The organism is Streptomyces sp. NPDC033136 (assembly GCF_055578235.1).
The window spans coordinates 412677-470175 of sequence record NZ_JBVIPD010000001.1 but is presented as its reverse complement, the minus strand read 5'-3'; the positions used below and the strand labels follow the sequence as shown (position 1 = coordinate 470175).

At 72.4% G+C, this 57499-nt stretch carries 48 protein-coding genes and 3 pseudogenes; 27 read left to right on the top strand and 24 right to left on the bottom strand.

The annotated features are described in order from the left end of the window. Positions 1–28 precede the first annotated feature (28 nt). The 4 genes and pseudogenes from ACZ5TL_RS02145 to ACZ5TL_RS02130 all read left to right on the top strand — a co-directional run bounded on the left by ACZ5TL_RS02145 (position 29) and on the right by ACZ5TL_RS02130 (position 5929). Complete coding sequence (locus ACZ5TL_RS02145) at positions 29–1690, top strand: alpha/beta hydrolase (RefSeq protein WP_468586695.1); 1662 nt, start codon at positions 29–31, stop codon at positions 1688–1690. A 232-nt stretch (positions 1691–1922) separates the two neighbouring features. Then, positions 1923–4100 (top strand): MMPL family transporter, encoded by a 2178-nt coding sequence (locus tag ACZ5TL_RS02140; protein ID WP_468586693.1) that lies wholly within the window; start codon positions 1923–1925, stop codon positions 4098–4100. Between the two features lie 5 nt (positions 4101–4105). Then, positions 4106–5293 carry a sensor histidine kinase gene (locus ACZ5TL_RS02135; RefSeq protein ID WP_468586691.1) on the top strand — a complete coding sequence of 396 codons (1188 nt, stop codon included), beginning with the start codon at positions 4106–4108 and terminating at the stop codon, positions 5291–5293. Further along, positions 5290–5929 (top strand): annotated as a pseudogene (locus ACZ5TL_RS02130) (response regulator). The gene ACZ5TL_RS02135 and the pseudogene ACZ5TL_RS02130 overlap by 4 nt, the downstream one beginning before the upstream one ends. 5 nt (positions 5930–5934) lie before the next feature. On the opposite strand, the gene ACZ5TL_RS02125 reads toward ACZ5TL_RS02130, so the two are convergent. From ACZ5TL_RS02125 to ACZ5TL_RS02110, 4 genes and pseudogenes are all read right to left on the bottom strand, one after another. Next, on the bottom strand, positions 5935–7203 hold the full coding sequence (locus tag ACZ5TL_RS02125) for a vWA domain-containing protein (RefSeq protein WP_468587084.1): 1269 nt from the start codon (positions 7201–7203) through the stop codon (positions 5935–5937). A gap of 83 nt (positions 7204–7286) precedes the next feature. Further along, positions 7287–8516: an AAA family ATPase gene (locus tag ACZ5TL_RS02120; RefSeq protein WP_468586689.1), complete on the bottom strand. Its 1230-nt coding sequence runs from the start codon at positions 8514–8516 to the stop codon at positions 7287–7289. A gap of 64 nt (positions 8517–8580) precedes the next feature. Then, positions 8581–9918 carry a hypothetical protein gene (locus ACZ5TL_RS02115; RefSeq protein ID WP_468586687.1) on the bottom strand — a complete coding sequence of 446 codons (1338 nt, stop codon included), beginning with the start codon at positions 9916–9918 and terminating at the stop codon, positions 8581–8583. A 110-nt stretch (positions 9919–10028) separates the two neighbouring features. Further along, positions 10029–10191 (bottom strand): annotated as a pseudogene (locus ACZ5TL_RS02110) (sarcosine oxidase subunit beta); the annotation flags it as partial. 221 nt (positions 10192–10412) lie between these two features. Here ACZ5TL_RS02110 and ACZ5TL_RS02105 point away from each other — a divergent pair. From ACZ5TL_RS02105 to ACZ5TL_RS02090, 4 genes are read left to right on the top strand one after another with little or no spacing between them, the layout of a single operon-like run. Then, entirely contained in the window at positions 10413–10838 is a 426-nt protein-coding gene (locus ACZ5TL_RS02105) for a sortase-dependent protein (protein ID WP_468586685.1), read from the top strand. Continuing rightward, positions 10835–11449, top strand: coding sequence for a class F sortase (locus ACZ5TL_RS02100; RefSeq protein ID WP_468586683.1), 615 nt, complete (start codon positions 10835–10837; stop codon positions 11447–11449). Before ACZ5TL_RS02105 ends, ACZ5TL_RS02100 begins: the two co-directional genes overlap by 4 nt. After that, positions 11446–11937: an RNA polymerase sigma factor gene (locus ACZ5TL_RS02095; RefSeq protein WP_468586681.1), complete on the top strand. Its 492-nt coding sequence runs from the start codon at positions 11446–11448 to the stop codon at positions 11935–11937. The genes ACZ5TL_RS02100 and ACZ5TL_RS02095 overlap by 4 nt, the downstream gene beginning before the upstream one ends. Then, positions 11921–12460, top strand: a complete 540-nt coding sequence (locus tag ACZ5TL_RS02090; protein ID WP_468586679.1) for a hypothetical protein — start codon at positions 11921–11923, stop codon at positions 12458–12460. Before ACZ5TL_RS02095 ends, ACZ5TL_RS02090 begins: the two co-directional genes overlap by 17 nt. A gap of 34 nt (positions 12461–12494) precedes the next feature. Here ACZ5TL_RS02090 and ACZ5TL_RS02085 read toward each other — a convergent pair. The 3 genes and pseudogenes from ACZ5TL_RS02085 to ACZ5TL_RS02075 all read right to left on the bottom strand — a co-directional run. Beyond that, a pseudogene (locus ACZ5TL_RS02085) lies at positions 12495–12665 on the bottom strand (hypothetical protein); the annotation flags it as partial. A gap of 5 nt (positions 12666–12670) precedes the next feature. After that, positions 12671–13234: a tellurite resistance TerB family protein gene (locus ACZ5TL_RS02080; protein WP_468586677.1), complete on the bottom strand. Its 564-nt coding sequence runs from the start codon at positions 13232–13234 to the stop codon at positions 12671–12673. A gap of 168 nt (positions 13235–13402) precedes the next feature. Further along, a complete protein-coding gene (locus ACZ5TL_RS02075; protein WP_468587082.1) occupies positions 13403–14707 on the bottom strand; it encodes a serine hydrolase domain-containing protein in 1305 nt (434 codons plus the stop codon). Between the two features lie 301 nt (positions 14708–15008). Between ACZ5TL_RS02075 and ACZ5TL_RS02070 the strand changes: the two genes are divergently transcribed. After that, on the top strand, positions 15009–16403 hold the full coding sequence (locus ACZ5TL_RS02070) for a glycoside hydrolase family 43 protein (RefSeq protein ID WP_468586675.1): 1395 nt from the start codon (positions 15009–15011) through the stop codon (positions 16401–16403). A 257-nt stretch (positions 16404–16660) separates the two neighbouring features. After that, entirely contained in the window at positions 16661–17023 is a 363-nt protein-coding gene (locus tag ACZ5TL_RS02065; protein ID WP_468586673.1) for a DUF1304 domain-containing protein, read from the top strand. A gap of 50 nt (positions 17024–17073) precedes the next feature. Here ACZ5TL_RS02065 and ACZ5TL_RS02060 read toward each other — a convergent pair whose 3' ends face one another. Further along, a complete protein-coding gene (locus tag ACZ5TL_RS02060; RefSeq protein WP_468586671.1) occupies positions 17074–17487 on the bottom strand; it encodes a DUF5994 family protein in 414 nt (137 codons plus the stop codon). A gap of 302 nt (positions 17488–17789) precedes the next feature. Here ACZ5TL_RS02060 and ACZ5TL_RS02055 point away from each other — a divergent pair, with 302 nt between their 5' ends. Then, positions 17790–18164, top strand: coding sequence for a DUF6479 family protein (locus ACZ5TL_RS02055; RefSeq protein WP_468586669.1), 375 nt, complete (start codon positions 17790–17792; stop codon positions 18162–18164). Between the two features lie 118 nt (positions 18165–18282). Further along, complete coding sequence (locus tag ACZ5TL_RS02050; protein WP_468586667.1) at positions 18283–18768, top strand: hypothetical protein; 486 nt, start codon at positions 18283–18285, stop codon at positions 18766–18768. Between the two features lie 315 nt (positions 18769–19083). Here the strand turns inward: ACZ5TL_RS02050 and ACZ5TL_RS02045 are convergent, their stop codons facing one another. Continuing rightward, the gene (locus tag ACZ5TL_RS02045) at positions 19084–20766 is read right to left on the bottom strand and encodes a glycoside hydrolase family 13 protein (protein ID WP_468586665.1); all 1683 of its coding nucleotides are present in this window, start codon (positions 20764–20766) and stop codon (positions 19084–19086) included. A gap of 294 nt (positions 20767–21060) precedes the next feature. Here ACZ5TL_RS02045 and ACZ5TL_RS02040 point away from each other — a divergent pair, with 294 nt between their 5' ends. Then, complete coding sequence (locus ACZ5TL_RS02040; protein ID WP_468586663.1) at positions 21061–21996, top strand: LAETG motif-containing sortase-dependent surface protein; 936 nt, start codon at positions 21061–21063, stop codon at positions 21994–21996. Positions 21997–22084: 88 nt separating this feature from the next. On the opposite strand, the gene ACZ5TL_RS02035 is transcribed toward ACZ5TL_RS02040, so the two are convergent. After that, complete coding sequence (locus tag ACZ5TL_RS02035; RefSeq protein WP_468586661.1) at positions 22085–23041, bottom strand: nucleoside hydrolase; 957 nt, start codon at positions 23039–23041, stop codon at positions 22085–22087. 421 nt (positions 23042–23462) lie between these two features. Between ACZ5TL_RS02035 and ACZ5TL_RS02030 the strand changes: the two genes are divergently transcribed. Then, positions 23463–24260, top strand: coding sequence for a hypothetical protein (locus ACZ5TL_RS02030; RefSeq protein WP_468586659.1), 798 nt, complete (start codon positions 23463–23465; stop codon positions 24258–24260). Between the two features lie 29 nt (positions 24261–24289). On the opposite strand, the gene ACZ5TL_RS02025 is transcribed toward ACZ5TL_RS02030, so the two are convergent. The 4 genes from ACZ5TL_RS02025 to ACZ5TL_RS02010 form a co-directional block, all read right to left on the bottom strand. Next, positions 24290–25084 (bottom strand): GAF and ANTAR domain-containing protein, encoded by a 795-nt coding sequence (locus ACZ5TL_RS02025; protein WP_468586657.1) that lies wholly within the window; start codon positions 25082–25084, stop codon positions 24290–24292. Positions 25085–25357: 273 nt separating this feature from the next. Continuing rightward, entirely contained in the window at positions 25358–26278 is a 921-nt protein-coding gene (locus ACZ5TL_RS02020; RefSeq protein WP_468587080.1) for a TIGR03943 family putative permease subunit, read from the bottom strand. Further along, positions 26275–27279: a permease gene (locus ACZ5TL_RS02015; RefSeq protein ID WP_468586655.1), complete on the bottom strand. Its 1005-nt coding sequence runs from the start codon at positions 27277–27279 to the stop codon at positions 26275–26277. The genes ACZ5TL_RS02020 and ACZ5TL_RS02015 overlap by 4 nt, the downstream gene beginning before the upstream one ends. A 70-nt stretch (positions 27280–27349) precedes the next feature. Next, complete coding sequence (locus tag ACZ5TL_RS02010) at positions 27350–28693, bottom strand: helix-turn-helix domain-containing protein (RefSeq protein WP_468586653.1); 1344 nt, start codon at positions 28691–28693, stop codon at positions 27350–27352. 128 nt (positions 28694–28821) lie between these two features. On the opposite strand from ACZ5TL_RS02010, the gene ACZ5TL_RS02005 reads away from it, so the two are divergent. The 5 genes from ACZ5TL_RS02005 (at position 28822) to ACZ5TL_RS01985 (ending at position 35456) form a co-directional block, all read left to right on the top strand. Beyond that, entirely contained in the window at positions 28822–28974 is a 153-nt protein-coding gene (locus ACZ5TL_RS02005) for a hypothetical protein (protein ID WP_468586652.1), read from the top strand. 442 nt (positions 28975–29416) lie between these two features. Further along, entirely contained in the window at positions 29417–30325 is a 909-nt protein-coding gene (locus ACZ5TL_RS02000; protein ID WP_468586650.1) for a hypothetical protein, read from the top strand. After that, positions 30213–31955 (top strand): DUF6531 domain-containing protein, encoded by a 1743-nt coding sequence (locus ACZ5TL_RS01995; RefSeq protein ID WP_468586648.1) that lies wholly within the window; start codon positions 30213–30215, stop codon positions 31953–31955. The genes ACZ5TL_RS02000 and ACZ5TL_RS01995 overlap by 113 nt, the downstream gene beginning before the upstream one ends. Next, on the top strand, positions 31952–34582 hold the full coding sequence (locus tag ACZ5TL_RS01990) for a polymorphic toxin type 17 domain-containing protein (protein ID WP_468586647.1): 2631 nt from the start codon (positions 31952–31954) through the stop codon (positions 34580–34582). Before ACZ5TL_RS01995 ends, ACZ5TL_RS01990 begins: the two co-directional genes overlap by 4 nt. A gap of 472 nt (positions 34583–35054) precedes the next feature. After that, positions 35055–35456: a hypothetical protein gene (locus ACZ5TL_RS01985; protein WP_468586645.1), complete on the top strand. Its 402-nt coding sequence runs from the start codon at positions 35055–35057 to the stop codon at positions 35454–35456. 528 nt (positions 35457–35984) lie between these two features. Here the strand turns inward: ACZ5TL_RS01985 and ACZ5TL_RS01980 are convergent. Both ACZ5TL_RS01980 and ACZ5TL_RS01975 read right to left on the bottom strand, forming a co-directional pair. Further along, a complete protein-coding gene (locus ACZ5TL_RS01980) occupies positions 35985–36179 on the bottom strand; it encodes a DUF397 domain-containing protein (RefSeq protein WP_468586643.1) in 195 nt (64 codons plus the stop codon). Beyond that, a complete protein-coding gene (locus ACZ5TL_RS01975) occupies positions 36139–36987 on the bottom strand; it encodes a helix-turn-helix domain-containing protein (RefSeq protein WP_468587078.1) in 849 nt (282 codons plus the stop codon). Before ACZ5TL_RS01975 ends, ACZ5TL_RS01980 begins: the two co-directional genes overlap by 41 nt. An 86-nt stretch (positions 36988–37073) precedes the next feature. Between ACZ5TL_RS01975 and ACZ5TL_RS01970 the strand changes: the two genes are divergently transcribed. Beyond that, a complete protein-coding gene (locus ACZ5TL_RS01970) occupies positions 37074–37511 on the top strand; it encodes an ATP-binding protein (protein ID WP_468586641.1) in 438 nt (145 codons plus the stop codon). Positions 37512–37652: 141 nt separating this feature from the next. On the opposite strand, the gene ACZ5TL_RS01965 is transcribed toward ACZ5TL_RS01970, so the two are convergent. The 5 genes from ACZ5TL_RS01965 to ACZ5TL_RS01945 form a co-directional block, all read right to left on the bottom strand. Then, a complete protein-coding gene (locus ACZ5TL_RS01965; protein ID WP_468586639.1) occupies positions 37653–39062 on the bottom strand; it encodes an extracellular solute-binding protein in 1410 nt (469 codons plus the stop codon). After that, on the bottom strand, positions 39062–41584 hold the full coding sequence (locus ACZ5TL_RS01960; RefSeq protein WP_468586637.1) for a caspase family protein: 2523 nt from the start codon (positions 41582–41584) through the stop codon (positions 39062–39064). The genes ACZ5TL_RS01965 and ACZ5TL_RS01960 overlap by 1 nt, the downstream gene beginning before the upstream one ends. A gap of 4 nt (positions 41585–41588) precedes the next feature. Continuing rightward, positions 41589–41924 carry a hypothetical protein gene (locus tag ACZ5TL_RS01955; RefSeq protein ID WP_468586635.1) on the bottom strand — a complete coding sequence of 112 codons (336 nt, stop codon included), beginning with the start codon at positions 41922–41924 and terminating at the stop codon, positions 41589–41591. Between the two features lie 125 nt (positions 41925–42049). Next, the gene (locus ACZ5TL_RS01950; RefSeq protein ID WP_468586633.1) at positions 42050–43111 is read right to left on the bottom strand and encodes a serine/threonine-protein kinase; all 1062 of its coding nucleotides are present in this window, start codon (positions 43109–43111) and stop codon (positions 42050–42052) included. A gap of 65 nt (positions 43112–43176) precedes the next feature. Then, positions 43177–44532, bottom strand: a complete 1356-nt coding sequence (locus ACZ5TL_RS01945; protein ID WP_468586631.1) for a PP2C family protein-serine/threonine phosphatase — start codon at positions 44530–44532, stop codon at positions 43177–43179. A gap of 134 nt (positions 44533–44666) precedes the next feature. On the opposite strand from ACZ5TL_RS01945, the gene ACZ5TL_RS01940 reads away from it, so the two are divergent. Together ACZ5TL_RS01940 and ACZ5TL_RS01935 are read left to right on the top strand one after the other, a co-directional pair. Beyond that, positions 44667–45107, top strand: a complete 441-nt coding sequence (locus ACZ5TL_RS01940) for a hypothetical protein (protein WP_468586629.1) — start codon at positions 44667–44669, stop codon at positions 45105–45107. Between the two features lie 284 nt (positions 45108–45391). Continuing rightward, the gene (locus ACZ5TL_RS01935; protein ID WP_468586628.1) at positions 45392–46360 is read left to right on the top strand and encodes a hypothetical protein; all 969 of its coding nucleotides are present in this window, start codon (positions 45392–45394) and stop codon (positions 46358–46360) included. Here the strand turns inward: ACZ5TL_RS01935 and ACZ5TL_RS01930 are convergent. Then, the gene (locus tag ACZ5TL_RS01930) at positions 46257–47606 is read right to left on the bottom strand and encodes an aminotransferase-like domain-containing protein (protein WP_468586627.1); all 1350 of its coding nucleotides are present in this window, start codon (positions 47604–47606) and stop codon (positions 46257–46259) included. The two genes, ACZ5TL_RS01935 and ACZ5TL_RS01930, sit on opposite strands and share 104 nt — an antisense overlap. Before the next feature lie 208 nt (positions 47607–47814). On the opposite strand from ACZ5TL_RS01930, the gene ACZ5TL_RS01925 reads away from it, so the two are divergent. Both ACZ5TL_RS01925 and ACZ5TL_RS01920 read left to right on the top strand, forming a co-directional pair. After that, positions 47815–48642: an alpha/beta fold hydrolase gene (locus tag ACZ5TL_RS01925; RefSeq protein WP_468586625.1), complete on the top strand. Its 828-nt coding sequence runs from the start codon at positions 47815–47817 to the stop codon at positions 48640–48642. A gap of 63 nt (positions 48643–48705) precedes the next feature. Continuing rightward, positions 48706–49704, top strand: coding sequence for an endonuclease/exonuclease/phosphatase family protein (locus ACZ5TL_RS01920; protein ID WP_468586623.1), 999 nt, complete (start codon positions 48706–48708; stop codon positions 49702–49704). A 68-nt stretch (positions 49705–49772) separates the two neighbouring features. On the opposite strand, the gene ACZ5TL_RS01915 is transcribed toward ACZ5TL_RS01920, so the two are convergent. Beyond that, on the bottom strand, positions 49773–51875 hold the full coding sequence (locus tag ACZ5TL_RS01915) for a PhoX family protein (RefSeq protein ID WP_468586621.1): 2103 nt from the start codon (positions 51873–51875) through the stop codon (positions 49773–49775). Positions 51876–52674: 799 nt separating this feature from the next. Between ACZ5TL_RS01915 and ACZ5TL_RS01910 the strand changes: the two genes are divergently transcribed. The 3 genes from ACZ5TL_RS01910 to ACZ5TL_RS01900 all read left to right on the top strand — a co-directional run bounded on the left by ACZ5TL_RS01910 (position 52675) and on the right by ACZ5TL_RS01900 (position 56788). Beyond that, on the top strand, positions 52675–54291 hold the full coding sequence (locus ACZ5TL_RS01910; RefSeq protein WP_468586619.1) for a VWA domain-containing protein: 1617 nt from the start codon (positions 52675–52677) through the stop codon (positions 54289–54291). A gap of 150 nt (positions 54292–54441) precedes the next feature. Further along, positions 54442–56157, top strand: coding sequence for a methionine--tRNA ligase (gene metG, locus ACZ5TL_RS01905; RefSeq protein WP_468586617.1), 1716 nt, complete (start codon positions 54442–54444; stop codon positions 56155–56157). A gap of 265 nt (positions 56158–56422) precedes the next feature. Beyond that, positions 56423–56788 carry a PH domain-containing protein gene (locus tag ACZ5TL_RS01900; protein ID WP_359632895.1) on the top strand — a complete coding sequence of 122 codons (366 nt, stop codon included), beginning with the start codon at positions 56423–56425 and terminating at the stop codon, positions 56786–56788. Positions 56789–56847: 59 nt separating this feature from the next. Here ACZ5TL_RS01900 and ACZ5TL_RS01895 read toward each other — a convergent pair whose 3' ends face one another. Next, positions 56848–57267, bottom strand: coding sequence for a hypothetical protein (locus ACZ5TL_RS01895; protein WP_468586615.1), 420 nt, complete (start codon positions 57265–57267; stop codon positions 56848–56850). Positions 57268–57499 lie beyond the last annotated feature (232 nt).

Below are 57499 nucleotides of genomic sequence, written 5' to 3'. Positions count from 1 at the left end.
GCATCCCGCCCAAGGGGGAACAGGAAGAGTGACCACACACGACCGCACTTCGCGCCACTCCGGCTCCGGAGAGCGCAGACGCGTCCCACGGCTCAGAATCGCCCTGGCCACCGCGGCCGCCTTCGTCGTCGCCGGGAGCGGGGTCCAGGCGACGGCCGCGCAGCCGGCCGGGGCGTCGACGCAGCCTCCCGTACCGAACCTGACCTGGTCCGACTGCCAGGGCGGCTTCGAGTGCGCGGACGCCGACGTGCCGCTGGACTACCGCGACCCGCGGGGCAAGACCATCACCCTCGCGGTGATCCGCAAGAAGGCCCCTGACCAGGGCAGGAAGAGGGGCACCCTCTTCCTCCAGCCGGGAGGACCGGGCAGCTCGGGCGTCGACTTCGTCCGCGGCAACTACGCCGACCTGCCCGCCGAGTTGCGCGACTCCTTCGACGTCTTCGGGTACGACGTACGGGGCGTCGCCCGCAGCTCGCAGGTCGAGTGCTGGGACGACGCGACGTACAACAACGCCATCAGGGCCGCCAAGGGCGTGCCCGGCCCGGAGGCCTACGCCTCCGCCGTCCGCCAGGGCGCCGAGTTCGACCAGGCCTGCCAGGACCGGGCGGGCGAGCTGCGGCCGTATGTCGGCACCGAGTACGTCGCCCGCGACATCGACCTGTTGCGCGAGGCCCTCGGGGAAAGCCAACTCACCTATTACGGACGTTCGTTCGGCAGCTACATCGGCACCGTCTACGCCGCCCTGTTCCCCCAGCGCGTCCGCGCACTGGCGCTCGACGGCGCGTACGACCCGAAGCACTACGCGAACCGGCCCTACGCCTACGACCGGTCCCAGTACCTGGCCCTGGACGGCGCGGTGAGCCGCTTCCTCGACTGGTGCGAGGCGGACCAGTCGACGTGCGGGTTCGGCGACGGCGACCCGCGGGCCGCGTTCGAGAAGCTCAAGGCCGGCCTCGACGCCAACCCCGTACCGACCGCGAACGGTGGTCAGGCGAACGGCTACACCCTCGTCTACCGCCTCCTGTTCAACATCAACGAGGGCAAGGTCATCTGGCCCTCCCTCGGCGAGGCCCTGCGCAAGGCCCAGCAGCGCGACAACACCTCGTTCCTGCTGCGGCCGCCGTCCCCGGCCAGCTACGACTTCCTCAACCCGAACATCGCGGTCGAGTGCGTCGACCGGGACTACCCGCGCAGCCCGGCCCTGCTGAAGCGGCAGGTCACCACCAACGCCAAGCTGGCCCCGCTGCTCGGCCCGGCCCTGGCGTACGGCCCGCCGCTCTACGACCACCAGCACGCCACCACGTGCGCCCAGTGGACCGGCGAGAGGCCCAGCCGCTACGACGGCTCCTACCGGGCGAAGGGCTCCGCGCCGATCCTGGTCCTCGGCACCACCGGCGACCCGGACACCCCATACCAGGACGCCGTCGCCCTGGCCCGGCGGCTGGACAACGGCCGGCTGCTCACGTTCGAGGCCGAGGGGCACACCGCCTTCGGGCGCAGCGCCTGCGCGACGGACGCGGTGACCGGCTACCTGGTGGACCGGAAGGTCCCGGCCCGCGGCACGACCTGCGCGGACGAGACCCAGCCGCCGTCCGCCACCCCGAAGGCGGCCCCGGCGGGCACGACCCTCGGTGAGCTGCGCAACGGCGTCAACGAGCGGCTCGACCGCCTCGGCAGCACCCCGCGCTGATCACCCTGCGCTGATTCACCACCCCCGAACCCCGGACGTCCCGCACCGCGGCAGGCGTCCGGGGTTCCCGCGTCTTGCCCCCCCTTGCGGCGGCACTTACAACTCGCATCCGGCTGCTGCCCCTTCCCGCTGGTGGGGTTGTCCCCAGGGCCGGGGTCCACCGACCGGTGGACGGCAGGTTCAACCGAGTACCTCTGTCCGCCAACTGCCCAGCTCAGCAAGGCTTTTGGGCATGAACTCATTATCTGTGCGCGTGGCGCGATGGAGCGCGCGGCACCCCTGGCGGGCGATCGTCGGCTGGCTGATGTTCGTGGCGCTGTGTCTGGGCGCCGGCAGTGCGGTCGGCACGAACAGTGCGAAGACGGCGGACTACCGGGTCGGCGAGGCCGGCCGCGCCGAGGCGCTCGCCGCCGAGGCCCGTCTGGAGCGCGGGGCCGCCGAGCAGGTGCTGATCTCCTCCCGATCGGGCGGTGCCCTCGACGAGGGCGCCGCCCGGGCCGCCGCGGACGATCTGGCCGAGCGGATGCGGCGACTGCCGGAAGTGGCGGGCGTGGCGGCCCCGTTGCTTTCCGAGGACCGCCGGATCCTCATGGTCGAGGTGGCGCTGAAGGGCGAGGAGCGGGACGCGAAGGACAAGGTCGACGCGCTCGTGACGCAGACCTCGGCGGTGCAGAAGAGCCATCCCGGCCTGCTGCTGGAGGAGACCGGAAGTCCGTCCGTCAGCAAGGGGGTCGAACAGCAGCGCAGTGACGACCTGGCACTGTCCGAGGCGATCACCCTGCCGGTCACGCTGGTCACGCTGCTGGTGGTGTTCGGGTCGGTGACCATGGCCGGGGTGCCGTTGCTGCTGGCGCTGTCGTCGATCGCGGCGGCCGTGGGTCTGTCGATGGTCGTCTCACATCTGTCCCCCGACGCCGGTGTGGGCACGAACGTCATCCTGATGATCGGCCTCGCGGTAGGCGTCGACTACACGCTCTTCTACCTCAAGCGCGAACGGGAGGAACGGGCCCGCGCCGGCGGCCGGCTGGGTTCCGAGGCGCTGGTCGAACTGGCCGCCGCCACCTCGGGCCGGGCGGTGGTGGTCTCCGGGCTCGCGGTGGTCGCCTCCACGGCGACGCTGTATCTCGCCTCCGACGTGATCTTCTCCTCCCTGGCGACCGGCACGATCGTCGTCGTCCTGGTGGCCGTGGCGAGTTCGCTCACGGCGCTGCCCGCGCTGCTGGTCAAGCTCGGGCAGCGGGCCGAACGCAGGCCGGGGCGGCGGCCCCGGAGCGAGGGCGGCCGCGGCCGGGTCTGGAGCGCCCTGCTGCGGCCCGCCGCCCGGCATCCCCTGGCGACCCTGTGCGTCTCGGTCGTCGCGCTGCTCGCGCTCGTCGTCCCGCTGGCCGGGCTGAAGATCACGGAGATGAGCCGGGACACGCACTCCCGCGACATTCCCGCGATGAAGGTCTACGACCGGCTCAACGAGGCGTTCCCCGAGCAGCGGGTGACCCACCAGGTCGTCGTGCGTGCCGACGCCTCGCGGTCGGGGGAGGTGGGAGCCGCGCTGCGTGAGGTGGCCGAGCGGGCCGCGGCCGACCCGCTGTTCACCGGCGCCTCGCGCGTCCGCGTCTCGTCCGACGGCCGCACCCACACCCTCGAACTGAAGGTGCCGTACCTCGGCAACTCCGACGAGGCGTACGACTCCCTCGACCGGCTCCGGGACGGCTTCCTGCCCGCGACCGTCGGCCGGATCAACGGCGCCGAGTACGGCGTGTCCGGGGACGTCGCCCGCTACGCCGACTATCCCGCCCACCAGAACCGCAAACTGCCCCTGGTGCTCGGTGCGTTGCTGCTGGTGACGTTCGCGATGACCGTGTACGCCTTCCGCTCGGTGGTGCTCGGGCTGCTCGGCGTCGCCCTGAACCTGTTGTCCGCCGCGGCGGCGCTCGGACTGCTCGTACTGGTCTTCCAGGGAACGTGGGCCGAGGGCCTGCTGGACTTCCAATCCACGGGGTCGATCGGGTCGCGTGTGCCGCTGTTCCTCTTCGTGATCCTCTTCGGGCTGTCGATGGACTACCAGGTGTTCGTGGTGAGCCGGATCCGGGAGGCGGTGCTCGCGGGCGTGGCCACGCGGCAGGCCGTGCTCGACGGGATCCGCTCCTCGGCGAGCGTGGTGACCAGCGCGGCGGTGGTGATGACGACCGTGTTCGCGAGCTTCGTCTTCCTCCACATCATCGAGATGAAGCAGATCGGCTTCGTCCTGGCGGCGGCCGTGCTGATCGACGCCTTCGTGGTCCGGGTCATGGTCCTGCCGGCGGCGATGCTGCTGCTGGGCGAGGCGAGCTGGTGGCCGTCCCGCCCGGGGCGCCGGGCGACGGCCGCCCCGGAGAAAAAGTCGCCCTCCCGCCCGGCGGTCGACGTACGTTGATCGCCATGACCGCTCTCGCCGGGCCCGCCGCCGACGCCTTCCGGACGACCTCGCTGCGCCGCTGGAACGCGGTTTGCTGGCTGCTGTTCGCCGTGATGGCCGTCGGGCTGGCCGCCATGGACCGGCCCGGCGGGAGCAAGTACGCGGCGCTGGCCCTGCTGGGCGGGGTGGTGCTGTCGTACGCGGTCCTGGACCGCTTCCCGGCCAACCCCGTCGTACGGCCCCACGTGTATCTGTCGGTGCTGGTGGTCGCGTTGGGCGGGCTGGCGTATCTGCGGGGCAACTACGCGGCGCTGTTCATGGTGACGCTGCCGCACTACTGGATGTTCGGGCGGACGTCGAGGGCCGCGATGACGTTCCTGGGGCTCGCCGCAGCCGCCACCCTGGCCGGGAGCGTGCTGCGGCAGGGCTGGTCGGTGGAGTTCTTCACCGTGACGCTCGTGTCCACGGTGCTCGTCGTCGCCGTGGGGGTGCTGCTCGGGCTGTGGGCCCGTTCGGTGGTCGGGCAGAGTGCCGAGCGGGCGCGGCTGATCACCGAACTGGAAGAGACCCAGGCCGAGTTGTCCGAGGCGCACCAGCGCCAGGGCGCGGCGGACGAGCGGGAGCGCATGGCACGCGAGATCCACGACACCCTCGCCCAGGGCTTCGCCTCGATCATCGTGCTGGCCGAGGCGGCCCGGGCGGGGATCGACTCCGAACCGGCGCGCAGCGCCCAGCAGTTGCGGTCGATCGAGTCGACGGCCCGGGAGAACCTCGCCGAGGCCCGGGAACTGGTCGGCTCGCCCCGGAGCCCCGGGCAGGCGGCCGCCGGTTCGGTGGCGCAGACCCTGCGCCGGACCCTGGACCGTTTCGCCGAGGACACCGGCCTGAGCGTCGAGGCCGACCTGGAGGACCTGGAGTGCGACCAGCAGACCCGCATCGCGCTGCTGCGCTGCACCCAGGAGTCCCTGGCCAACGTGCGCAAACACGCCCGCGCCTCCACGGTCGGCGTGGTCCTGGCCCGGCAGCCGTACGGAGTGGAGCTCGAGATCACCGACGACGGGACCGGGTTCGTGGTGGAGGAGTCGGCGGGCTTCGGCCTGGACGGGATGCGCAAGCGGCTGGCGGAACTGGGCGGGAGACTGACGGTGACGAGTTCGGTGGGCGACGGGACGCGAGTGCTGGCGCTGATCCCCCTGGAGGCGTCGGCATGACCGAACGACCGCTCCACGTCGTCGTCGTGGACGACCACACCGTCATGCGGGCGGGAGTCGTGGCCCTGCTCGCCTCCGAGACGGGCATCGAGATCGTCGGCGAGGCGGGCGACGGCCGCGCCGCCCTCGACCTCGTCGAGCACCACCGGCCCGATGTCGCCCTGGTCGACCTGCGGATGCCGGTCCTGGACGGAGTGGCGACCACGACCGAGATCGTGACGCGTTTCCCCCGCACCCGGGTGCTGATCCTCACCACGTACGACACGGACGCCGAGATCGAGCGCGCGGTCGAGGCCGGGGCGATCGGCTACCTCCTGAAGGACACCACCCGCGAGCAACTGGCCGACGCGATCCGCGCGGCGGCGCGCGGCGAGACCGTCCTGGCCCCCCCGGGTCGCCGAACGCCTGGTGGCCCGGATGCGCCAGCCCGCCCAGATCCCCCTCACGGCCCGCGAGGCGGACGTCCTGAACGCGGTCGCGGACGGCCTCACCAATGCCGAGATCGGCCGTCGCCTAGTCATCGCCGAGGCGACGGTGAAGACCCACCTGCTCCGCCTGTTCGCCAAGCTCGACGTCAACGACCGGACGCGGGCGGTGGTGGTGGCGATGGAGCGGGGACTGCTGCGCAGGCCGTAGCCCGCTCACGACCCGATGTCCACCACCCGTGCCCAAGCCGGTGGTGAGTCCGGGACGTACTCCGGGTCGGACTCGTCGTAGGCGGGGCTCCGGTGGCGGCGGGGGAACAGGCCCACCACCGTGCGGCACGGGGGGCGGGTGCCCGGCCAGGGGGTCTGGCCGTCGGTCAGGGCCACGATGACGTCCGGGGCGGGGCGGGCGCGCAGCGCCCGGGTGAAGCCCGCGCGCAGGTCCGTGCCGCCGCCGCCCGTGAGGGGGATGCCCTCGGCGCGGCACAGGCGGCGGGCGATGCCGGCCGAGGCGTCGCAGGGGACGACGGTGACCAGGTCGCGGCGTCCGCCCACCGCGCGGGCGATCGCGGCGACTTCGAGGAGAGCGCTGCCCAGCTCGGCGTCGCTGACCGATCCGGAGGTGTCGATGATGACCGCGACGCGGGGCGGGCGGCGTCTGAGGCTCGGGAGGACCGCGCCGGGGACGGCGGCGGAGCGGCGGGCCGGGCGGCCGTAGGTGTAGTCCTCGCCCCCGCCGGGGCCGGACGCCGCCGAGCGGACCGCCGCGCCGAGCAGCTCCCGCCACGGCTGGGGCGGGTGGAATGCCTCCTCGGCCCAGCGGCGCCAGCCCTGCGGCGCGTTGCCGGGGCGGCCGGTGAGGCCCTGGGCCACCCGGAAGCGGACCGCGTCGCGCTCCTGCTCGCTCAGGCCGTGCGCGCCGTCCGGGCCGAGTTCCCACTCCCGGTCCATGCCGTCGGCGCCGCTGCCGCAGTCCAGCCAGGCCAGGTCCTGCGTACGCGGGCCCACGCCGAACTGCCGCAGGTAGTCCTCCATCAACTCGTTCTCGGACAGGCCCAGCAGGCCGGGGACCACGACTCCCTCCGGGCGGGCCAGGCCGTCTCCGTACACGTCGTCGTTGATCTCGAAGTCCGCGGCGATGTTCATCCGCAGCCGCTCCCCCGGGCCGTGCAGCCCGCGCTCCCGCGCGACCCGGTCGCTGCGTCCGTGGTGGTCGCGCAGGAGGTGGGAGACCTCGTGCACCCACACGCCGGCCAGTTCCTCGACGGGCGTACGGTCCACGAACGCCGGTGAGACGTAGCAGCGCCAGTGCCGGTCGACGCTCATCGTCGGCACCCGGCGCGACTCGACGACGTGCAGGGCGAACAGGGCGGTCGCGAGGTAGGGGCGGACCCGGGCGGCGTGCAGCCGGGCGGCGAAGAGCTTGCCGCGGTCGAGCGTCGCCGGGACGGTGGGAGCGGGGGCCTCGGGTGTGTCCGTCGTCATCGGCCCGCCCTCACCTCGGTCGCCTCGGGTGTGTCCGTCGTCATGGCCCGCCCTCACCTCGGTCGCCTCGGGTGTGTCCGTCGTCATCGACCCGCCTTCACCTCGGTCGCCTCGACCGCGGTCGTCGCGCGGTCCGCCCGCCTGGACAGGGTCACCACCCCGGCCAGGCGCTCGATCGACGCCGGGACGTCCCAGTCCTCCCGGCGCAGGGAGGCCAGCGTGGTCGCGGGGACGACGACCACGTCCGGCGGCCCGGTCTCCACCGCCTTGACCAGGAGCGCCCAGGCCGCGTCCCAGCGGGCCCGCTCCGGGCGGCTGCGGATCGCGGCGACGACCCCCTCCAGCGCGGCCTGGCGCAGATCCCCCCGCTCGGGCAGCTCCGCACCGGCCGGGTCGGCCAGCAGCGTCTCGGGGTCCGGGAGGTCCAACCGGTCGAGGCTCGCCAGCAGTTCGAGACCCGGGCCGTCCCCGACGGTGCCCCGGACCAGGAGGGAGAGCACGTCACGGGAGGAGCCGGCCGCGGTCGCGAAGGCGATCAGGTGCAGGGTCATCTCCCAGCTGCGCGGGGACGGCCAGGGCCCGCCCCGGCGGGTCTCGCCACTGGGCAGCCGGTGCGTGAGAGTGGGGCGTGCGGTGAGCAGTCCGCACACGGCCCGGCGGGCGAAGTCCACGGCCCCGGGCAGGTTTTCGGGGTGGAGCCGGGGCAGGGTCGCCGTCGGCCAGATCCCGCCGAGGCCGCGCACGACGACCTCGGTGTCGTGCGTCCACTGCAGGTGGACGAAGCGGTTGGCGAGCGGCGGGCTCAGTTCCCAGCCGTCGGCCGCCGAGGAGCGCGGGTTGGCGGCGGCCACGATCCGCACCCCGGGCGGCAGCCGCAGCGCGCCGATCCGCCGCTCCAGCACCAGCCGCAGCAGGGCGGCCTGGACGGCGGGCGGCGCGGTGGAGAGTTCGTCGAGGAACAGCAGTCCCCGCCCGGCCCGCACCAGTCGTACGGCCCAGTCCGGCGGGGCCATCGGAACGCCCTGTTCGGCGGGGTCGTCGCCGACGATCGGCAGGCCGGAGAAGTCGGACGGCTCGTGCACACTCGCGATCACCGTGGTCAGCGGCAGGTCCAGGGCCTCGGCGAGCTGAGTCAGGGCCGCGGTCTTGCCGATGCCCGGTTCGCCCCAGAGCAGCACGGGCAGATCGGCTGCCACGGCCAGGGTCAGGGCTTCCAGCTGGGTGTCGGGGCGGGGTTCGGTGGTGGTGTCCCGGAGGAGGGTCAGCAGGTCACCTGCGACGTCGAGCCGGGAGGCGGTGGTGCTCGTGGGCATGTGTGATCACCTGTTGGGTGTAGGAGGTCTCAGAGGTCTCAGAGGTCTCAGAGGAAGACCCGGGTCACATGTGGCGCGGGTGCGGGCCGTGGTCGCGGGAGTGGCGGCGGTCCCAGGGGCGCAGACTGCCGGGCGAGGGCCCGTCCAGGCCCGCGCGGAACAGGCCGTAGGCGATGCGCCGCCGCGCGGCGGTCTCCAGTGCGTCCCGCAACGGGCCGCTGCGCAGCACCGCGCCGGGTCCGAGGAGGCTCTCCACGGCGGCCAGCGCACCGGCGACGTCGCCGTGGTGGAGGCGCTCACGGACGCCGGTGAGGCAGTCGGGGCGGCGGTGGGCCCGGTCGACGGCCTGGAGGCAGGGCAGGGGAGGCCCGCCGAGGGCGGCCAGCAGTTCCTCGCGGCGGATCTCGTCCGGGTCGTGGTCCAGCGCGGCCAGGACGCCGCCGACCAGGCCGATCCGGTGCCGGGCGCCCCGGCAGTCCACGAGCCGTGGGTCGCCCGCCGTCGGCGACCGGAACGGGCCGGCCGGCGTGGCCGGCACGCCCAGCGCCGAGGCGACCAGCGGATGCAGCCGACCGGCGTCGACCGCCCCGGCCCGGACCAGCTCCAGGTCGGGCAGCACCCAGGTCGCGGCGTCGGGGAGTACGGGCAACGAGGCGTCACGGGTGTGCGCGCTCAGCGACGCGGCCCCGTCGGACACGTCAAGAACCAGCCGGTTGCGCGCCCCGAGCCGTACACAGACCCTGCCGCCCGGCCGCCCTTCGGCACGCAGCAGGATCTCCGCCTCGGCCGCCCACCGGTCGACGGCACAGCGGTGCCCGTCCGGCAGCAGCCCGGCGGACTCCGTGGCCAGGGGCGAGCGGCCGTCGCCGGACCGCTCGCGCAGCTCACCGGCCCGGCGCGCGTCCCAGAGGTGGCGGTGCAGGTCGAGGCGGAAGCGCCGGCTGGGCCGGGGATGCGGATGCCGCCGGCCGGACGCCTCCGCCCGGGACCCGTCCCACAGCGCGAGGCTGATCCGCTGCCCGGCGTCCGCCCAGGCCGGGGGCGTCCGCACCACGAGGTGCAGCGGTCTTCGGCCTCCCGGGTCGTACCGGGCCAGGGTGATGGTCAGGCCCGGCCGCAGCAGCCCGTCCGGCGCGATCCTCGGCATGTGCCAGCGCAGCAGGTCGGGGGCCAGGTGACGCAGGTCGTCCCGGAGCCGGGCGGCGAACTCGCGGCCATGGCGTCGGGCCACGTCACGCGGCTGGAGGTCGACGTCGACGCCCGCGGCGGCGCAGGCACCCGCCCAGTCCCCGGCACGGCGCCGGGCCGTCGCGGTCTCGATCATGGAGGGCGGCACGGCGAACTCGCGCACGCGCGGCCAGAAGGAAAGAGGGGATCGCCCGTTCGCGGTCTCGGTGAGCATCAGCACTCACCTTGCGCGGACGGGACCCCCAATCTGTGGACAGAGTGAGTCGTCATCGCGGGGATCGTAACTCCGCCCGGCTCCCGCGCGCAGCCGGTTTGTTCCGCCCCTCACACCACGTGCGACTCGGGCCGGATCCCGGCGCCGGCCCGGAAGCGGTCAGCGCTGAGCGGGCCGTCGTCGACGCACGGCGTGCGCTCCGGGCGGAGGGTCCCGGACGCTCTCACCGACCGCCGGGGCCTGCGGGAAGCCGTGCCCGGAAAACCCGGTGGCACGAGGGACGGTGGTGAAGGCGGGCGAGGAGGTCGACGGGCCGTCGCTTCGGGGGTCCTGGGCGCACGCGCGCGTTCCGGCCATCGCGTGCCGGGCCGCCCTCGGGCGTCGGCAGGGCGTCGCACCCCCACCCCCGGCGACTTTGCCATCTCTTTACAACCCGCCTCCCCTCCGCCTCGTCTCTCCGCACGACCTGTCACCCGACGAAGGAGTGCGACTCCATGCGCCGAACCGTCCTCAGCGTCCTGGCCCTCGCGGGCACCGCCGTACTGATGGGCACGGGGCCCGCGTTCGCGAGCGGTGCGACGACCCCGACCCCGGTCCCGGCTTCCGCCGTGCCCACCGTCCAGCCGGCGGAGAGCGCTGAACCCACCACCGGCGCTGAACCGGCCCGTCCGGCCGAGAGCGCCGAACCCACCACCGGTCCCGAACCGGCCCGTCCGGCCGAGAGCGCCGAACCGACCCGGGCGCCGGCCGAGGACCAGGTCTCCGTCGTGCCGAGCGGCGCGCCCGACACCGGTGTGACGGCCACGTCCCCGGCCTCCGGGGCGGGCGGCACGGCGATCGGCGCGGGCGCCGCCGCGGTGCTCCTCGCGGGCGGCGGCACGGTGTTCGTCGTGCGCCGCCGCCGGGCGACCGGAGCATGACCGCGTTCTCCAGGCGCGCGTTCACGACCGCGGCACTGGCATCCCTGCTGACGGCCTGCGGCCGCGGCCCCGCGACGCGGGGGCACGCCACCGGGACCCCGCCGCCGGTCACGGCCGGGCGGAGGCGTCCCCCGGCCGGTTCGGACCCGGTCCGGCTGCTGATCCCGGCGATCGGCGTCGACACCCCGGTCATCCGGCTGGGCCTGGCGCCGGACGGCACCGTGGAGGTGCCGCCGGTGACGGCCGACGACCGGGCGGGCTGGTACCGGCACTCGCCGGCGCCCGGCCGGACCGGCCCGTCGGTCATCCTCGGCCACGTCACGGTCGGCCCGTACGGCGACGGTGTCTTCCGGCACCTCGACCGGCTGCGCCGGGGCGAGCGGATCGTGGCGCGCCTGGAGAACGGCACGGCGGCGGAGTTCGCCGTCACGGCCGTACGGACCGTCCCCAAAACCGACTTCCCGGCGGGCGACGTCTACGGGAACGTGGAACGCCCGGAGCTGCGGCTGATCACGTGCGGCGGTACGCGGACCGGCGACGGCTACCCGGACAACGTGATCGTGTTCGCCGCACTGGCCGGCGCCGAGTCCCCCACCCCTGGAGAGAGTTGAAACGGTCCCGCGAGAAGGCCGCGTCCGAACTGTTCGCCGCCCTCTACCCGCGCCTGGCCGGCTGGTGCCGCCGGCTCGTCGACGACGACGGGACGGCGCACGAGATCGCCTCGGAGGCGTTCACCCGGCTCTGGGCCCGCTGGACGAAGGTGGAGGAGCCCCGCGGCTTCCTCTACGTCACCGCGGCCAACCTCGTCCGGGACCACTGGCGCAAGCTGGAGCGCGAGCGCCGGGCGATGCACCGCGTCACCTCGGAAGCCGCCGTACGCCCCCACCCCGAGCAGGCCGACCCGTCGGTGCGGCTGCTCGTGCAGTCGCTGCCGGAGCGACTGCGGGTCCCGATCCTGCTGCACTACTACGCTGACATGCCGATCCGGGAGGTGTCCGTGCTGACCGGGCGCAAGGAAGGAACCGTCAAGGCCGACCTGCACGCGGCCCGGGAACTGCTCCGCGTCCACCTGAGGAGAAGCCTTGACCACACGCCTTGACGACGACCCGGGCGATGCGGAGTTCGCCCCCGACGACCCCCTCGCCGTGATCCTGCGCCCCTCCTCCCCCGACTACCTGGGCGCGCCCCACGGCCAGTACGAGACGGTCCGCCGCCGGGCGACCCGCCGGCGCCTGCTGCGCACCGCGGCCGGAGCCGGGGTGTGCTGCGCGGTGGCCGCCCTCGTCGCGCTCCCCCTGCGCCTCACGGCACCCGAACGCCCCACGACCCCGACGGTCCCGATGGCCCCGCCGGCCACGAGCCCGGCACCACCCGCGTCCTCGGCACCCCCCACCCTCGGGCCCTCCCCGTCCGCGTCCGACTCCCGCGCGTCGTCCCCGGCCACGGCCCGCCCGGGCACCGAGACCCCCCGCGCCTCCGCCCCCGGCACCCGCGGCCCCGCCGAGGCGACGAGCCCGACGGCCCCGTCCCGCGCCCCGTCGGCCACCCCGACGTCGGAACGGCCCGTCCCGTCGGCGGCCCTGCCGGACACGGACCAGAGGTCGGCCGCCAGCAGTCCGTAACCCACGTCGGCCGTGTCGAGCCCGAGCGGCCCGGTCAGGGGTCCTGGCGGACGAGGTGCATCCCCACCGCCCGGCCCTCCGCGTCCCACCGCACCTCGAGGACGTGGTCGACGGCGTCCCGGTCGAGAGGGCCGAACACGTGCGGGAACAGCGTCTCGCCGGTGACGCCGGGCGGCGGGGCGGGGGCCGCCGCCTCCCACTCCACGCCGGTCAGAGCTGGAACTCGGCCGGGGACACCCCCAGCGCCGCGCACGCCTCGCGCAGGACCGTCGCCTCGGCCTGGGAGAAGTGGCCGTCAGCGCCCGCGATGACCATGCCGGTCTGGATCACGGCCCGCGCCTCGGTGGGCTTCTTGGCTGCCTTGGCGATCTCCTGCATCGCCTCGGCCTTGCCGTGCTGGAAGTTCATCGTCAGCTGGTCCACGTGCTTGTTGAAGCGCTGGCGCAGCTGCTCCGGCGGGAAGTTCTGCAGCACGTCGTTGTTCAGGATCATCGACTCCACCTGCTGCCGCTCGGCCGGATCCACCTGGCCGTCGGCCGCCGCGACCAGGGCGCACACGGCGATGCTCGCGTCCCGGTAGGCACCGCTCTTCAACTCGTTCTTCAGCGATCCGAGCTGCGTCTTGAACAGGCCGACCAGCTGGGCCTTGCCGCCCCCGCCGGACCTCGCCCCGCCACTGTGCCCGCCGCTGTGCCCGCCGGGAGTCGCGCCACGTCCGGCCTGACCCTGCTGGAGAGCCTTGGCCTGGTCCTTGAGCCGGTCCCACACTGCCATTGCCGCCACCTCGGTATTCGTCAGCATCACCTAGCGCACCCGCTCACGCGCGCACACCCATCCAACGCCCGGCCCCCGGGCAAAGGTTCCGCAAAACGGCCCTCAGGGAGCCATGAACCGCTCGTTCAGAATGCGATCAGAATCGGGCGAGACCAGGGAGACCGCTGATCAAAGGTGAGGCCCGTCGGTCGACAGAGAATCGCCGGTCAACGGAGCATCGTCGATCCGTGGCAGCCGCGTGAGCCGCTCTCCGCGGGCCCTCGGGCTCGCCGTTCCGGCCTCGGGGGCGGCCGGGCAGAGCGCGCCGACGACGTAGGCGCCGAGGGCGTCGTCGATCGGGTGCGCCTGCGGTACGCCCTGGCCGTCGAGTTCCTGGTACTTCATCAGGTTCTGCGCCACCGCCATCTGGCGCTTGCCGTCACGGCTGGACAGCGCGATCGTGCCCGCTCCGAACACCGCGCCGTCGTGGCCCCAGAAGCGGCCGCAGGGCAGATCGACGGAGTAGATGCCGAGGCCGTAGTCGATGCCGGAGACGGAAACCGTGCGCGTCATCTCGCCGAGGGACGCCTCGCCGATCAGCTTCCCGCCGAGCAGGGCCCGGTAGAAGCGGTTCAGGTCGTCGGTGGTGGAGACGACCGAACCCGCCGTGTACGCCCACGACATGTCGTACACGCTGTAGTCGCGGGGCGGGTCGATCAGGCCGTGGAACGACTCGTACATGCGCGGGTGCGGGCCCTTGATGTACGGGGTGCGCGGCAGGTACGTGTGGCGCAGACCGGCCCGGTCGATGACGTTGCGGGTGAGGTACGTGTACGCCTTCTGGCCGGTGACCTTCTCCAGGAGCAGCCCGGCGATGACGTAGTTGGTGTTGGAGTACGAGCCCGGCACCATACCGGGGCGTCCGGTCGCGGGGGCCGCGAGGCCCAGCCGGACCAGTTCGCGCGGGCGGATCGAGCGGAAGCGCTCCTCGTCGAGACTGGCCGCCGAGCCCTGGGTGAGGGAGGGGAAGGCGCCCGCGACGTAGTCACCGATCCCGCTGGTGTGGTTGAGGAGCATCCGGACGGTGATCTGCCGGCCGCGCTCCCCGGGTATCAGGTCCGGGAGGTAGTCGCCGACGGGGGCGTCGAGCCGGATGCGGCCACGCTCCGCCTGCTGGAGCAGCCCCACCGCGGTGAAGGTCTTGCTGATGCTGCCCACCCGCTGCCGCATGCCCGGCGTGACCGGGCGGCCGGTGTCGACGTCGGCGACACCGGAGGCCCCGGTCCACCGCTCGCCGCCGTCCCGGACGGAGGAGAAGACGCCGTACATGCCCGCCTCGTGGACGGCGTCCAGCGCGTCACGCAGCGCGGGTGCGTCCAGCGACGCGGCGTCGCGGGATACGGCGGTACCGGCGTGCGCGGGCGCGGTCAGTACGGCGGTGGTCGTCAGCAACGTGGTGCCCAGGACGGTTCCCAGGAGCCGGGCGATGCGCAACTGCTTGCCCCTTCCCTTGTGTTCGAGTTCGGTGTTCGAACAGGCCGGGATCATCGTCAAGGGAAGCGGACAGGGCTTGCATCCTTCGAGGGGATGATCGAAAACCGGCCGTCGGCCGATCCGGAGTCGTCACCCGCCGTGGCGGCCGCCGCGCCACGAGGACCGCCCCCGAAGGGAGTTCGCGTCCGGCTCATTGACGCCGCGCGGTTCCGGCTCTACCGTCTGGCCGAATTCCCGAACTGTGTTCGGAATTTCGACCATGATGCTTCGCTCCGTACCCCCGACGGAAGGCCGAGCCGCCATGACCTCCCCCCGCAGACCCTCCCGCCGCCATGTCCTCGGCATGGCCGCGACCCTGCCGCTCGCTCTCACCACCGACCTGGCCCTCGGCGCCGGTGCGGCCGGCGCCGCGACGGGACCGGCGTACGTGATGGGCTACTTCACCGAGTCCCCGGACGGGCTGGGCACCGACTACGGCCTGCACCTGGCCGTCAGCCTCGACGGCCTGGAGTGGACGCCGCTGAACCAGAACAGGCCCGTGGTCACCCCCACCCAGGGCGCGGGCGGCCTGCGCGACCCGTTCGTCCTGCGCAGGCAGGACGGCACGTTCGCCGTCCTGGCCACCGACCTGAAGGGCACCGACTGGAGCTACAACAGCCAGTACATCCACGTCTGGGACTCCGCCGACCTGCGCTCCCTCACCGGCTACCGCAGGCTGAAGCTGCACGGCATGACCACCCACAGCTGGGCCCCGGAGGCGTACTGGGACGCCTCACGCGGGCAGTACGCAATCGTCTACTCGTCGGTGAACTCCAGCGGCCACAACGTGCTGATGGTCAACTACACGACCGACTTCCGTACGGTCTCCGCACCCCAGGTCTTCTTCGACCCCGGCTACGACGTGATCGACGGCAGCTTCGCCCTCGGCGTCGGCGGCACCAACTACATGTACTTCAAGCACAGTTCGCGGCAGACCCTGGTCGGCGCCCGGTCCGCCACGCTCGCCCCGGGCAGCTGGCAGGTCTTCAGCACGCCGGTGGCCCACGGCGGCACCGAGGCGCCGACCCTGGTGCGCTCGCAGTCGACCGGCACCTGGTACCTCTGGGGCGACACCTACACACCGAACGGCGTCTTCTACGTCTGGCAGACCACCGACCTGGCCTCCGGCACCTGGACGCCGGTCGACCAGCGCCGCTACACCCAGCCGGTGAACTCCAAGCACGGCAGCATCGCGCCGCTCACCGGCACGCAGTACGACAACCTCCTGGCCCACTGGGGTGCCCCGGACTGGAACCGGCTGAAGTCGTACAACCGCCCGGACCGCTACGTCCGCCACACGGGGTTCGCCGGCCGGATCGACCCCTACCCCTTCGACCCGTACACCGACGCCCAGTGGAAGCTCGTACCGGGCCTGGCCGACGCGTCGGGGGTGTCCTTCCAGTCGGTCAACTACCCCGGCCGGTACCTGCGGCACTACAGCTACGCACTGCGCCTCGACCCGGACGACGGCACCTCCGCGTTCGCCCAGGACGCGACCTTCCACAAGGTGGCGGGGCTGGCCGACGCCACCTGGACGTCGTTCCGCTCGCACAACTTCCCCACCCGCTACATCCGGCACGCCGACTACGCCCTGCGCATCGACCCCGTCTCCACCGCCACGGACCGGGCGGACGCGACGTTCCGGATCGGCTACTGACCTGACGGCCCCGGCATGCGGGAAGGCCGGGCCGGGCTCCCGAGCGGCACACGCGGGGACGCGACGGCCAGGCCCGGCCTTCCTCTGGCCGCAATCTGCCACCCGCCGGGCCGCCCCGCCTCCCGGGAGGGCCCGAACGAGGACGGGGACCGAACGGGGACGGGGACCGAACGGGGACGGGGACCGAACGGGGACGCGGACCGAACGAGGACGGGCCCCAACGAGGACGGGATCCGCGGGCCTGTGATGATGAGCGCATGTCGACCCTCGCCACGATCGCGGTACTGGCCCTCGCCGCGCTCCACGCCTACATCCTGGTCCTGGAGATGTTCCTGTGGACCACCCCCCGGGCCCGCGCCGCCTTCGGCACCACCGCCGAGTTCGCCTCCGGCACCAAGGCCCTCGCCGCCAACCAGGGCCTCTACAACGGCTTCCTCGCCGCCGGTCTGCTGTGGGGCGCGGTGGCCTCCGACCCGGTGGGCTTCCAGGTCTCGGTGTTCTTCCTGGTGTGCGTGGCGATCGCGGGGCTGTACGGCGCCGCCACCGCCAGCCGGAAGATCCTCTTCGTCCAGACCGTCCCGGCGCTGGTCGCCCTGGCCCTGGTGCTGCTCGCGCGCTAGCTGTATTGCCCTGAGCCCCGGCAGGCAGGTCACGGCGTCAGGCGTCGGCGTCAGGCGTCCTGTGCGACGGCCCGCTCCATGAGCCGGGCCGCCTCCGCCTCCGTGGTCGCGGGCGGCACCACGAGCAGGTCCCAGCGGCCCCGGCCGGGCGTGAGCAGGCAGACGGTGTGGGGCGCGGTGGGCGAGTCGGTGTGGCCGACGTGCACCGTCTGCCCGGCGATATCCATCTGCTCCGGGCTGTCCGGCCAGGTGTCCCCGTTGACCAGGACACTGCTGATGCGGCCCCAGGAGGGCGGCAGCACGCCCAGCAGTCCGGTCAGCTCCTCCGCCAGGTCGTACGAGCGGGGCCACCACGCCCCGTCGATACGGCGGGCCGTACGGCCGTAGCGCGACTGCTCGGCGAGCAGCAGCCGGACTTCACGTGATGCCGGGCGCGGTGGCGGTGAGGAGGATGCAGACGTCATCGGGGCTCCTGCTGCGAACAGGGGGACGTGGCCAGGAGACCGGTTCGGCCACCGGTTGCGCACCCCCCGGTTTCTCCACCGTACCGTTCCCGGAGACGGAGCGGGAGTGAGCCCTGTGGCCGGAGCGGGCCCGCGCGGCGAATGCGGCGCGGGGGCCCGGGGTCCCGCGCCGAACTGCTTCTTCCGTGCCCGCGTGCATCCGGTCCCGCGGAGCGGTGCTGACCGGGGCGACAGGGGTTGCCCGGTCCACACTGCCGGACATTCCGGGCGCTTTATGGCAATCCGTCGGCGATAATCGGAATATGAAGACGGCAACGTATGAACTGCTGGCGGCGTCGACGGATCACGCGATCGCCGTGGCCATCGCCTTCGTCGGCGGGCTGATCGTGGCCGGCGCGCTGATCTGGGCCGTACGCGTCGGGATGCGCGTGATGGACAAGGACACCCACCACCCCGGCCTCGAGGAACAGCCGCACCTCCCCGACGCCGGGCCGGTCCGCGAGACGCGGGAGATGCGGGAACCCGACGACGTGCCGGTCGTGGCCCGCGACGGCCGGCGGATCATGCCCCATGAGCTCCACCGCGCGAGCACCAGGACCGGCAAGGACCAGAAACCGCGGCGCTGGTCGCCCGGATCCAGCGGATCCTTCGGCGGCGGCGGCAGCGGGCGCACGTGAGGCTACGCGCCCCGGACGTGCCGGATGTGAGGCCCCGAGACCGTTTGTAAGGCGCCGAGACCGGCTGTGAGGCCCCGCGGACCGGGTGCCTCTGCCGACGGCTCTCCAGGGAGGCGACATGGCTGCCCGCCACCGGACAGGCTGGGCGACGGGAGGGGCGGCCCTGGCGCTCTCCCTGGCCGCCGTGCTCACCGGCTGCGGCGGCAACAGCCCCGCCGACACCGCCCGCAAGGCCGAGTCGGCGGTCGGGTCGATCGCCTCGCAGGCCCCCGAGGCGGTGGAGTCGGCCACGGCGGAGGCCGGGCGCCTGCTCGACGACATCCAGGGCGGCGTCGACGTCAAGGACGATGTGAAGGCCGGTCCGCCCGCCGTCGGCTCCGACGGCCGGGCCCGGTCCGAGGTCACCGTCACCAACACCGACGACTCCGAGCGGTCCTTCGCGGTCCAGGTCGACTTCACCGACGCCGAGGGCCGGCTGACCGACACGGTCATCGTGACCGTGGACCACGTGCAGGCCGGGGAGTCCGCCACGGCCACCGCGCGCAGCACCCACGACCTGTCCGGCGAGGTCCGGGCGGAGGCCGCCCGGGCGGTGCGCTACTGACCTGCGCCCGCCTGCGCCGGCGGGGCTCCCTGTTGCGGACGTCGACGGGACTCTGCCAGCGATTCTCGCGGGGCGTGCGGGAGGCGGCGCGCGGTGCTGGGCCGGGCGGTGGCGGAAGGCCGGTGGCGGCGGGCCCTCAGGGGAGGACTCGTGAGGGAGGGCCCGTCGCGGAGGGCCGGTGGCGGCGGGCCCGTGGTGGAGAGCACGTCGCAGAAGCCCCGCGGCGAAGGGCCCGTCACAGAAGCCCCGTGGCGAAGGGCCGGCGGCGGAGGGCGGCGGGCCGTCGTGGGGACCGGGGCCGCCGCCCGGCAGAGGTCAGCGCCCGAGCCACACCGTCGTGTCCGGCCCGAGCCGGCCGCCCTCCAGTGGGGCACTGCTCAGCAGAACCTCACCGGCCGGCAGCGGAACCGCCGCCGCGGACAGGTTCGTCACGCAGCGCCAGCCCTCGCAGCGGTCGAACTGCAGGACACCGTCCGGGGCGTCCGCCGCCCAGGTCAGCTCCTCGCCCTCGAGGAGTTTGCGACGCAGCCGGAGGGCCGTGCGGTACAGCTCCAGGGTGGAGCCCTCGGCGCCGTCCTGCGCCTCGACGGCGTAGGCGGCGAAGCCGGGCGGCTGCGGCAGCCAGGCACCGCCGGGCCCGAAGCCGTACGACGGTCCGGTCGTCGTCCACGGCAGTGGCACCCGGCAACCGTCACGGCCCTTGCGGACGTGGCCCGTCTGCTCCCAGATCGGGTCCTGGAGCACCTCGGTGGGCAGGTCGGCGACCTCGGGCAGGCCGAGTTCCTCACCCTGGTAGACGTACGCCGAGCCGGGCAGCGCCAGCATCAGCAGGGTGGCCGCCCGGGCCCGGCGCAGCCCGGCCGCCTCGTCGACGGCCGGGGCGTGGCCGCCGGAGAGCAGCCAGGCGTTGAGGTCGGTGCCCGGCGGCAGCATCAGGCGGGAGGCGTGGCGGATCACGTCGTGGTTGGACAGCACCCAGGTGGCCGAGGCACCGGCCGCGCGGGCGGTGGCGAGCGAGTCGGTGATGACCTGCCGCAGCTCGCCGGCGTCCCACCCGGCCTGGAGGTACTCGAAGTTGAAGGCCTGGCCGAGCTCGTCCGGGCGGGCGTAGAGGGCGCGGCGGGCGCCGGGCACCCAGGCCTCGGCGACGGCCATGCGGGGCGGGCGGTAGGCGTCGAGGATCTTGCGCCAGTCGCGGTAGATCTCGTGCACGTCGTCACGGTCGTAGAAGGGGTGCGTGCCCGGCGGCATCGCGGTGAGTGCCTCCTCGCTGCTCAGCTCGGGCCGGCCGAGGTCGCGCAGCGGTTCGCTCAGGTCCTTGACGAGGGCGTGGGCGACATCGACCCGGAAGCCGTCGACCCCGCGGTCGGACCAGAAGCGCAGGGTGGTGCGGTGGTCGGCGCGGACCTCCTGGTTCTCCCAGTTGAGGTCGGGCTGCTCGGGGGCGAACAGGTGCAGGTACCACTGGCCGTCGGGCACCCGTTTCCAGGCGCTGCCGCCGAAGACGGACTGCCAGTCGGTGGGCGGGAGTTCTCCGTGCTCGCCCCGGCCGTCGCGGAAGACGTACCGGTCGCGGGCCGCCGAGCCGGGCCCGGCGTACAGGGCCTCCTGGAACCACACGTGCTGGTGCGAGGAGTGGTTGGGCACGAGGTCGACGATGACCTTCAGGCCGAGCCGGTGGGCCTCGGCGACCAGGGCGTCGAAGTCGTCGAGGGTGCCCAGGCGCGGGTCGACGCCGCGGGGGTCGGCGACGTCGTAGCCGCCGTCGGCGAGCTCGGACGGGTAGAAGGGGCTCAGCCACAGGGCGTCCACGCCCAGGGCGGCGAGGTGGGTGAGGCGGCGGGTGATGCCGCGCAGGTCGCCGAGGCCGTCTCCGTCGGCGTCGGCGAAGCTGCGGGGATAGACCTGGTAGACGACGGCCTGGCGCCACCAGTCGGGATCCCGGGAGGACAGGTCGAGGGTGGAGCGATCGGTCACGCGGTCTCCTTTGCCGGGCATGCGGGCGACAGCATGGAATCTGTCCAGAATGCCGGAAAAAGGAACCATCTGGTCGATCGGAGTGATCCATTCCCGCTGTAATGAAAGTGTGATGGCGGACTAACTTCCGTTGCATACTCGCAGGTTGACAGCCTGCTGCCGCGCGGCCACGATGGGACGCACTGAGGCGCATGCGACCAATGAGCCCAGTGTTTCTCAGACCACTCACCCTCGGTACGGCCCCGGCAGCGCGCGCCGCGCGCTGCCCGCACGCCGTCACCCGGGTTCCGGCACACGCCAAGAAATGGGATCCGCATGTCCATAGCGAGACGTGTCACCGCGCGACGCCTGCTGGGGACGGGCGCCGCGGCCCTCGTCCTCTGCGCCGCCTCCGCCACGACCGCGTTCGCCACCGGTACGCCCGGCGGTGACGGCTGGTCGTCCGGCGGCAGCTACAAGCCCGGGACGGGCGCGGGTACGGAGACCGGGACCGATCGCTGCCTGTTCTCACTCGACGGCACGAACTTCCACGACTCGGTCAAGGTCGACGACGAGAACCTCAAGCCGACCGACGACGGCAAGATCCACATCAAGGTCCGCGCCGCCGGTGACGCGTCGACCTGCACGGCCTCCCTCGCGTCCTACCTCGCCCACGGCGCGACCTTCGCGACCTCCGGCGAGCAGGTGTTCGTCGACTTCGACACGGTGACGGTCAAGCCGGGCGGCACCGACTCGCTCGACATCGCCATCCCCGACAAGGGCTGCTTCGGGCAGATCGACCTCTACCGGGGCGCGGTGAAGTTCGACGGCCGGCTCGACGCGAAGGACGGCTTCGAGCACGGCGAGCTGCCCAAGGGTCCGGACCGCCCGGTCATCAAGGACAAGCTGATCGCGGCGTGGAACGGCGGCACGAAGGACTGCACGACGCCGCCGCCGTCGGAGGAGCCGCCCGCCTCCACGCCGCCCGCGACCCCGACGGAGCCGGCCGAGGAGACGACGCCGCCGGCGACCCCGTCCGAGCCGACGGAGCCGTCTTCCCCGCCGGCGACGGACACGGACACCCCGACCCCGTCCGCCTCGGAGTCGACCACGCCTCCGGCCCCGAAGCCGAACGGCGGCGGCGGTGACCTCGCCGAGACCGGCGCCGACAGCAACACGGGCCCGATCGCCATCGGCGCGGCGGCGCTCCTCGCGGGCGGCGCGGCCCTCGTGATCGCGACCCGCCGCCGCGCGGCGAAGCGCAACGCGTAACCCGCACGGAACACCCCACGACGGCCCGCGGCTCCCTCAGCCGCGGGCCGTCGTGCGCCTCGGCCGCCCGGGCCCCGGACGTCCGGGGCTACACCGTCTTCAGGTAGAGCCGCACGTACCGCTCCACGTCGACATCCAACGCCACGTCCACCAGGGGCTGTTCACGGGTGCCCTCGTGGATCTCGGACTCCCCGGGCACTGGGCGGCGGTCGACGACCGTCTGGCCGCGGGCGGGCCCCGGGGCCAGGACGACCTCGACCGGCAGGCGCTCGGTGGTCAGGCCCTGCGGGTCGACGACCGCGCAGACCGCGCCCGCGTCGCCGAGGCCGCCCGTGGGAGTGGGATCGCCGGAGGTGGCCGGGTCGCGGTGGGCGAGCAGCTCGCCGGCCATCCGCAGACTCGCATCCGCGCTCGTCCGCAGCCGCTGCACCTCCCCGGCGGGCACCAGGACCCTCTTGAACACGTCCAGGCCGTACATCGTGATCGGCACGCCCGCGGTGAGCAGGACCGCGGCGGCCTCCGGGTCGTGCCAGACATTGAACTCCGCGACCGGTGTGGCGTTCCCGGTCGCCACCGCGCCGCCCATGAACACGATCCGCTCGATGTTGCGGGTCACCTCGGGGTGCGTCCGCAGCAGCAGCGCGATGTTCGTCAGGGGCGCCATGGGAATGAGAGTGACCGGCCTCGGCGAGGCGAGGATCTCGCGGCGCAGCAGCGTCACCGCGTCCACGTCGACCGGCACCCGGGTCGGCGCGGGCAGCCCCAGGTCGGCCATACCGTCCTGCCCGTGCACATGCCGCGCCGTCCGCACGGGTTCGATCAGCGGACGCTCGGCACCCCGGGCGACGGGGATGTCGCCGGCCCCGGCCACCTCCAGCACGGTCAGGGTGTTGCGGACGACCCCGTCGACGTCCGTGTTCCCGGCGACGCAGGTGATCGCCCGCACGTCGAGCGCCGGGTGCCGTACGGCGAAGAGCAGGGCGAGGGCGTCGTCGACGCCCGTGTCGCAGTCGATGATCACCGGGATGCGCTGACCGTCCGTCACGGCGAGGACTCCTTCCACCTGTTCCCGCACGGGGCTGTCGTACCGGCGACCCTACGACGTGCCCGTCAGGTGGCGCGGCCTGCCTTGAGGGCGGCGGCAGTCCCGGCGCCCCCGGTCCTGGTGCCAGTACGGGCCTCATGTCGCCCTCCCCGAGGGCGCCTTCTCCGGAGGGCCCCGTCCACGGGGGCTTCGGCCGTACGCGGTGGGCGCTCTGAGCTCGCCCCTCGGAGCGGTCCCAGTAACAGGAGGTGCGGCGTCGGGGCGACGGATTTTGCGCGGCGGGGCCGTCGCGGCGGCGCTCCCACGCCGTCACCTCACCCGGACGGCTCGTCGCGCTGGTGAACGGGCGGTCGCGGTGGTGCCGTGAGAGCACGAACCCGATCTTGGACAGCCCCGGCCCGCCCCTCCAGGAGGCACCCCGATGACCCACCCTCCGGCCACCGCCCGTGCCCTGCTCGTCACCGCGCTGTCCGTGACCTCCCTGCTGGCCGCCACGGCGGGCTGCTCCGTCCAGGACGAGCCGCGGCCGCGATGGTTCTCCGCGTCCGCCTCCCCCTCCGCGTCCGCCGTGTCGCCTGCCGTGGAGCAGCCCGCCGGCTCCGGGGCGGCACTCACCGAGGCGCAGGCCCGGGCGGCGCTGATCACCGAGGCCGATCTGGGGGAGCCGTGGGTGCCGACCCGGGGCGCGCGGACCTGGCGGGACGGGCTGCTCAAGGCCACCACCGAGGACCGCGAGTGCCAGCGGCTGCTCGACGCCCTCTACACGGAGGAGCCGTTCGGCCCTCCGAAGGGCCCGCACGCGACGTACGCGCTCGACGACGCCGACACTGACGCGCAGGTGCGCTACCAGGTCGGCGCCCATCCCCCGGCGGACGTCGACCGGACGCTCGACTGGCTGAAGTCGCTGCCGGGCCGGTGCGGCGAGTTCACGGCGGCGACCACACGCGGCGGCGTCCAGAGCGTGCAGGTCGGTGACATGCCGCTGCCTCCGGTGGGGGACGCCCGCCAGGGCCTGCGGGTGACGCTGGCCGGCGAGACGGAGGAGGGGGAGCTGACGTACCTCACCATGGACCTCGCCGCCGTCCGGGTCGGGGAGGAGGCGATCACGCTCACCAACGCCGGCCTCGGCGAGGTGTACGCGGAGGTCACGCAGGAGGCCGTACGCCTCGGGGCGCAGCGGCTGGCGGAGATCAGGGAGCGGGGCCGGGCAGAGATCTGACCCGTCTCAGGCGTTCTTGAGGCCGGGCGTCAGTCCCGGTCGAAGCGCCTGCGGTGTGTGGTCACCTCCCGTGCCGCGTCCAGGGCGGTGACGCCCCGCACGAAGGCGTCCGCCCGCAACCGGGCGAGCGCGTCGTCGGCGGCCACGCCGAGCTGCGCCATGATCATGCCGACGGCCTGGTAGACCTCGTCGTGGTCCGCGGCCAGCCCGCTCAGCCAGGCCTCGCCGTCCTGCGTCTCGGGCTCGTCCCCGTGCGGCAGCGCCATCAGGGCCACCGTCATGACACCGGCGACGATCCGGGCCACGTGCAGCTGGCCCTCGGTGAGCCCGCCCGGGCTGTCCCGGTAGAGGTCGAGGGTGCCGACGTACACCGCGCCGCTGCCCAGCGGCACCGCGTACACCGCCCGGACCCCGGCCGCCGTCGCCTGCTGGGCGAAGACCGGCCAGCGGCCCGCGTCCCGGCCGCTCGTCAGGTCGCAGGCGAGGACGGGCGCCCCGTCCTCCAGCGCGCTCTGGCAGGGGCCGTCGCCCAGCGTCGCCTGGATCTGCCCCAGGTGCGCGGCCCGGTCGCTGCTCGCGCTCAGCTGTACGGGCATGCCCCCGCTGCGCAGCGACACGCTGGCACCGGTCACCGGCAGCAGTTCCACGGCCACCTCGCACAGCCGCGCCGGCAGCTCACCGGGCTCGGCACCGCGCACGCCCCGGGCGATCACGTCGGCGGTCCGGGCCCCGTCCGGATCCAGGTCACCGTCCCCTGGGCGGCGGGGCCTCCCCGGTTCGCCGTCGGGGGCGCCTCGGGGATCGTCCCTGGGCCGCACGCCCACCGCCTCCTTCGTTCACCGCGCCTTCACACCGACGGCCGGCCCGGCACCGAAGCGGGGCGTCCGGCCCGCGTCCCACCTGGAATGACGCCCGATGCCTCCCGGGCGCCGCGTCCAGGTCCGCGTCCGGCATCTGTCCTGCCGGACCCGTACCCGTACGGGTACCCATAGCCGTAGCCGCCGGTCAGGCTCCGAGCCGTCCCGGAAATGGTGCCCCGACTACCCGAAGCGCGTGGGGCAAAACTTCTGCGCGGGCCGTCGGCGCCGGCCCCGGCCTCAGCGCTTCTCGTACGGGTTGTCCGGCTGCGGCACCCGCCGTACGGACGTGACGTCCAGGACCGGCGGCCAGGCGGCGGCCGAGCCCGGCTTTCCCCGCGGGTGCCAGGTCCCGGTGACCGTCACCCACGTGTCGACGGGCGGGGCGTCGGCGCCGCTCACCTCGGCCTTCGCGGCCTGGGCGTCGGCTGCGCAGCAGGAGACGAGGAGGCGGGTGACGTACCAGGTGCCGTCGCCGCCCCGGGTGACGAAGCCGGTGAGCCGGACCGTACGTCCCTCCAGGGAGCGGGTGCTGTCGTAGACCGCCCGGGAGCCGAACTCGCCGAGGGTGAGGTCGACCGGGTCCCCGGCGGGCAGGGCCGGGAAGCTGCCGACGCCCCGCGCGGCACGCTGGGCCGCCTCGCGCTCAGCGCTGTAGGAGCCGAGGGCGGGCGGTGGGAACACGAGGAGGGCCAGCGCGGGAAGGGTCAGGAGCCAGGCGACTCGGGGGCCGTGATGGTGGTCGTGGCCGTCGCCGGGGTGGTGGTCGTCGCCGGGGTCGCCGCCGTGGTCGTGGCCGGGGTCGTGGCCGGGGTCGTGGTCGTCGCCGTGACTGTCGCCATCGCCGTGGCCGTGGCCGTCGCCCGGGTGGTGGCCATGGTCTTGGTCCTGGCCGTCGCCGTCGCCGTGGTACGGGTCCTGGTGGGGGTCGTCGCCGTGGTACGGGTCCTGGCGCGGGTCCCGCTGTTCCCCGGCCGTCCGTGCCACCGCCGTCATCACCGCCACCACCGCGCCCAGCAGCACCAGCACCACCCCGGACACCACCAGGTACGGCCGCAACCCCGCCTGCACGTACCTCAGGTACAGCTCGCTGAAGAGCGACACCCGCAGGATCGCCGCGCCCACGAGCGCGAGCAGTACGGCCGGTCCGTAGCGCCTCACAGCAGCCACCACCCCACCAGCACGCTGCTGACCACGGCCACCACCCAGGTCGCGGACGAGAACCGCACAGCGAAGGCCCTGCCGAACGTGCCCGACTGCAGCGCGAACAGCTTCAGGTCCACCATCGGCCCGACCACCATGAACGCCAGCCGCGCGGTCGGCGAGAAGCCGCTCAGCGACGCCGCCACGAACGCGTCGGCCTCACTGCACACGCACAGCACGACCGCCAGCACGGCGAGCAGCAGCACCGACAGCCAGGCCGACCCGGTGAACACCTCCAGCAGCGACCGCGGCACGACGATGCCGAACGTCGCCGCGGCCGCCGCCCCCACCACCAGGAACCCGCCCGCGTGCAGGAAGTCGTGCTGCAGCCCGGCGACGAAGGCCCGCGGGCCACCCGGGGCGTGCGCCGCGCCCCCCTTCGGCAGCCGCAGCCACTCCTCACGGCCGAACCGCGCCCACAGCCAGCCCATCACCACGGCCGTGGCGAGCGAGGCGACCAGCCGGCCGAGGACCATCTCCGGCTGCCCGGGGAAGGCGATCGAGGTCGCCACGAGGACGACGGGGTTGATCGCGGGCGCCGACAGCAGGAAGGCGAGCGCCGCCGCCGGGGCGACACCGCGCCGTATCAGGCTCCCGGCCACCGGCACGGACGCGCATTCGCAGCCGGGCAGCACGACGCCCGCCGCCCCCGCGACCGGCACGGCGAGGGCCTCGCGGCGGGGCAGCAGCCGCTGGAACACCCGCTCGGGCACGAACGCCGCGATCGCCGCCGACACGACCGTGCCCAGCAGCAGGAACGGCACGCCCTGGACGGTGATCGCGGTGAACACCGTCCACCAGGCCGCGACGGGCGGGGTGTAGAGGTCGAGCGCCAGCACGGGCCCGAGCACCGACGCCACCGTCACGACGGTGATCAGCGCGGCGCCCCCGAGGACGGCGTACACCAGGGCCCGCAGGCCCAGCCGTATGCCGTCGCCCACCGTCCGTTGGTTCTCCACGTGCCCCGCCCCGGTCGTTCACATCCCGCGAGGAGGCTAACCCGTGCGGCTGCGCGGAGCGCGTGCGCCCTCACAGAGGGGGCTGTGCGGGCGCGGGCCCGAGGGTGGTGGTGCCGGGGGCCGTACGGTGCCCGAGGCCCGTCCGGTAGACGTCCAGGGCCGCCTCCACCCTCCCGGTGCGCCGGAGCAGGTCGCCCAGCAACCGGCACAAGTCGGCCAGGTCCCCCGCCGCGCCCGCCCGCTCCAGCAGGCTCAGGGCGCGGACGTAGTGCTCCTCGGCGTCCTCGGTGCGGCGGGCGTCCTCGGCGATGATGCCGAGCAGCCGGTGCGCGGCGGCGGAGTGGACGGCGCCGCGCTCGGGGGACAGGTGCCCGAGGACGTCGTGCAGCAGGGCCGCGGCCTCGTCGGACCTGCCGCGTCGGTGCAGCACGTCGGCCAGCTCCACGGCGACCTGGCTGCTGTAGAGGGCGGCGCGCCTGGCCGACAGCATGCCGAGGGCCTCGCGCAACTCCGCTTCGGCGCGCTCGAGTTGGCCGTCCTGGGCGTAGACGTAGCCGCGCATCCAGTGGCAGTTGGCCAGTTCGGTGCGGATCTGCAGGCTCCGGTACAGCTCGGCGGCCTTGGCCAGGGAGGCGTCGGCCTCGGCGAGGCGGCCCTCGGCGACCAGGGTCCGGGCGACGGAGCGGTGCATCCGGGCGACCAGGGCGGGGTCGCCGGACTGCGGGGCGAGCGCCAGGGCGAACTCGGCCGCCTGGGCGGCGCGGGCGTGCGCGCCCATGTCCATGTACGGGCCGATGGCGCTGGCGTAGAGCAGCAACAGGGCGTCGGGGTCGTGCAGGCCGCCGCGGTTCAGTTCGTCGAGGGCGGTCTCCAGCAGGTAGACGGCGTAACGAAGTTCGCCGGCGAGGTAGTGCGCCACGGCCCGGCCGCGCAGGGCCGGGACCCGGGCGGGCAGCGGCGCGTCGGCCAGGCACGCCTCGGCCCGCTCGAAGTACTCCCGGCCCGCCACCAGCTCGCCCGTCTCCAGGGCGCACTCGCCGAGACCGAGGAGGGCGGCGGACTGCTCGGGGGCCAGACCGTGTGTCCGGGCCTCGGCGAGCAGCTCGGCGTACTGCCCCGCAGCCGCCTCCGCCTCCCCGACGGCGAGGGTCCGCTGGGCCTCGGTCAGCCTCAGCCGCAGCTCGGTCACGAGCCGCGCCGAGTGCCCGGTGGCCAGCTCCTCGAAGGCGACGCCGAGCCGCTCCGCGAGATGCCGCAGGGCGTCGTCGGAGGGCCGCACCCGGCCCGACTCCAGGGTGGAGATGTAGGCGGGGGTGTACACGGGCTCCGCCAACTGCCGCTGTGTCAGCCCCCGTTCGACACGCAACCGCTGCACCCGGCGACCGATGGTCCCCGGATCATCACGCTCCCCCACGCCAACTCCCCCTGACCCTCTTGCCGTTCGCTGTGAACAGCCCCTAGGTTAAATGGAGTGTTAAGCCGAATTGTCGAACTTGCTTAATACGTCGCCACCGTAGTCGCCGCCCCTGTTGCGAGGTCGCCGTGCTGGAACGCACACGCACCGCCGAGCGGTACGCCCGAGGCGTCACCGCCGCCGTCGTCGCCGTGGCGACCCTGCTGCTGGCGGCGAACGCGGGACCGGCGAGAGCCGAGGCACCACAGCCGGGCCCGCAGGCCGTCGCCGACTCCCGCTGAGCGCCAGGGCATGGCCTGATCTGCTTGCCTGTTCACCCGTGCGCGAGTGGAGTGTTCTCGCCTGCGCGGACGACTCTGCGTGCCCGTTCGGGCGTGATGCCTTGAGCGTGTCGGTATGACGGGTCCTGGGCCAGATCCAGCCGACCTCTCGCGTTGGCCGACGAGCACAGGGCGGCCACAGCACGGACGATCGGGTAGCCGTTTCACGCTGGCCCGCAGCGGTGGCGATCGCCGCCATTGGCAGCCCCAGCAGCGCAATCCCTGCTGGCCCCGCTGCCGGTGGCACATTGGCACGCCGTGTGGCCCCTCACACGTCTTCGCTGCTCATCCACGGGTGCGGAATGGCCACTTGATTGTTGGCGTGTACACGCCCTCGCGTGATACGACTCTCCCCTTTGCAGATCTTGTGTCTCCTTTATGGAGGCGAAGGGGAGGGGTAGCGGTGCGTACCGCTAGATCATTGATAGTTCTCTCGGTGCTCCTGGCATTACTGGGTGGAGGCATCCTGACGGCAGGAAGCGTGTCTGCGGCTCCGGGCGGGGCCGTCACCATGCAGAGCCTTCCGGCGGCCAGGACGTCGAAGCCACTGAAGCCCGAGCGTCCTATGACGCTCAAGGAACGGCGTGCCCAGGTCGAGGAATTGCGGGAGCCGAAGGCGCCCGGCACGAGTGTCAGCCTCCCGGGGAAGCGGACTCTGGAGAGCGACGCCGCCGCGCCCGACGCCAAGGGCGTCAAGCCGGAGCGAGGCCCTGCTGCGGCGGCAGCACTGGGACCTCCGACGAACCTGCGGGTTGCCCCTCATCCTTGGTTCGGCTTCGACGTGGAGTGGGGCAACGTCAAGTACGACACGCCTGTGGGGACCGAGTCGATCTACCGGGCCTTGTACCGGGCCTCGGACAACAAGCTGATCAAGCAGTGGTGCGACTCGGACCCGGATGGGTCGAGTGACTCTTCCGGGAAGACGTTCAACTGGGGTGTCTCCGACCCGACGATCCTGACCAAGGGCGTCGAGTACTACATGAAGATCGCCGTTTCAGCCGACCGGGGAACGCATGCTGACCCCCTCGGCAAGGGCTGCGCCAAGGATTGGAGCGCCGAGGCGAAGGGTCCGAAGATCGCGGCCGAGGGGCGGCCGGTGACCGTTCCCGTCACAGAGACCTACGGATGCGGTTGCCTGGACACCACGGGCCGGCTGATCTTCCAGGGCTACATCGGCGACCGGTGCCCAGACGGAAGCCATGCTGGACGCCCAACTTCCTGCTCCCGGCGTGCCGTTCGCACTGCGGCGGACGTACTCGTCCAACAACTCGATGTCGGGGATCTTGGGCAAGGGCTGGTCATCCGCCTTTGATGTGCGCCTTCAGGTGTCGGACACCAAGGTGGTCTACTCCGCCGACAGCGGGGCCCGCATCACCTTCACCAAGGACGCCTCCTCCGGCGCCTACAAGGCCTCGTCGCTCGGTGTCACAGCGGCCCTGACCGGGTCGGCGACCGGCGGGTTCACGCTGACCAGCGGCACGCGCGAGAAGTTGACGTTCAACGGCGCGGGCCGGCTCACGCGCTGGCGTGACGCCGGCGGTGTCGGTCTGACCTTCGCGTACTCGGGTACGGACCTTGCATCGGTGACGGACGGCGCCGGGCGTGTGGTCAAGCTGACGGTCGATCCGGCCAGTCATCTGCTGGAAGCGGTCGACCTTCCCGGCGGTCAGAGCGTCGACTACGGCTACACCGACGGGCTGCTCACCTCCGTGAAGGGCACAGACGGCGGGACCGTCACCTACGGCTACGACGCGCGGGACCAGCTCACCAGCGTCACCGACGCGGCGGGTCGCACGACGATGCAGGTCCAGTACGACAGCAGCGGTCGCGTCAAGGAGCACACCGACGCCGCCGGCAAGAAGGCCACCTTCTCCCGGGCGACGCTGGAGACCGACTACCAGGACGCGGCCGGCGGCATCTGGACCGACCTGTACCACGGCAGCGTGCTGCGCAACCGCATCGATCCCCTCGGCAACGTCACGTCGTACCAGTACGACGCGAAGCTGCGTCTGACGGCCGTCACGGACCCGGCCGGGCGGCGCACGACCATGACCTACGACTCCGCCGGCGGCCTGCTGAGCCGCACCAGCGCAGGCGTGACCCAGTCATGGACGTATGACTCCGCCCGCAACGTCTCCTCCCACACGGACGGGCGCGGTGCCAAGACGACGTACAGCTACGACACGGCCCGGCGGCTGACCGCCATCGACGGCCCGGCGGGCAAGACCTCCTTCACCTACAACACGCTGGGGCAGGTGGCCACGACCACCTCTCCCCGGGGCAAGGTCACCTCGCTCGGCTACGACGTCAAGGGCAATCTGACCTCGCGCACCTCGCCGTCCGGCGCGAAGGCCACCTACACCTACGACGCGGCAGGACGCGTGCTCACCAGCACCGACCCGCGTGGCAACGCCTCCGGGGCGGACCCGGCCAAGTACACCACCACCTACGCCTACGACGCTGCCGGGCGGCTGGCGAAGACCACGGACCCGGCCGGTAACGCCACCACCTACGACTACGACGCGAACGGCAACCAGACCAAGGTGACCGACGCGGCGGGCAGTGTCACCGCCTACCGTTACGACAAGTTCAACCGCGTCACCTCGGTGACCGCCCCGGACGGTTCGGTCGAGAGAACCACCTACCACGCGAACGGCAACGTCTCCGCCGAGACCGACGCGGCGGGCGGAAAGACCACCTACGGCTATGACAAGGCGGGCCGCCTTGTCTCAGTCACCCCGCCGAACGGCAACGCAGCCGGTGCGGACCGGGTCAAGTACAGGACCACGTACGCCTACAACAAGGCCGGCAACCTCACCAAGACCGTCGCCCCGACAGGCGCCGTGACCACCACCTCCTACGACGCCCTCAACCGGCCCACCAAGGTACCGACCCGCTGGGCCGCGCCACGGGCACGTCCTACGACGCCAACGGCAACGTGACCCAAGTCACCGACCCGCTGGGCAAGGTCACCAAGTACACCTACACAGCCGCCGACCTGCTCGCCACAGTGACCGACCCTCTGGGGAAGGTCACGACCTACCGCTACGACGCCGCCGGCAACCGCACCTCCGTCACCACGCCGCTCGGCAACAAGACGACCTACGCCTACGACCATGACGACCGCCAGGTGCGGATGGTCAGCGCCCGCGGCAACGTCTCCGGCGCCACCCCGGCGAAGTACACCTGGACCACCCGCTACGACACCGCCGGCCATCCCGTCAGCCTGACCGACCCGCTCGGCAACGCCGCCAAGCGAACCTACGACGCCCTCGGCAACGTCACCTCCCTCACCGACCCGGCACAGCGCACCACCGACTACGGCTACGACGTCCTCGGCCGCCTGACCTCGGTGACCGCCCCCGACGGCGGCAAGATGACCTACGCCTACGACAAGGTCGGCAACCGCGTTCAGCGCACCGACCCCGCCGGGCATGTCACCGTCTACGGCTACGACCCAGCACAACGGCTGACCTCCGTCACCGACCCGCTCGACCGCGAGACGACCTACGCCTACGACGCCGACGGCAACCTCACCAAGAAGACCACGCCCCGGGGCACGACCACCCAGACCTTCGACCTCCGTGGCCTGCTGAGCAAGGTGGACTACTCCGACTCCACGCCGGACGTCACCTACGAGCACGACGCCGCCGGACAGCTGACTCTGCGCGACAACGGCGTCGTCTCCGAGGACTTCGTCTACGACAACGCCGGACGCCTCACCAAGAGCCGCGGCTTCGCCTACACCTATGACGCCGCGGGCCGGATGCTGACCCGCAAGTACGGCGACGGCAACACCATCACCTACACCTATGACGCCGACGGCCGCACCGCCACCATGGCCGCCGACTCCAAGACCACCGGATACGCCTACGACGCGGAGGCGAACCTCACCCGCAGCACACTGCCCAACACCCTGATCGAGGACCGGGCCTACGACGCCGCCGCTCGGCTGACGTCCGTCACCTCCACGAAGGCCGGGGCGGTGGTCACCAAGACCGCGCTCGCCCTCTCCCCGGCCGGGCAGCCCACCCGCATCGACACCACGCGAGACGGGGTAGCCGAAGGCGGCTACGACCTGACCTACGACAAGGCCGGGCGGATCACTTCCGGCTGCGCCCCGCAGCCGCCGGTCAGCGGCTGTGCCGCCTCCCGCGCCACCAGCTACACCTACGACAAGGCGGGCAACCGCCTCACCTCGACGCGCGGCACGACGGCCACCAGCTATACCTACGACGCCGCCGACCAGCTCACCTCGAAGACCAGGGGCTCCACCACCACCAGCTACGACTACGACGGCGAAGGCAACCAGACCAAGGCCGGAGCCAACACCTACACCTACGACCTGGCCGGACAGATCTCCGCCGCCACCGTCGACGGCACCGCCTACACCTACGAACACGACGCCGAAGGCAACCTGGTCACCACCAGCAAGGCCGGAGCCGTCACCAAGCGCCTCCAGTGGGACCCCAACGCCCCGCTGCCCATCCTGGCCACCGAGCTCAACGGCGCCGGGAAGGTCCAGCAGTCCTACCGCTACGACCCGCTCGGCCAGCCCACCGCCACCAAGACGGCCTCCGGCGCCGTCTTCACCTACACCCACGACGCCCTGGGCTCACCCCTCGACGTCACCGACCGCACCGGCAAGATCTACCAGCGCTGGGCCTACGACCCCTTCGGTAGCCGGGTCCTGGACACCCAGACCACCGGCGCCCCGGCATCCAGGCCCTCCTACACCGGCGCCTACGTCGACACCACCACGGGTTACCTCGACCTGCGCGCCCGCCAGTACGACCCGGCCACCGGCCGCTTCACCCGTCCCGACCCCTACACCCCCGACCCGGACACGCCCTACACGCAGCCCTACGCCTACGTGGAGAACATGCCCACCAGCCGCGTCGACCCGAGCGGCCTGTGCAGCATCACCACGCAGATGAAGGACCTGTTCTCGGGTAACTGGGGCTGGAACACCGAGTGCGCCAAGGAGGACCGCGAAACCGCGACCCTGCCGCCCACGTCCCAGTCGGCCAAGCACCTCTCCGACAAGGTCACCAACAAAGCCATCGAGGTCACCGGCCAGACCAGCCTCGGCCTCCTCGACGGCCTCACCCTCACCGGCTTCAGCCACCTCACCGGAGCCGAAGTCGTCTGCCCACCGGCCTACAACGTCGGCCTGTACGGCAGCATGGTGCCCTTCCCGGTGAGTGGCGGTGGGAAGAGGCTCGCGGCGGAGGCGGCGGAGCTGGGTCTCAGAGGCACCGTCACGACGGGGCTCAAGACCCTCATCAAGAAGGCCAAGCTGCCCACGCAGGGCGGAGTTCGCTATGTGCCACCGAGCGGCGTGAGTGTGGCCGCAGGCCTCCCGCGAACGAGCAGGGGCGGTTACATCGACAAGTTCGGGAATGTTTGGGAGCGGGGTCCGTCTCGAACAGCCGGTGAGGCTTTCGAGTGGGATGTGCAACTGAGTAAGCACGGCCGTTCCCAGTATTCCTGGCTCAAGCCGGGAAGCGGCAAGCCGCTGAACCATCTCAATGTGTCCTTGAAGGGAATCATCACACACGTCAGCTGAGTTCGAAACGGAGGCGAGGGTGGCAGTAGTTTCCTAGCGGATACACTGCTACCTTCGCCGATTTAGCCTGGACAGCCCTGGAGGGGACGATGCGGGGAGTGGCTGAACTCCAAGCACTGCTTCGAGTCTCGAATGATCGAGCCATGAATCGCTTGACTTCGAGGATAATGCGCGAGTTTCCCCTGGGGCTCGGCGAGGGAGAGGGTCAAGAGTACTGGAAGGACCGTGGGCTTCGGGACGTGAGATTCCCGATCCTCCTCGAGGAAGGATCACCGCCCGGTGACCTGTTGTGCCAAGTACTCGCTGGTGCCTGGTCCTTGGCGGGACCATGGACAGTCCTAAGTGTGGGTGAACCGTTCGCCGCAGGGTGGGAGTTCGTTGCCATCGCCGACCACCGGACTGCCGGCATCAAGATTCCAGGGGTAGAGTGGATGAGAATCTCGATGTTCCTGGATTCCTCTGAAACCGCAGGGTGATCGAATCAGCCGAGGAGTTCGTCAGACTGCGCTTCAGCGACGACCCCGAGGAATACCGGAGGGCAAGTGCAGAGTCGACTTCCCTGGACGTGTGGAGGGAAGTAGTCGACCGGTATCTGGAAGCCCGTTTCTGGGTTGCGCACAACAAAACGTCCCCCTTGGGGATCCTGCGCATGCTTGCGCCCGACCCGGACCCAAAGGTGAGGTCCATCGCGGCGATGAAGCGCAAGTTGACTCCGGACATTCTGTCAGCTTTAGCTGCATACCCTGACGAATCTGTCAGACTTGCGGTCGCCAACCACAAGAAGGTTCCCAGGTCCGTACTTGAGCAGCTCCGATCGGATTCTTGGAGTGCTGTCCGGGACCCGGCGCGTGATCGGCTCGAAGGCAGCTACTGACCCCGCGCAGGGCGGCACGGGGCGATAACCACGAAGTCCTCCGTGGTCCAGCACCTGGGGGCTGCCCCTCGTGCCTCTGGCGGGCGGTCGCAGTGGCTGGGTCTCGTCTTCGATGACGAGACCCAGCCTCAGTTGTGCCGAGGCTCTCGCTGTACGGCCCCTGGGGACCACGACAGCGGCGAGGTGGTGGAACTTCGTACTGGTCGACGTCGGCCGGCCGGAGACCAGCGATACGCCCCTGGTTGCGCCTGGCGTCATCGCACCCGGTGTTCCACTGGTGCGATACGCCGAGTCCAGCCAGGACAACTCTCAGAGTGGCGTCCGCCTTTACGCGGACGGGCGCCGTGTTCGCTTCGGGCAGGAGAGTGCATCGCGGCCAGCCGGTGACCCAGCAGCGGTGTTCGGTATCTGGGGACACGTGGTCGAGCTCGACGTACGGCTCGACCTCGACCACATGGCCCGGCTGCGCGCCGTGTGCGGCCTCGTCGGGTGCCCCGTCCCTTCAGCCCCCGGTCCGCACGCCCCAGTTCACGCGCTGACGTACGTCACGAAGGTGGCGTAGGCCTCCGGAGAGACGGTGAGGATGCCGGCCTCGGTGTTCTTGGAGTCGCGGACACCGACGCCTGTTCCGAGGTGGGCGACCTCGACACATTCGCCGCCGTTGCTCCCGCTGTACGACGACTTACGCCACTGAGCACGCGCCATGTCCAGGTTGCTCCCCATAGCGTTCCTCCATCACCCGGGCGATCAGAGCCGCCGAGTTCCCCTCGGAGAGGGCATCGGCCTGAAGGCGAGCGTAACCGACCGAACGTTCCCTGATGACCTGAGGATTGGCCGTCGTGTGGCCCTGGTCGTAGCTCTCGCTGTAGTGGATGTCCGGGTCGCCATCGAATCGCAGGAGGGTGAAGGAGCCCATCATCGAGGAGTGCTGGCCGGCTGAGAACGGAAGGATCTGGAGGTGAGTCCACGGCTTCCCGACGTGGCTCAGCAGGTGGGCGAGTTGGTTTCGCATGATGTCGCGACTGCCGATCTGCCGGTAGAGCGCCGACTCGTCCAGCACCGCCCACAGCACCGGCGGCTGCTCACGCTCCAGGACGCGCTGCCGGTCCATCCGGGCCGCCAGCATCTCGTCGAGCTTCTCCCTCTGATCGACTCCCAGTACAGCCCGGGCGTAGTCCGTCGTCTGAAGAAGTCCGTACACCAGCTGGCACTGGTACGTGGAGATGTACGACGCCCGCGCTTCCAACTCCGCGAACTGTTGAAACCACGTCGGCAACTGGCTCCGCAGAACCAACCCCACCAACCGCGAGAAACAACCGTCCGTCATCAGCGCCGCATCCGCCCGCTCCGCGAACTCCCTGGTCGGGACCTTGTGCGCGGTCTCGATCTGGCCGACGAGGGAGCCCGTGCAGAAGATGCTGTTGCCCAGTTCCTGCTGGGACAGCCCCGCACTCTCGCGGTACCGGCGGAGCTCCGAGCCGAAGTAGTCCAACGGTGAGGCGGTGGGGTCGAGTCGGCGGATGTTGGGTATGGAGCGGTCACCCCCGGATCCGAACGCCGCACGGCGTTCATTTCGGTCTGTAGCCGAGAGTAACCACACGACTCCACGCTGGTGGCATGAATCATGTAACCCACCAGCCGGCGCCAGGACTTGGCCCCAGGTATGGCGTCGACTTCACCCTCGGTGAGCACTCCGCCCGGCATCTGCGCCGCATCCTCAGGGTGTATCTCACCGCCTGGGGGATGGCCGAACTGTGCGACTCCGCCTCGCTCGCCCTCACCGAGCTGGTCACGAACGTCGTACGGCACACGCCCGACCGGCGCGCCGCGGTGCTGGTGCTGCGGCGGCCGGACGGGCGGGGACTGCGCGTGGAGGTCACGGACACGTGCCCCCGACCGCCACTGTCCACAGCTGTGGACGAACTCGCCGAGCACGGACGCGGCGTGCTGATCGTCGACGCCGTCACGGACCGGTGGGGGTGGGATCCGCTGCCCGGCCGGCCCGGCAAGACCGTCTGGTTCGAGTGTGACGCACTCAAGGAATTCGGTCAGTGAATGCGGTTATGTTCACGAATTCCATCCCCGCTTTTTGAATTGCATGGTCAGTGCGTCAATGACGCTACCCATCGGGGACTTATGCAAGCGATGACGAGAGGGTGAAGATCGCGCGGGGAGATTCACCCGGGTGGTGACTTCTCAGTCGGGCAGAATCTTCCTCAGTGCCTCGTCAAGGCTTTTCGCCACGTCCACGTCACCGGGCCTGCTCCCGCCCGGTCCCGGGGGCGGGCCGTACAGGGCGTCGAGTTGGGTGGTGAGGGTCTGGGTCACCGCCCCGTACAGGGGTGTGCGGGGGCGGTGCACGGCCTCGCGCAGGGCCGGAAGCAGGATGGCGCGGGAATAGCTGGTGCCGTCGGCCAGCCGGTCCGGGGCCATGCGGGCGGTGCTCTCGCCGGCGGGGGACGCCGAGGGGCCTTCGGCGTAGGCGGGTGCGTTCTCGCACGGCGGGGCGGTGCCGGCCCCCTCATAGGCTGAGAAGCGCGTCGCGGCGAAACCGGCGCGCAGCAGGCAGCGTTCGCTGTCCGGCTCGGTCAGGAACGCGATCAGTTCGGCCGCCTTCGCCGCCCGCTGGCCGGACGTCGACGAGGTGACTGCCAGGTTCTGGCCGCCGAGCACCGCCTTGCCGGGCAGCCGGGCCACGCCGAGGTTTCCCTTGAACGTCTCGTGCAGGGTCGGATAGACGTACGGCCAGTGCCGCAGGAAGGTGGTGCGGCCCTCGGCGAAGGCGCTGAGCGATTCCGCCTCGCGGGACTCGGCGGACCCCTCCAGGAGGTACGGCGACGCCGTGCGCTCACGCAGTTCGGTCACCCCCGCCGTCAACTGCTCCTCGGTCGCGGCGTACTCGCCGTCGTCGTCGGTCAGCCGGAAGCCCGGTACGGCCGAGGCGAAGGCCTCGATCGCGTTGACGGTACGGCCCTCGTACGCGGCGAGCTGGGTCGTCCAGAGCGCCTCGTAGTCGTCGATCCCGGCGTCGTCGAGGGCGCCGAGCAGCTGCCGGAGTTCGTCCCAGGTGACGTCGTCGCCGAGGTCGGTCCGCGAGGCACTCGCCTTCACCAGGTGGTCCTTGCGGTAGTACAGCAGGCCCGCGTCGCTGTTGAAGGGGACCGCGTACCGCTCGCCGTCCCAGTACGACGTGCTGTCCACGGACGGGATGAGGTCCTCGGGGTCCTTGACGGCCGAGTCGCCCAGCGGGCGGATCAGGCCGGCGTCGGCGAACTCCGGGATCCAGGTCACGTCCAGGTTCACCACGTCGTACTCGGCGCTGCCGGACTGGAGGGCGCCGAGCAGCTGGCTGCGCTGCTGGTCGGCCGAGCCGGGCAGCTCCACCAGGCGGGCCCGGTAGCCGTGTTCGCCCTCCTTATCGTTCCAGGCGTCGATGAGCTGCCGGCGGATGCCGTTCTTGCCGGTGACGTCCTGGCCGCTGGCCACCACGATCCGGGGAGAGGGGTCGGCGCCCACCGGCCGCTCCGGCACATCACCGCCGGTGCAGGCCGCGATCGTCAGCAGCGACAGCAGGGACGCCGCGGCGGACGTCAGGCGTCGGGCCATCATTCCTCCCCCGTTCCGGTGCGGGCGACCTCGTCGCGCAGGGCGGGCACGAGGTCGTCCCCGGCGTCCAGGCAGCGGCCCCGGCTCGCCTCCGCGATGAGCGTGCCGGGGCGGTCCCGGTCGCAGCCGCCGCTGTTCAGGGTCACCATCGCCACGGGCACGCCCGCGGTCCGGGCCCGGTCGACCACCTCGTCGCGGGCGCCGCCGGTGAGGCGGTTGTCGTCCTCGCCGTCGGTGAGGTACACGATCAGCTGCGGCCGCTCGTTTCCGGCGCCGCGCTCCCGCATGAACGCCAGGGCATCCAGCAGGGCGGCGGACGGATCGGCCTCCGCGTCCCGCACCCGGGCGGCGTCCAGGGCGCGCTCGGCGTCCCGGCGGGCGTGCGTGCCGAAGTCCAGCAGCTCGGTGTGTGTGCGGCCGTCGAGGCCGTGCACCGCCCACACCCCGTACTCGTCCTCCCCGCCGAGCCCGGTCAGGGTCTGCTTGAGGATGCCGGGGCCGCCGCTGGGTCCGTCCCACAGGCCGGCCATCGAGCCGGAGCTGTCGAGGAGGAACAGCACCCGACCGGGGCCGTGCGCGTTGCCGTAGTCCTCCAGCGCGCTGTCGATCTCCAGCGGTGCGGCGGGGTCCGCCGGCCGGACCTCGTCGATCAGCCCCTCGGGGGCGGACTTCGGATCGAGCAGGCGGCGCTCGCCCTGCGCGGACCTGAAGCCCTGCGCGCCGAGCACCTTGCGGCCTTCGTCGCCGCTCAGCCAGGTGCGGAAGCGGTTCGCCTCCTCGTCCCGGGCGTCGGCGTCCCGCTCGCCGTCCTCCCAGCGCACCCGCACGAACGTCGGTTCCAGACCGGGCACGTCGTCGGGGTAGGCGGCGGTGCGCGGGGCGCGCGTGGCCGGGTGGCAGCCGACGCCGCTCCTCAGCAGGAACTCCGGGACCAGGGCCGCGCTGTGGTTGTCGACGGAGTCGTCCTCGGGCAGCGCGCACAGCAGTCTGACGGCGGAGGGCTCGGGCGGGCCGGACTGCGTGATCAGCCGCTCCGCGCCGCGCGCGTCGGCTCCGCCTCCGTACAGGCCCACCGTCGCCAGCAGCGCCGGGGTGGCGAACTCCGGATCGGGGCGGCGCACTTCGGCGGGGCCCGGCGCCTGTCCGAGACGGGTGACCAGGCGCGACAGCGACTGCCCGGTGCGCTCGACGGCGTCGTGCAGACCCTCCGGGAGGGCCAGCACGACCGGCGAGTACACGAACGGCTCGGCGTCCGGCTCCAGCCGGGCGAAGACGCGGTCCTCCTGGGCCGCGGTGACCCGTTGGACGTCCGCGCGGGTGCCGGGGATCCACACATCGGGCTGCGGGCCGATGTCCCGCTGCGGGTTGTCGTCGTCACGCGGCTGCTGCCAGGCGTCGGTCCGCTTTCCCAGCGCGGTCACCACACCGGCCGCACCCGCGCTGTAGACGGTGACGCCGCTGTGCCGGCAGCCGTCGTCCGTGGTGTTGGCGCCCGAGTCGAGGTAGGCGTCCGCGGCGGTCCGCATCGCCGGCTCCAGATCGGGGTCGGTGAGGACACGCAGCTCCAGTGACGGGCCGCAGGGGGAGGAGTCGCCGATCAGTACCAGGACTACGTAGCCGCCCGCGCCGGTGACGAGAAGCGCCAGCACGACGGCCAGGCCGGTACGGCCGAGCTGGTCGAGGGCCTTCCGGGCGACGTCGAGCGGCCGCCGGAGCCAGGCGGGCCGGCGGGAGGGGCGGCCCTGGTCGGCCACCACGGGCGCCTCCAGCGGGCCCGCCGCCAGCAGCACGTCGTCCGAGTCCCAGGGGGGAGCCAGCGCCTGCGGCCGCTGCGGGTCGTCGTCCTCCGCCTTGTACCTCGCCTCGGCCATCCGCTGCTTCACCGCGGTGTACAGCTCGGAGAGCCTCATCTCCCCGCCCCCGCCGAGGACGTGCGCCACCTCGCGGGTGAACGGCGTCGCCACGTCGGCGTCCCCGCCCAGGACGCAGCGGTTGGGCTGCACGCTCATCAGCAGCAGGATCTTGTGCTTCTTCCGCTTCGGATCGTCCAAGCGGTGCCAGACACCCGCGGCGTTGCCGGCGTAGCAGCAGTCGAGGATCACCACCACCTGCTCGGCGTGGCTCTCGGCGAGCTCGCCCAGCACCTGGCTGAAAGTGACCGAGCCGGGCAGTCCGTCGCCGGTGAGCACTCGCGCGGTGCGCATCTGGAGGTGCAGCTCGTTGCCGGAGGTGGAGGTGACGGCATGACCGGCGAAGTAGAGCAGCAGCAGCCCCGTGGCCTCGTGGCAGGCGCGGCGCAGCGCCCCGGTGAAGTCGTCCGGGGCCGGTGAGGCAAGGGTCCGCACCTGGCCCGCGTCGAAGACGTTGCCCCGGTGCAGCGCGTCCTCGAGCAGCTTCCGGTTGTGCCGCACGGCGGGGAGCTGGCCGTTGACGCCCTGTGGGTCCGGCGCGGTGTGGTCGTACTCGGACACACCGACCAGCAGCGCCCGGTTCACCTTGCCGCGCGGGTCGAAGAGGCTCACCGGCCTACTCCCCGTCGGGGTCCAGTGGGCGGATCTCAGGTCCGGGATCGCCGCCCTGCAGCCTGCGGCGGTTGTTCGTCCAGGTCTTCACCGCGCGTGCGGTGTACTCGGTCAGTGCCACCACCGTGACGACGTCACCGAGCAGTTTCAGGACCAGTTCGAGGTCGGGCCCCAGCCGTCCCCTGGTCCCGTCCGTGCTGGTCCGCACCTCGATGCTCAGGTGCTCACCGGCCAGCAGTTCCTCCAGCGGCTCTTCCCGCTCCAGCCACGTCTTGAGAGCTCTGACATCGTCCACGGTCGCGCCGGCGCCCAGCCGCACGCGCACGCCTAAGACAGCCACTTGGTCCCCCTCTGTCATAACGGACATCATGACACCGGGTCAGGCCTCAGCGGCAGACCCGTGACGCGACCTCCGCAAGCGATTGCACGCCCCCTTCACGCCGTGCCCCCACGGCGCACGCGCACTCAGGACTGGGTCTGCAACTGCCGCAACTGCCGCTGCACATGATCGAGCGCCCCCTCGCGCCGCCCGGGCACCCGCCCCCGCAACGCGGCGAGCGCGGCGCCCAGTTCGCGGGCGCGGGCGGTGTCGCGGACCTGGCCCCACTGGTGGTGCGCCCGGTCCACGGCGGCCTCGACGGCCGGGGCGTCCGGCGCCTGCCCGGCGTTCAGGCGGGCGGTGGCGATCGCCAGCCAGGTGCGGCAGCTGCGGGCCGCGTCCCCGGCGAACATCGCCAGGTCGGCCCGGACCTCCGCCCAGTGCAGGGCCTCCTCGGAGGCGGGCCCGTGCGCGGCGACGGCGGCCTGCTCGTGCCGGGCGGCGAGTCCGTCGGCGTCGGAGTGGCGGCCGGACTGGACGGCGGCGGTGATGGCGGCGTGCGGATCACCGGCCGACGGGCCCGGCGTGCTGAGGACGAGGTCCGTGCCCGCGCTCTCCGGCGTGATCCGGGCCAGCGCCTGCTGGTGCAACTGGTCGGCCGGCGGCCGGAATCCGCTGCGCAGGATCGTCGCGACGGCCTTCATGTACGCGGGTGCCGCGATGGCGCGCCGGGAGGGCGGGGGCGCGATGCGACCGTGAACGGCGTTGCCGCGCCCCGAGTCCAGCGGGGTGCCGCGCAGCAGTTCCCAGGTCTCGGCGTCGGCGTGCAGGTCGAGCAGGAGGGTCGTCGCACCGGCCGGCCGCAACCGCAGTTCCTCCCGGAACCAGTGCCAGGGGAACGCCGTGTAGCGGGCGGTGGAAGGGGTGGTGCGGGCCAGCGCGAGGTGGGGCAGGCGCTGCCGGCGGTCGAGCTGGAGCTGGCCGGTGACGTACACGGTGAGCGGGCCGGGGGCCGCGGCGGCGGCGCGGAGCCGGGTGAGGACGGCCTGCGGCTCCAGCGGGTCGGCGAGTTCGACGACGTTCGCGGTGTCCGTGCCGGCCAGGACGGCGGGCGGCACGGCGGCCAGGACGGGGAGCACGGAGGCGGCGTCCACCAGGCGCCCCTTGCCCACCGGTGAAGCCGCCAGCAGCAGCACGGTTCCGGGCATCGTCCCTCCCCCTGTGTCGATCACGTACGGCAGCACCGTAACCGCTGCGGCTGCAAAGGGGGGCCTCAGGACCGCAAACGTCCGCCTTCGGGGGCTTCGCGCGCCTTGCTTTCGGGGTTCTTGTTCTTGTCGTTCTTATGGTTCTTGTGGCTCATGTGGTTCTCGTCGTTCTCGTCGTTCTCGTCGCTCTCGTCGTTCTCGTCGTTCTCGTCGTTCTCGTCGTTCTCGTCGTTCTCGTCCTCCGTGCCGGAGGCGATCCGGCGGCGGACGGCGAAGACCGTGGTGTCGTCGGCCAGGTGCCCGCCCCCGTGCCGCAGCGTGCCGTCCCGTACGAACGCGGCGAGCCGGTCCGGTTCGGCGGTGCCCGGGTCCTCGGCGACGGCCCGGGCCACCTCGTCGGCGAGCAGGTAGAACGCCCCGGTGCCGTCCCGGGCCTCGGTCACGCCGTCCGTCACCAGCAGCAGCGTCTCGTCGGCGGCGACCCGCAGCCGCCGTGCCCCGGGCGGGGCGGGCGCGAGGTCCCGGAAGCCGAGCGGCAGCCCGGCCGGGGCCGCCAGGGTGCGGACCCCGCCCGGCCCGACGGCGAGCGGCGGCTCGTGCCCGAACAGCAGCACGTCCACCGCCTCCCGGTCGTCGTCGGGGAAGCCGAGCAGCACGGCCGTGGCGAACCGGTCGGCGTCCGAGCGCGCCAGGGCGACCGTGTGCCCGCGGTGCCGGATCATCCGCGTCTCCAGCCGCCCGGCGACCGTCGCGAGGCCGGCCTCGTGGTACGCGGCCTCCCGGAACGTGCCGAGCAGCGCGGCCGCCGCCTCCACCGAGCCCAGGCCCTTGCCCTGCACGTCGCCGACCAGGACGCGGGTGCCGTGCGGGCCGGGCTGGATGTCGTAGAAGTCGCCGCCGACGCGGGCGTGGGCGTCGGCGGTGAGGTAGACACCGGCGTGGTCGAGGCCGCCCCAGCCCGGCGGGAGCGGGCGCAGCACGGTGCGGCGGATGGTGTCGGTGACATCACCCATGTGCAGCGCGCGGTGCTCGTTGCGGACCCGGACCACACAGGCCAGGACGGCGAGGACGCCGCCGATGGCGACGAGGACGAAGTCCGCGAGTCCGGCCTGGTACTCGTGCGGCCAGGCGCCGTCCGCGACCACGTAGGTGACGAGCGAGAGGGCCGCGAACAGGGCCGTGCACCACACCCCGCAGAGGGAGGCGGCGATGCCGGGTACCAGCACGACCCAGGAGATCATGCGGAACTCGCCGGGGGTGAGGTAGTCGGCCACCGCGATGACGACGAGCAGCAGCAGTGGCGGCACCCAGGCCACGCTGCGGCCCCGTACCCGCAGCAGCTCCTGCCGCCGCAGGAGGTCCCGGCGGCCGGCCCGGGCGTGCCGGTCGGGCGGGCCGTGCCCTCCGTGGTGGCGGCTCACGGCCCCAGCGAAACACGGGGCCGTGCCCGCCGCACCCGGTCCCGGGCGGCGTGGGGGCCGCTCCGCCGACTTGCCGGCCGCTGCCCGCCGGTGTGCCCTGGAAACCAGGGGCAGGGACAGAGAGGAGAGCTCTCATGGCTCATGCGGCACCCGCCTCACGCAGGATGCTGACGCAGCGCCGTAGGCCCGACGTCTTCAGCGCCCGTACCCACGCGGCCGCGCAGGTGGCAGTGCCCGTCGTGCTCGGGCTGGTCTACGGCTTCTGGGCCGCGGCCAACCAGCGCCACGGCGGGCCCATCACGGGCTGGAACGTGCTGTTCGGCTTCGTCACCGCGCTCGTCTTCGCCGTGCTGTTCGCCGCCGTCTGGCGCCTGGGCCCGCGGCTGCGGCGGGAACCGCACGCGCTGCTCTGGTTCGCCTTCACCGGCTGCGCGATCGGCTTCCTCGTCAACCAGAGCGGCGACTCCGTCCTGCGGTCCAGCGGGTTCGGGCTGGCGGCCGGGTTGGGCGTCCTGCTGACGATGTTCTACCGCTACTACACCCACGAGGACGCCACCGGCCGGAGCATCGGCTGACTGGCTGGACTGGCTGATCCGGCTGATCCGGCTGAACTGGATGGACTGGTTGGAGTGGTTGGAGTGGTCCGCTGGTCGGAGTGGTGCGCATGATCGGCTCCCCTCTCCCCTCTCCCCTCTCCCCGCACCAGGAAGCACCCGTTCGGGTGAGCCCTCCGCCCGAGCGCGGAAAACGCCCCGCTCCGGCCCGCTTCCGCGGGTGGGGCGCCCGTACGGCTCGGCAGGCGCGGCCGAATGCCGCACCTCCGGTCGCGGGTCCGGCCCGGGGCGCCTTGCCTGGAAGGGTGCCCGAGCGCGACCCGGCGCCCGTACCCGAGCAGGCGCCCCCACGACCGCGGAACGCCCTGTCGGCCGTTCTGCTCCTCCTCGCGTGCCTGCTCCTGCCGTTCGGCGCGCTGGCGTCCTGGGCGGCCCACGGCCTGACCGACACCGGCCGCTACGTCCGTACGATGGCGCCGCTCGCCGGCGACCCGGACGTGCGGCACGCGGTCGCGGAAGCCCTCGGCGACGGTGTCATGCGGGAGGCCGGGCACCGCGTCGACACCGGTTCCGTACGCGGCGCGGTCGGCCCCTTCGTACACGACGCGACCCGGTCCTTCACCCGTACCGAGGCGTTCCGCACGGCCTGGGACGCGGCGAACCGGGCCGTCCACGACGCCGTCCTGCGGGCCCTGCGTGACGAGGGAGCGCACGGGGCACCGGTCACCGTCGACCCCGCCCCCGTCATCGCCCGGGTCAAACAGCGGCTCACCGACGACCACGTGCCGTTCGCCCACCGCATCCCGGTCACCCATGCCCGGATCCCGGTGCTCCCGGCCGAGGACGCGGACCGACTGCGCAAGGGGTACCACGTGCTGGACACCGCCGCCCTCTGGCTGCCGCTCGCCGCGGGCGTCTTCGCCGTCGCCGGGATCGCCGTCGCCGCGTGCCGCCGCCGCGCGGTCACCGCCCTCGGCCTCGGCACCGCCCTGGGCGGCGCCCTGCTGGTCCTCGCCGTCGCGATCGGACGCCGCCTCACCCTCGCCGACCTGCCCGACACCCTCCACCGCCCGGCGGCGGGCGCGGTCTACGACGCCCTGACGGCCACCCTGCGCACCGTGTCCTGGCTGCTGTGCGCCCTCGGCCTCGCGGTGGCGCTCACCGCCTGGCTCACGGGCCGGTACGGTCCCCGCCTCGCCGCGCGGCGACATGCGCGAGCGTCCGCAGCGCCCGGCGCAGATCCGGCTCCGGAGCCGACGCGAGCCCGAGCCTGACGGCGTCGGGCGTGTGCCCGGGGGCGACGGCGAAGGCGGGACCGGGCGTGACGGCGATGCCGTGCGCGGCGGCAGCCGCCGTGAAGGTGTCCGCCCGCCACGGGGCGGGCAGCTCCCACCAGGCGAAGTAGGCGCCCGGGTCGGACCGTACGGGGAAGCCCGCGAGTTCCTCGGCGAGGATCCGCTGCCGCCGCGCCGCGTCCGCCCGCTTGTCCGCCACCAGCCGCGCCACCGTCCCCTCCCCGGCCCACCGCACGGCCGCCTCCAGCGCGAACCGCCCCGCGCTCCACCCGCCCGACCGCACGGCGTCGGCCACGGCACGGACCCGGTGCGGCGGCACGACGAGGAACCCGACGGTGAGCCCGGGGGCGACCCGCTTGGAGAGGCCGTCGACGACGTGGGTGAGAGCGGGGGCGTGGACGGCGAAGGGATCACCGGGCTCCCGGAGGAAGGACCAGATACGGTCCTCCACCACAGGGAGGTTCAGGTCGTGGACGAGCCGGGCGAGTTGCAGCAGCCGCGGCCGGCTCGTCGTCATCGACGTCGGATTGTGCAGCGTCGGCTGCACGTACAGGGCGGACAGCGGCGCCGAACGGTGCGCGGCCGCGACGGCCTCCGGAAGCAGCCCGGCCGCGTCACCGGCCAGCGGCACCAGCGTGACGCCCAGCCGTGCCGCGATCTCCTTGACCAGCGGATACGTCAGCTGCTCCACCCCGACCCGGCCGCCCGGCCGGACCAGGGAGGCCAGGACGGCGGCGATCGCCTGCCGGGCGTTGCCGGTGAACAGCAGCCGCTCCGGGCCTGGGCGCCAGTCCGGCGTGGCGAGCAGCGCGGCGGCGGCCTCCCGGGCGGCCTCGGTGCCGGTGGCGGCCGCCGGTAACAGCGCCTCGGCCAGCACGTCGGGGCGCAGCAGCGGCGCGAGCACGGGCGCGAGCAGCTCCGGCTGGCCGGGCGCGGAAGGGTAGTTGAGCTCCAGGTTGACGGGCGCGGCGGCCGGACCGGCCTCGACGAGCGCCTGCCCCGCGGGCCCGGCCGGAGCGGCCCGCACGAACGTGCCGCGCCCGACCTCGCCGACAACCAGCCCGCGCCGCACGAGTTCCGCGTACACCCGCCCGGCCGTCGACGGCGCGATCCCCCTGCGCCGGGCGAACGCGCGCTGCGGGGGCAGCCGCTGCCCCGGCTTGAGCCGCCCACCGGCGATGTCGTCGGCGATCCTGTCGGCGATGCGCCGGTAGTCACCCGTCATTCGGTCCCACGATCATCCGGTCCCACCGTCACTCGGCCCCACTCTCATTCGGTCCCACCGTCATTCGTCTCCCCCGTCATGGGGTCCCCCGGCCCCCGGTCATGCGGTCCCCGCGTCATGCGGTCCCACCCTCAGTCGGCCCCCCTGCATTGCACCGAGAGCAAAGAGCTTATTGCACTGAGTAGTTGAGCGGCCTAGGGTCGACCTCATGGCTCCCTTCCTCGCATACGAGGACAAAGGCCCTGTTTCCCCTCGGCAGCCCCTTGTCCCCCTTGTCCCCCTGGTCCTCGTCCACGGCCACCCCTTCGACTGCACGATGTGGGCCCCGCAGCTGCGGACGTTCTCGGCGGCCCGCCGTGTCATCGTCCCCGACCTGCGCGGCTACGGCGCCTCCCCGACGGCCCCGGCCGTCACGGACTTCTCCGGATTCGCCCGGGACATCGAGGCCCTGCTGGACGAGCTGAAGGTGGAGTCGTTCGTCCTGGCGGGGCTGTCGATGGGCGGCCAGATCGTCATGGACTGCTACCGCCTGTTCCCCGAGCGCGTACGGGGCCTGGTCCTCGCGGACACGTTCCCGTCCGCCGAAACCCCGGAGGGCGTCCGTACCCGCGACGCCATGGCGGACCGGCTCCTCACGGAGGGCATGCGCGGCTACGCCGACGAGGTCCTGGAGCGGATGGTCGCCCCGTACGCGACCGCCGAGGTCAAGGCGCACGTCCACGGCATGATGACGCGCACCTCCCCGCAGGGCGCCGCCGCGGCCCTGCGCGCCCGCGCCCGGCGCCCCGACTACAACGCCCTGCTGCCACGCGTCCGTGTCCCGGCCCTGGTCGTCGTCGGAGCCGACGACACCTTCACGCCGGTCTCCGACGCCCGGTCCCTGCACGCGGCCCTCCCCGACTCCACCCTGCACATCGTCGAGGGCGCGGCCCACATGCCGAACCTGGAACGCCCGGAGGTGTTCGACCAGGCGCTGGGAACACTCCTGGACCGGGTCGATCAGCGGCAACCTTCCGCCGCCCCACCCCGTCTTTGAGGGAGGATTCGGGCATCCCGCCCAGCGATCCGGGCATCCCCCCTGCGAACGGAAGGCCGGGCCTTGGACACCGCCGCTGCCGAGTGGACCGCCACCGACGGGCCGAGCCGCCGTCCGCCCGGGCGGCGGCTCGGCGCCTGGTGCGCCGCCCTGCTGTTCGCCGGGGTCAGCGTGGTGGTCGGTTTCCGGGCCGCCGACAGCGACGGCATCACCCCCGTCCCGCAGCTCCTCGCCTTCCTCCCCTGGCTGCTCGTGCCCACCGCCGTCGCCCTGCTGCTGACGCTGCTGTCGCGCTGGTGGCCCGGCACGGCCTGGGGAGTCGTCCTGCTCGGCCTGCTGGCCTGGTTCACCGACCCGTACGGCAAGGTCGGCGACCCCGCGGGCCGCCCGGTCGCCGAACTGCGCGTGCTCACCTCGAACGTCGAGTTCGGCCAGGGCACCGCCTCCCTCGTCGACGCCGTCCGCCGCGAGAAACCGGACGTGGTCTTCGTCGAGGAATGCGACCACGAGTGCGACGCACTGCTGAAGCGTGACCTCGCGCGCGACTACCCGCACCGCCGGGCCGTCGAGGGCGGCGGCTCCGAGGGCTCCGTCATCCTCAGCCGCTTCCCGCTCCGGCCCACCGGCGGCGTCCCCGGCACGATGGGCATGCCCGGGGCGATCGCCGACGTCGACGGGCACGCCGTACGGCTCCAACTCGCCCACCCCATGCCCCCGCTGCCCGGCCAGGTGGACCTCTGGCGCCGGGAGCTGGGCGCCCTGCGCGACGCGGCCGCCACCGACCCCGGCACCCCCCTCGTCCTGGCCGGCGACTTCAACGCCTCCCAGGACCACGCCGCCTTCCGCCGCATCCTCGACACCGGCCTGCGCGACGCCTCCCGCCTGGACGGCGCCGAGCGCACAGTGACCTGGCCGGCCCAGACGGCTCCGACGTTCGGCGCGCAGATCGACCACGTCCTGGTGTCCGAGGAGTTCGCGGCCAACCGCACCCGCATCCTGGACCTGGCCGGCACGGACCACCGGGCGGTGGTGACGGACCTGACGCTGCACTCACATCGGTGAGGAGAGGAGAAGAGAAGAGAGGAAGGGGGGCGCCGGACAGGCGCCCCCCCCCATGACCCACTCTCCGCTCAGACGCCGATGTCGCAGCCGTCGGCACGCCACACGGCTACGACCGCCGGCCGGACGTACTTGCCGGGACCGTCGGGCCAGGTGCTGGCGGGCTGCTCCACGGACGCGCCGTCGATCTCCCCCGGGTGCTGCACGGCGACCAGCACGCGCCGGTCCTGGATGATCGGACCGCAGGTCTCGGCCCCGTTCGGCACGGTCAGGAACTGCTTCAGCTCACCGCGCCGCTCACCCCGGGTCGCCACACCGAACAGCCCGTCGTGCGAGCCGAGCCGGGCACCGTCGGTGGAGATCCACAGGTTGCCGTAGGGGTCGAACGCGACGTTGTCCGGGCAGGAGATCGGGCTGACGCCGTCCTTCGGGAAGCCGGCGAAGTACGTCGCCGGGTCGTCCGGGTCACCGGCGACGAGGAACAGCGACCAGGCGAACCTGGTGCTCTCGGGCCGGTTCCACCGCTCGGTGAGCTCCAGGACGTGCCCGTGCTTGTTGGCGTGACGCGGGTTGGCCTCGTCCGCCTTGGCGTTGGAGCCGACCCCGCGGTTGGAGTTGTTCGTCAGGGCGACGTACACCTTGCCGGTCACCGGGTTGGGCTCGATGTCCTCGGGCCGGTCCATCTTGGTCGCGCCGACCTTGTCACCGGCGAGCCGGGTGAAGACGAACACCTCCTCGGCGCTCATCCCCTCCACGTGCGAGACGGCGCCGTCGGCGCCGGCGGTGGCCAGCGGGATCCACTCGCCGCTGCCGTCGAACTCACCGTCGCTCGGCAGCTTGCCCGTGCCGTCGATCTCGAGGGCGGGGGAGTCACCGGTGAGCTTGGCGACGTACAGCGTGCCCTCGTCGAGCAGGGAGAGGTTGTGCTCACGCACGGACCGTGAGGTGCCGCGCTTCATCCTCTTGCTGCTGACGAACTTGTAGAAGTAGTCGAAGCGCTCGTCGTCACCGGAGTACACGACGGGCCGCCCGTCGTGCGTCAGCCGCACGGTGGCGGCCTCGTGCTTGAACCGCCCGAGGGCGGTGTGCTTGCGCGGCGTGGAGCCCGGGTCGTAGGGGTCGAACTCCACGACATACCCGAAACGGTGCACCTCGTTCGGCTCCTGCGCGAGGTCGAACCGCTTGTCGAACCGCTCCCACTTGCGCTCGGTCGCCCCGGTCCCGACGCCGTACCGCTTGTCCGTCGCCCGGCTGCCGTGGGCGAAGTACTGGTTGAAGTTCTCCTCGCCGTGCAGGGTCGTGCCCCAGGGGGTGACACCGCCCGAGCAGTTGTTGAGGGTGCCGAGCACCTTGGTGCCGCCCGGGTCGGCGGAGGTCTTCACGAGGTCGGACCCGGCGACGGGCCCGGTGAGGCGGAACTCGGTGGTGGCGGTGACGCGCCGGTTCAGCTGGTGCCTGGCGACAGCGGTGAGCTTGCCGGTCCTCCTGTCCTCCTCCACCACCACGGCGGACAGCCCATGGGCGGCCCAGGCGATCTCGACCTGCTCGCGGGTGGGGGCGGCGTCGTCGTACCCGCGGAACATCAGCATCTCGTCGGTGTACTCGTGGTTGGCGACGAGCAGCTGCCGGCCGCGCTCACCCGGCAGCGGAAGGAGCGCGAGGAAGTCGCAGTTGTACCCGAACTGCCCGGCCTGGGCCTTGGCGGTCTGCTTCTCCGGGTCGAAGGCGGGCGCACCGCGCAGGATGGGCTCGCCCCAGCGGATGACGACGTTCTGCCGGTAGCCGTCCGGCACCGTCACGGCGTCGGCGGTGTTCGGTGCGACGGGGGCGAAGCGGAGCCCGCGGGCACCCTTGTGTTTACGCCGGGCGGCCTCGGAGGCGGCGGAGGCCGTGCCGGTGGCGGCGCCGGTGCCGGGTACGGCGGCGGCCTGGGGGGCCTGCCCGACCCCCACGGCACCCGCGCCCGCGGCGGCCACGGTCACGACGGCCGCGGCCCGCATCATGGAACGGCGGCTGAGCGCACCGGCGATCACATCGCCGACGTACTCGTTGGAACTGGTGTTGGGCACCTCGTGGAAGCAGGCGTCCCCACACCGGAAACGGCAGGTCATGGCGGACCGGCCGCCGGGATGCGATCCGGACGGCGTTCCGATCAACGGCAGCAGCTTGCGCACTTTGTTCTCCCCTTGGATGCCCTTGGTGTCAGCGCGACCGTAGGGGCACATACGTGCGGCAGCCGGGCGCCCCGGTGAACAACGAGTGAACCCGTGGCAGCCGTACGGGTGTTGTGCTTCTTCAACCCGGCGACACCTGCGCAGGCCGGATCTCCCCCTTGACAGGGTGGGCCCCCCATACCCGACCCTGCCCAAGATCGCCCAGGAGGGCCGCTAACCTTACGTGTCCGTCCTGGCCAGGGATTGACGGGCTTCAACTCACGCGAAGGGTTGCGCGCACATGGGCATTCTCACTCGGTTGCGGAACGCGTTCGGACGGTCCCGCAAGTCACGAACCGCCGAGGCGGAGGGTGCGGAGCGGACGACGACCAGCGGGGAAGCCCCTGCTCAGCAGAGCCCGACGGCTCCCTCCCCGGAACCGAAGCTCCCCTCCCCCTCCCCGGAACCGAACCCCGCCCCGACGGCGGACGTCCCCGAACCACGCCCATCATCTTCATCACCTTCGTCCTCTTCATCCTCTTCGTCGTCCCACGATGTACACGACCTGGTGGCGGCGGCGTTCAACAAGGTGGCGGTCCCGAGCCCGACGCGGTCGTCGGGGTCGTCGGAGTCGGCGGAGTCGGCGGCGGATGGGGAGCCGCCGGTTGTCGAAGAGCCGGCAGCCGAGGAGAAGTCGGCGGCCGTTGAGGAGCCGGGGGGTGCCGAGAAGGCTGATGCCTCGGAGAAGCCGGTGGGCGCGGAGGAACCTGCGGTTGCGGCGGAGCCCGCGGTTGCGGAGCCTGAGGCCGTAAAGGAGCAGGTGGCTGTCGAAGGGTCGACGGCCGTCGAGGAACCGGCGCAGACCCCGGAGCCCACGGAGACGACCGCCGAGGAGAAGCCGACGGAGGTGGAGGCGGAGACGGCCCCGGCCGAGAAGCCCGCCACCGAGGAGCCGACGGTGACGGAGGAGGCTACGGCGGACAAGGCAGCCGAGGCGGAAACGCCGAGTGCCGCCGAGGCCGCCCCGACGGCGCCGGAGAAGCCCGAGGCACTGACTGAGCCCGAGGCCAAGCCGGAGGCGAAGGCTCCGGCCGAGCCCGACGCCCCGGCGGCTACGCCGGAGCCGAAGCGCGAGCCGACGGCGGAAGCCGAGCCGAAGCCCGAAACCCCCACGGAACCGAAGCCCGAGCCGAAGGCGGAAGCCGCGCCCGAGGCCACACCCGACGCGAAGGCCCAGCCGACGGCGGAAGCCGAGCCCAAGGCCACACCCGACGCGAAGCCCGAGCCGGCTGCCAAGCCCGAGGCGACGACTCCCGCCGCGAAGCCGGCAGCAGAGCCGGAGCCCGAGGCGAAGCCGGAGCCCGCCCCCGCCACCGAGGCCACGTCGAAGCCCAAGCCCACCCCGGCGGCGACCGAGGCCAAGCCGGCCTCCGACGACGCCGAGCCGGAACCCAAGCCCAAGGCGGCGCAGAAGGCCAGGACCAAGGCCAAGGCCAAGCCCGCGACCAAGGCCAAGCCGACGCCCAAGGCGACGCCCGAGGCCACACCCGACGCCGAGCCGAAGGCCGAGCCGAAGCCGACGGCCAAGGCCGACGCCGCCCCAACCCCCGCCTCCGCCTCCGCCCCCGCAGCCACAGCCGCAGCCGCAGCCGCAGCCGCAGCCGCCGACGGCGCCCAGGCCCCACAGGGGCCACCCGCACCCGGCAACGAAAGCAGCACGGGTGGTGCGGGTGGGAACAACGACACCGCCGAGGGCGAAGCCGAGGCCACCCCCAACCCCGCCCTCCCCCTCGCCCGAGTCAAGTCACGCGCCCCCGGCCTCACCACCGCCTACAAGGCCGCCGCCACCGCCCTGGAGACCAACGACCTCACCGGCACCCGAGCCAAGGTCTACCTCGTCCTCGACCGCTCCGCCTCCATGCGCCCGTACTACAAGGACGGCTCCGCCCAGGCCCTCGCCGAGCAGACCCTCGCCCTGGCCGCCCACCTCGACCCGGAAGCCACGGTCCCCGTCGTCTTCTTCTCCACCGAACTCGACGGCACCGGCGAGATCACCCTCACCGACCACGAGAACAAGGTCGACGACCTCCACGCCGGCCTCGGCCGCATGGGCCGCACCAGCTACCACGCAGCGGTGGAAGCGGTCCTCGCCCAGCACGACAAGGCGGAGCACGGCACCCCCGCCCTGGTGATCTTCCAGACGGACGGCGCCCCCGACGCCAAGACCCCGGCCACCCAGTCCCTGACCGACGCGGCCAAGACCCACCCCGCCGTCTTCTTCTCCTTCGTCGCCTTCGGCGACCCGGAGAACAAGGCCTTCGACTACCTCCGCAAGCTCAAGACGCCCAACACGTCCCACTTCCTCGCCGGCGAAACCCCCCGCGAGCTCACGGACAAGGAGCTCTACGAGGGCGTACTGGCGACCTGGCGCCCGTAAGCCTCCCGGCTCCTCCCCGACGCCGCCCGCTTCTCACCCCGTAAAAGGGGAGGCGGGCGGCGTACACATGTCAGCTACGATTTCAAGGTTCCGTAGACGACCGAGACCACGAGATCGTCACCCCGCGTAGCGACCTGGGAGCAGCCCCCGATGGCTCGACACCTCATCACCAGCGCCCTTCCGTACATCAACGGGATCAAGCACCTGGGCAACATGGTGGGGTCCATGCTCCCGGCGGACGTGTACTCCCGCTACCTGCGCCAGCGGGGCCACGAGGTCCTCTACATCTGCGCGACGGACGAGCACGGCACCCCGGCGGAGCTCGCCGCCAAGGAGCAGGGCGTGCCCGTGGACGACTTCTGCACCGAAGCGCACCACCAGCAGAAGGCCATCTACGACGGCTTCAGCCTGGCCTTCGACTACTTCGGGCGCAGTTCCTCCCCGCAGAACCACGAGATCACGCAGGAGATCGCGCGCGAGCTCAAAGCCAACGGCTTCATCGAGGAGCGCTCGATCCGCCAGGTGTACTCGAACGCCGACGGCCGCTTCCTGCCCGACCGCTACATCATCGGCACCTGCCCGCACTGCGGCTACGACAAGGCCCGCGGAGACCAGTGCGAGAACTGCACGCGCGTCCTGGACCCCACCGACCTGATCGACGCCCGTTCCGCGATCAGCGGCAGCAGCGACCTGGAGATCCGCGAGACCAAGCACCTCTTCCTGCTCCAGTCGGCCCTGGCCGGCGAGGTCGAGGCGTGGGTCGACGAGCGCGCCGACAACTGGCCGGTGCTGGCCTCCTCCATCGCCCGCAAGTGGCTCACGGAGGGCCTGCACGACCGCGCGATCACCCGTGACCTGGACTGGGGCGTCCCGGTCCCCGCCGACACCTGGCCGGACCTCGCCGCGGAGGGCAAGGTCTTCTACGTGTGGTTCGACGCCCCGATCGAGTACATCGGCGCGACGAAGGAGTGGGCGGACCAGGACCCGGAGAACCGCGACTGGCGCTCCTGGTGGTGGGAGTCGGACGCGAACGTCCACTACACGCAGTTCATGGGCAAGGACAACGTCCCCTTCCACAGCGTGATGTTCCCGGCGACCCTGCTGGGCACCCGCGCCCCGTGGAAGAAGGTCGACGTCATCAAGGCCTTCAACTGGCTGAACTACTACGGCGGCAAGTTCTCCACCTCGCAGCGCCGGGGCGTCTTCACGCATGATGCCCTCGACATCCTGCCCGCCGACTACTGGCGCTACTTCATGATGGCGAACGCCCCGGAGTCGGACGACTCGTCGTTCACCTGGGAGCACTTCACCGCCACGGTGAACAAGGACCTGGCCGACACCCTCGGCAACTTCGTCAACCGCGTCCTGTCCTTCTCCCGCAAGCGCTTCGGCGACGAGGTCCCGGCCGGTGCCGAGCCCGGCGAGGCGGAGGCGAAGCTGGGCGAGGAGATCGCCCGGCTGCTCGCCGAGTACGAGTCCCAGATGGAGGCCATCCAGTTCCGCAAGGCGGCGGCCGCGCTGCGCGCCCTGTGGTCGGCCGGCAACTCCTACCTGGAGGAGAAGGCCCCCTGGCTGGAGATCAAGACCAACCCGGAGGGCGCCGCTCTCACCCTCCGTACGGCGATGAACCTGATCCACCTCTACGCCGTGGTCTCCGAGCCGTTCATTCCGACGTCGGCGAAGAAGATGCGCGAGGCGTTCTCCCTGGAGAACGACACGGCGGGCTGGGTCACCCCGGACGAGGCGCGCTCCCTCACCGCCGTCCCCGCCGGCACCCCCTTCACCATCCCGCCGGTCCTGTTCGCCAAGCTCACGGACGAGGACCTGGAGTCGTACAAGGAGCGCTTCGGCGGCGAGTCCGCGTAACCCGCGCCGCACACCCGCCCCTGGGAGAACCAACGATGCCGTTGGCGAATTCGACGGACGGCGGACGGCGTACGGGCGATAAGTGGTGCGAGAGTCTCAGCGACACGCCGTGCACGCGGCGTGTCGCTGAGACGGTGCGGACACTCGGCTCCCGCCACGCGGCATTCGCCAACAGCATCGAACCAACTCCCGGGGGCGGTCCCGTTTTCGGGCCCCTGTTCCTAAGATGACCGAGGGACACAGCCAACCAAGTGGGGGGACACCCATGGCACTGTTCGGCAACGCACACACCGTGAGCCCGCAGTCGGCCCAGCAGGACTACGCCCGCCTCCTCGGCCACGGCGAACAGGTCCACGCCGCGTTCCTCCTGATCCGCGACACCATCCTCTTCACCGACCGCCGCCTGATCCTGATCGACAAGCAGGGCATCACCGGCAAGAAGGTCGAGTACCACTCGGTGCCCTACCGCAGCATCACCCACTTCGCGGTGGAAACGGCCGGCACCTTCGACCTGGACGCCGAACTGAAGATCTGGATCTCCGGCACCCCGACCCCCATCGAGAAGACCTTCACCAAGGGCGTCGACATCTACGAGGTCCAGGCCATCCTGACCCAGTTCGTGGCCAGGTAGCGCCGTACGGCCTCGGGGCCGAGGGCCGCGGCTTCCTCGGACTCGGCCCCTAAGGGGTCCTAAGTGGCCAGCAACGCCGCAAGACGGGCAGCGGTCTGCTCACCCGCCCGCTGCCTGATCAAGCCCTCCTTGGCAGCTGCACGCAGTCCGACCTCCGAGTTGGACGCCTCGCCCCTCGTCACCCGCGCAGTGACCACGACAGGATTCATGCCGCCAAAGCCACCGCCGGCAACGACACGCATCGTCCGTTGGTCCGCACCCGGTTCAGACAGGGGGTCGACCGTTCGCCCTGCTCGTCCGAGCACTGTGGCAACGCGCTCGACGGCGTCCTCGAACGGCAAGGCGACGACCAGGTCGATCTCGTGAACGTTCTTCCTCATCAGCTTGGCCACGAACCGGGTCAAGCCGCCGGCACCTCCGGAAACAGCAGCCAGAGCGGCAAGCTCACCGGCCAGGATCTCGTCCTCACGCTCGTCCACGCGCCCCCCACTTTTCCGCTTCGTCGCCCGCGCTTCCCATGTTCAGCTGCGTGCCCGCCCTCCGCCGCCCGATCGGGGCGCGCTCGCGGTCGCCGAAGCCGACGACGACGCGCCCGGCTGGGAGCTGGGCAAGAGCCCTGGGTGCGAAAGTGGGGGGGGGGGGGGGGGGGGGGGGGGGGAACCCCCCCCCACCACCCCCCCCGCTTCTGGGGTGTTGACAACGAGGCACAGG

Excerpts from the sequence above, each read along its gene's own strand:
- ACZ5TL_RS02140 (WP_468586693.1), top strand. The coding sequence starts at position 1,923 with ATGAACTCATTATCTGTGCGCGTGGCGCGATGGAGCGCGCGGCACCCC.
- ACZ5TL_RS02135 (WP_468586691.1), top strand. The coding sequence starts at position 4,106 with ATGACCGCTCTCGCCGGGCCCGCCGCCGACGCCTTCCGGACGACCTCG.
- ACZ5TL_RS02125 (WP_468587084.1), bottom strand. The coding sequence starts at position 7,203 with ATGACGACGGACACACCCGAGGCCCCCGCTCCCACCGTCCCGGCGACG.
- ACZ5TL_RS02120 (WP_468586689.1), bottom strand. The coding sequence starts at position 8,516 with ATGCCCACGAGCACCACCGCCTCCCGGCTCGACGTCGCAGGTGACCTG.
- ACZ5TL_RS02115 (WP_468586687.1), bottom strand. The coding sequence starts at position 9,918 with ATGCTCACCGAGACCGCGAACGGGCGATCCCCTCTTTCCTTCTGGCCG.
- ACZ5TL_RS02105 (WP_468586685.1), top strand. The coding sequence starts at position 10,413 with ATGCGCCGAACCGTCCTCAGCGTCCTGGCCCTCGCGGGCACCGCCGTA.
- ACZ5TL_RS02100 (WP_468586683.1), top strand. The coding sequence starts at position 10,835 with ATGACCGCGTTCTCCAGGCGCGCGTTCACGACCGCGGCACTGGCATCC.
- ACZ5TL_RS02080 (WP_468586677.1), bottom strand. The coding sequence starts at position 13,234 with ATGGCAGTGTGGGACCGGCTCAAGGACCAGGCCAAGGCTCTCCAGCAG.
- ACZ5TL_RS02070 (WP_468586675.1), top strand. The coding sequence starts at position 15,009 with ATGACCTCCCCCCGCAGACCCTCCCGCCGCCATGTCCTCGGCATGGCC.
- ACZ5TL_RS02065 (WP_468586673.1), top strand. The coding sequence starts at position 16,661 with ATGTCGACCCTCGCCACGATCGCGGTACTGGCCCTCGCCGCGCTCCAC.
- ACZ5TL_RS02060 (WP_468586671.1), bottom strand. The coding sequence starts at position 17,487 with ATGACGTCTGCATCCTCCTCACCGCCACCGCGCCCGGCATCACGTGAA.
- ACZ5TL_RS02055 (WP_468586669.1), top strand. The coding sequence starts at position 17,790 with ATGAAGACGGCAACGTATGAACTGCTGGCGGCGTCGACGGATCACGCG.
- ACZ5TL_RS02050 (WP_468586667.1), top strand. The coding sequence starts at position 18,283 with ATGGCTGCCCGCCACCGGACAGGCTGGGCGACGGGAGGGGCGGCCCTG.
- ACZ5TL_RS02045 (WP_468586665.1), bottom strand. The coding sequence starts at position 20,766 with ATGCCCGGCAAAGGAGACCGCGTGACCGATCGCTCCACCCTCGACCTG.
- ACZ5TL_RS02040 (WP_468586663.1), top strand. The coding sequence starts at position 21,061 with ATGTCCATAGCGAGACGTGTCACCGCGCGACGCCTGCTGGGGACGGGC.
- ACZ5TL_RS02030 (WP_468586659.1), top strand. The coding sequence starts at position 23,463 with ATGACCCACCCTCCGGCCACCGCCCGTGCCCTGCTCGTCACCGCGCTG.
- ACZ5TL_RS01995 (WP_468586648.1), top strand. The coding sequence starts at position 30,213 with ATGCTGGACGCCCAACTTCCTGCTCCCGGCGTGCCGTTCGCACTGCGG.
- ACZ5TL_RS01980 (WP_468586643.1), bottom strand. The coding sequence starts at position 36,179 with ATGGGGAGCAACCTGGACATGGCGCGTGCTCAGTGGCGTAAGTCGTCG.
- ACZ5TL_RS01970 (WP_468586641.1), top strand. The coding sequence starts at position 37,074 with ATGAATCATGTAACCCACCAGCCGGCGCCAGGACTTGGCCCCAGGTAT.
- ACZ5TL_RS01965 (WP_468586639.1), bottom strand. The coding sequence starts at position 39,062 with ATGGCCCGACGCCTGACGTCCGCCGCGGCGTCCCTGCTGTCGCTGCTG.
- ACZ5TL_RS01950 (WP_468586633.1), bottom strand. The coding sequence starts at position 43,111 with ATGCCCGGAACCGTGCTGCTGCTGGCGGCTTCACCGGTGGGCAAGGGG.
- ACZ5TL_RS01940 (WP_468586629.1), top strand. The coding sequence starts at position 44,667 with ATGGCTCATGCGGCACCCGCCTCACGCAGGATGCTGACGCAGCGCCGT.
- ACZ5TL_RS01930 (WP_468586627.1), bottom strand. The coding sequence starts at position 47,606 with ATGACGGGTGACTACCGGCGCATCGCCGACAGGATCGCCGACGACATC.
- ACZ5TL_RS01925 (WP_468586625.1), top strand. The coding sequence starts at position 47,815 with ATGGCTCCCTTCCTCGCATACGAGGACAAAGGCCCTGTTTCCCCTCGG.
- metG (WP_468586617.1), top strand. The coding sequence starts at position 54,442 with ATGGCTCGACACCTCATCACCAGCGCCCTTCCGTACATCAACGGGATC.
- ACZ5TL_RS01900 (WP_359632895.1), top strand. The coding sequence starts at position 56,423 with ATGGCACTGTTCGGCAACGCACACACCGTGAGCCCGCAGTCGGCCCAG.